At 73.6% G+C, this 57,671-nt stretch carries 40 protein-coding genes and 9 pseudogenes (2 of these 49 running past the window's edge); 30 read left to right on the top strand and 19 right to left on the bottom strand.

Translation table 11 applies throughout. The features are described from left to right. A pseudogene (locus IE225_RS24080) lies at positions 1-214 on the bottom strand (TetR/AcrR family transcriptional regulator) (its annotated part extends 221 nt beyond the left edge of the window); the annotation flags it as partial. On the opposite strand from IE225_RS24080, the gene IE225_RS24075 reads away from it, so the two are divergent. From IE225_RS24075 to IE225_RS24060, 4 genes and pseudogenes are all read left to right on the top strand, one after another. Further along, positions 197-670: a hypothetical protein gene (locus IE225_RS24075; protein ID WP_229879960.1), complete on the top strand. Its 474-nt coding sequence runs from the start codon at positions 197-199 to the stop codon at positions 668-670. The pseudogene IE225_RS24080 and the gene IE225_RS24075 sit on opposite strands and share 18 nt — an antisense overlap. A gap of 238 nt (positions 671-908) precedes the next feature. After that, positions 909-1,190 (top strand): SHOCT domain-containing protein, encoded by a 282-nt coding sequence (locus IE225_RS24070; protein ID WP_190059682.1) that lies wholly within the window; start codon positions 909-911, stop codon positions 1,188-1,190. Further along, positions 1,187-1,971, top strand: a pseudogene (locus tag IE225_RS24065) (ABC transporter ATP-binding protein). The gene IE225_RS24070 and the pseudogene IE225_RS24065 overlap by 4 nt, the downstream one beginning before the upstream one ends. Next, entirely contained in the window at positions 1,968-4,529 is a 2,562-nt protein-coding gene (locus IE225_RS24060) for an ABC transporter permease (RefSeq protein WP_190059681.1), read from the top strand. The pseudogene IE225_RS24065 and the gene IE225_RS24060 overlap by 4 nt, the downstream one beginning before the upstream one ends. 316 nt (positions 4,530-4,845) lie before the next feature. Here IE225_RS24060 and IE225_RS24055 read toward each other — a convergent pair whose 3' ends face one another. Both IE225_RS24055 and IE225_RS24050 read right to left on the bottom strand, forming a co-directional pair. Continuing rightward, positions 4,846-5,433 carry an ATP-binding protein gene (locus IE225_RS24055; protein ID WP_190059680.1) on the bottom strand — a complete coding sequence of 196 codons (588 nt, stop codon included), beginning with the start codon at positions 5,431-5,433 and terminating at the stop codon, positions 4,846-4,848. 215 nt (positions 5,434-5,648) lie between these two features. After that, entirely contained in the window at positions 5,649-5,972 is a 324-nt protein-coding gene (locus IE225_RS24050; RefSeq protein WP_190059679.1) for a hypothetical protein, read from the bottom strand. 356 nt (positions 5,973-6,328) lie between these two features. Between IE225_RS24050 and cds1 the strand changes: the two genes are divergently transcribed. After that, positions 6,329-7,453: an L-cysteine desulfhydrase Cds1 gene (cds1, locus tag IE225_RS24045; protein WP_190059678.1), complete on the top strand. Its 1,125-nt coding sequence runs from the start codon at positions 6,329-6,331 to the stop codon at positions 7,451-7,453. Positions 7,454-7,798: 345 nt separating this feature from the next. Here cds1 and IE225_RS24040 read toward each other — a convergent pair whose 3' ends face one another. Continuing rightward, a complete protein-coding gene (locus IE225_RS24040) occupies positions 7,799-8,638 on the bottom strand; it encodes a DeoR/GlpR family DNA-binding transcription regulator (protein ID WP_190059677.1) in 840 nt (279 codons plus the stop codon). Positions 8,639-9,110: 472 nt separating this feature from the next. Here IE225_RS24040 and IE225_RS24035 point away from each other — a divergent pair, with 472 nt between their 5' ends. Beyond that, a complete protein-coding gene (locus IE225_RS24035; protein ID WP_373303267.1) occupies positions 9,111-11,621 on the top strand; it encodes a hypothetical protein in 2,511 nt (836 codons plus the stop codon). 21 nt (positions 11,622-11,642) lie between these two features. Here the strand turns inward: IE225_RS24035 and IE225_RS24030 are convergent, their stop codons facing one another. The 4 genes from IE225_RS24030 to IE225_RS24015 form a co-directional block, all read right to left on the bottom strand. Next, entirely contained in the window at positions 11,643-14,081 is a 2,439-nt protein-coding gene (locus tag IE225_RS24030) for a right-handed parallel beta-helix repeat-containing protein (protein ID WP_190059676.1), read from the bottom strand. A gap of 126 nt (positions 14,082-14,207) precedes the next feature. Beyond that, on the bottom strand, positions 14,208-14,813 hold the full coding sequence (locus IE225_RS24025) for an Rv1733c family protein (RefSeq protein ID WP_190059675.1): 606 nt from the start codon (positions 14,811-14,813) through the stop codon (positions 14,208-14,210). Between the two features lie 238 nt (positions 14,814-15,051). Continuing rightward, positions 15,052-15,879: an MOSC domain-containing protein gene (locus tag IE225_RS24020; protein WP_190059674.1), complete on the bottom strand. Its 828-nt coding sequence runs from the start codon at positions 15,877-15,879 to the stop codon at positions 15,052-15,054. Positions 15,880-15,924: 45 nt separating this feature from the next. After that, positions 15,925-16,356, bottom strand: a complete 432-nt coding sequence (locus tag IE225_RS24015) for a DUF6643 family protein (protein ID WP_190059673.1) — start codon at positions 16,354-16,356, stop codon at positions 15,925-15,927. A 427-nt stretch (positions 16,357-16,783) separates the two neighbouring features. Between IE225_RS24015 and IE225_RS24010 the strand changes: the two genes are divergently transcribed. Beyond that, entirely contained in the window at positions 16,784-18,064 is a 1,281-nt protein-coding gene (locus IE225_RS24010) for a TerD family protein (protein ID WP_190059701.1), read from the top strand. A 22-nt stretch (positions 18,065-18,086) separates the two neighbouring features. Here IE225_RS24010 and IE225_RS24005 read toward each other — a convergent pair whose 3' ends face one another. Next, entirely contained in the window at positions 18,087-19,271 is a 1,185-nt protein-coding gene (locus IE225_RS24005) for a glycosyltransferase (protein ID WP_190059672.1), read from the bottom strand. Between the two features lie 57 nt (positions 19,272-19,328). Between IE225_RS24005 and IE225_RS24000 the strand changes: the two genes are divergently transcribed. Both IE225_RS24000 and IE225_RS23995 read left to right on the top strand, forming a co-directional pair. Further along, positions 19,329-20,114 (top strand): glutamate racemase, encoded by a 786-nt coding sequence (locus IE225_RS24000; protein WP_190059671.1) that lies wholly within the window; start codon positions 19,329-19,331, stop codon positions 20,112-20,114. Between the two features lie 81 nt (positions 20,115-20,195). Further along, on the top strand, positions 20,196-20,741 hold the full coding sequence (locus IE225_RS23995) for a hypothetical protein (RefSeq protein ID WP_190059670.1): 546 nt from the start codon (positions 20,196-20,198) through the stop codon (positions 20,739-20,741). Between the two features lie 38 nt (positions 20,742-20,779). Here IE225_RS23995 and IE225_RS34135 read toward each other — a convergent pair whose 3' ends face one another. Further along, a complete protein-coding gene (locus IE225_RS34135) occupies positions 20,780-21,295 on the bottom strand; it encodes an O-antigen ligase family protein (protein WP_373303266.1) in 516 nt (171 codons plus the stop codon). A gap of 844 nt (positions 21,296-22,139) precedes the next feature. On the opposite strand from IE225_RS34135, the gene lnt reads away from it, so the two are divergent. From lnt to IE225_RS23970, 4 genes are all read left to right on the top strand, one after another. Beyond that, the gene (gene lnt / locus IE225_RS23985; RefSeq protein WP_190059669.1) at positions 22,140-23,750 is read left to right on the top strand and encodes an apolipoprotein N-acyltransferase; all 1,611 of its coding nucleotides are present in this window, start codon (positions 22,140-22,142) and stop codon (positions 23,748-23,750) included. A gap of 105 nt (positions 23,751-23,855) precedes the next feature. Next, the gene (locus IE225_RS23980; protein ID WP_190059668.1) at positions 23,856-24,335 is read left to right on the top strand and encodes an NUDIX hydrolase; all 480 of its coding nucleotides are present in this window, start codon (positions 23,856-23,858) and stop codon (positions 24,333-24,335) included. Between the two features lie 54 nt (positions 24,336-24,389). Then, on the top strand, positions 24,390-25,205 hold the full coding sequence (locus IE225_RS23975; protein ID WP_190059667.1) for a 3-hydroxybutyrate dehydrogenase: 816 nt from the start codon (positions 24,390-24,392) through the stop codon (positions 25,203-25,205). Positions 25,206-25,442: 237 nt separating this feature from the next. Further along, positions 25,443-27,452, top strand: a complete 2,010-nt coding sequence (locus IE225_RS23970; RefSeq protein WP_190059666.1) for a helix-turn-helix domain-containing protein — start codon at positions 25,443-25,445, stop codon at positions 27,450-27,452. Between the two features lie 284 nt (positions 27,453-27,736). Here the strand turns inward: IE225_RS23970 and IE225_RS23965 are convergent, their stop codons facing one another. Next, a complete protein-coding gene (locus IE225_RS23965; protein ID WP_190059665.1) occupies positions 27,737-29,128 on the bottom strand; it encodes an MFS transporter in 1,392 nt (463 codons plus the stop codon). Positions 29,129-29,621: 493 nt separating this feature from the next. Here IE225_RS23965 and IE225_RS23960 point away from each other — a divergent pair, with 493 nt between their 5' ends. From IE225_RS23960 to IE225_RS34255, 4 genes and pseudogenes are all read left to right on the top strand, one after another. After that, positions 29,622-30,122 carry a hypothetical protein gene (locus IE225_RS23960; protein WP_190059664.1) on the top strand — a complete coding sequence of 167 codons (501 nt, stop codon included), beginning with the start codon at positions 29,622-29,624 and terminating at the stop codon, positions 30,120-30,122. Continuing rightward, a pseudogene (locus tag IE225_RS23955) lies at positions 30,065-30,454 on the top strand (Rossmann-fold NAD(P)-binding domain-containing protein); the annotation flags it as partial. The gene IE225_RS23960 and the pseudogene IE225_RS23955, both read left to right, overlap by 58 nt. A gap of 308 nt (positions 30,455-30,762) precedes the next feature. Beyond that, a complete protein-coding gene (locus IE225_RS23950; protein ID WP_190059663.1) occupies positions 30,763-31,797 on the top strand; it encodes an MBL fold metallo-hydrolase in 1,035 nt (344 codons plus the stop codon). A gap of 245 nt (positions 31,798-32,042) precedes the next feature. Further along, a pseudogene (locus IE225_RS34255) lies at positions 32,043-32,470 on the top strand (IS701 family transposase); the annotation flags it as partial. A 152-nt stretch (positions 32,471-32,622) separates the two neighbouring features. Here the strand turns inward: IE225_RS34255 and IE225_RS23945 are convergent. Together IE225_RS23945 and IE225_RS23940 are read right to left on the bottom strand one after the other, a co-directional pair. After that, a complete protein-coding gene (locus IE225_RS23945) occupies positions 32,623-35,304 on the bottom strand; it encodes an NACHT domain-containing protein (protein WP_190059662.1) in 2,682 nt (893 codons plus the stop codon). A 278-nt stretch (positions 35,305-35,582) separates the two neighbouring features. Beyond that, positions 35,583-36,077: pseudogene (locus IE225_RS23940) on the bottom strand (transposase). A gap of 448 nt (positions 36,078-36,525) precedes the next feature. Between IE225_RS23940 and IE225_RS23935 the strand changes: the two are divergent. From IE225_RS23935 to IE225_RS23925, 3 genes and pseudogenes are all read left to right on the top strand, one after another. Then, positions 36,526-37,797, top strand: a complete 1,272-nt coding sequence (locus IE225_RS23935) for an MFS transporter (RefSeq protein WP_190059661.1) — start codon at positions 36,526-36,528, stop codon at positions 37,795-37,797. Between the two features lie 338 nt (positions 37,798-38,135). Continuing rightward, the gene (locus IE225_RS23930; RefSeq protein WP_190059660.1) at positions 38,136-39,239 is read left to right on the top strand and encodes a glycosyltransferase family A protein; all 1,104 of its coding nucleotides are present in this window, start codon (positions 38,136-38,138) and stop codon (positions 39,237-39,239) included. A gap of 163 nt (positions 39,240-39,402) precedes the next feature. Continuing rightward, positions 39,403-39,759, top strand: a pseudogene (locus IE225_RS23925) (transposase); the annotation flags it as partial. On the opposite strand, the gene IE225_RS33445 reads toward IE225_RS23925, so the two are convergent. The 4 genes from IE225_RS33445 to IE225_RS23905 all read right to left on the bottom strand — a co-directional run bounded on the left by IE225_RS33445 (position 39,755) and on the right by IE225_RS23905 (position 43,423). Then, entirely contained in the window at positions 39,755-40,165 is a 411-nt protein-coding gene (locus tag IE225_RS33445) for an extracellular solute-binding protein (RefSeq protein ID WP_229879956.1), read from the bottom strand. The pseudogene IE225_RS23925 and the gene IE225_RS33445 sit on opposite strands and share 5 nt — an antisense overlap. 431 nt (positions 40,166-40,596) lie before the next feature. Further along, positions 40,597-42,210, bottom strand: coding sequence for a sodium/solute symporter (locus IE225_RS23915; protein WP_190059659.1), 1,614 nt, complete (start codon positions 42,208-42,210; stop codon positions 40,597-40,599). Then, positions 42,207-42,638 carry a DUF485 domain-containing protein gene (locus IE225_RS23910; protein ID WP_190059658.1) on the bottom strand — a complete coding sequence of 144 codons (432 nt, stop codon included), beginning with the start codon at positions 42,636-42,638 and terminating at the stop codon, positions 42,207-42,209. Before IE225_RS23910 ends, IE225_RS23915 begins: the two co-directional genes overlap by 4 nt. A gap of 347 nt (positions 42,639-42,985) precedes the next feature. After that, positions 42,986-43,423: a MarR family winged helix-turn-helix transcriptional regulator gene (locus tag IE225_RS23905; RefSeq protein ID WP_229879955.1), complete on the bottom strand. Its 438-nt coding sequence runs from the start codon at positions 43,421-43,423 to the stop codon at positions 42,986-42,988. A gap of 542 nt (positions 43,424-43,965) precedes the next feature. Here IE225_RS23905 and IE225_RS23900 point away from each other — a divergent pair. The 7 genes from IE225_RS23900 to IE225_RS23865 all read left to right on the top strand — a co-directional run bounded on the left by IE225_RS23900 (position 43,966) and on the right by IE225_RS23865 (position 53,589). Beyond that, positions 43,966-44,763 carry a maleylpyruvate isomerase family mycothiol-dependent enzyme gene (locus tag IE225_RS23900; protein ID WP_190059657.1) on the top strand — a complete coding sequence of 266 codons (798 nt, stop codon included), beginning with the start codon at positions 43,966-43,968 and terminating at the stop codon, positions 44,761-44,763. An 889-nt stretch (positions 44,764-45,652) separates the two neighbouring features. Further along, positions 45,653-46,669 (top strand): GlxA family transcriptional regulator, encoded by a 1,017-nt coding sequence (locus IE225_RS33440; protein WP_229879954.1) that lies wholly within the window; start codon positions 45,653-45,655, stop codon positions 46,667-46,669. After that, positions 46,666-48,576 carry a thiamine pyrophosphate-binding protein gene (locus IE225_RS23890; RefSeq protein ID WP_190059655.1) on the top strand — a complete coding sequence of 637 codons (1,911 nt, stop codon included), beginning with the start codon at positions 46,666-46,668 and terminating at the stop codon, positions 48,574-48,576. The genes IE225_RS33440 and IE225_RS23890 overlap by 4 nt, the downstream gene beginning before the upstream one ends. Further along, positions 48,551-49,201, top strand: a complete 651-nt coding sequence (locus tag IE225_RS23885; RefSeq protein ID WP_190059654.1) for an SRPBCC family protein — start codon at positions 48,551-48,553, stop codon at positions 49,199-49,201. The genes IE225_RS23890 and IE225_RS23885 overlap by 26 nt, the downstream gene beginning before the upstream one ends. After that, complete coding sequence (locus tag IE225_RS23880; RefSeq protein ID WP_190059653.1) at positions 49,198-50,214, top strand: 3-oxoacyl-ACP synthase III family protein; 1,017 nt, start codon at positions 49,198-49,200, stop codon at positions 50,212-50,214. The genes IE225_RS23885 and IE225_RS23880 overlap by 4 nt, the downstream gene beginning before the upstream one ends. Continuing rightward, positions 50,208-51,245, top strand: coding sequence for an aminotransferase class I/II-fold pyridoxal phosphate-dependent enzyme (locus tag IE225_RS23875; RefSeq protein WP_190059652.1), 1,038 nt, complete (start codon positions 50,208-50,210; stop codon positions 51,243-51,245). Before IE225_RS23880 ends, IE225_RS23875 begins: the two co-directional genes overlap by 7 nt. Positions 51,246-52,032: 787 nt before the next feature. After that, complete coding sequence (locus IE225_RS23865) at positions 52,033-53,589, top strand: GMC family oxidoreductase (RefSeq protein ID WP_190059651.1); 1,557 nt, start codon at positions 52,033-52,035, stop codon at positions 53,587-53,589. On the opposite strand, the pseudogene IE225_RS33435 reads toward IE225_RS23865, so the two are convergent. Beyond that, a pseudogene (locus IE225_RS33435) lies at positions 53,534-54,792 on the bottom strand (class I SAM-dependent methyltransferase). The gene IE225_RS23865 and the pseudogene IE225_RS33435 overlap by 56 nt on opposite strands. Before the next feature lie 588 nt (positions 54,793-55,380). Between IE225_RS33435 and IE225_RS23850 the strand changes: the two are divergent. From IE225_RS23850 to IE225_RS34125, 3 genes and pseudogenes are all read left to right on the top strand, one after another. Further along, on the top strand, positions 55,381-56,154 hold the full coding sequence (locus tag IE225_RS23850; protein ID WP_190059648.1) for an MIP family channel protein: 774 nt from the start codon (positions 55,381-55,383) through the stop codon (positions 56,152-56,154). A 155-nt stretch (positions 56,155-56,309) separates the two neighbouring features. Further along, positions 56,310-56,671, top strand: a pseudogene (locus IE225_RS34130) (YhjD/YihY/BrkB family envelope integrity protein); the annotation flags it as partial. Beyond that, positions 56,655-56,976 (top strand): annotated as a pseudogene (locus IE225_RS34125) (transposase family protein); the annotation flags it as partial. The pseudogenes IE225_RS34130 and IE225_RS34125, both read left to right, overlap by 17 nt. A gap of 101 nt (positions 56,977-57,077) precedes the next feature. Here the strand turns inward: IE225_RS34125 and IE225_RS23840 are convergent. Then, a protein-coding gene (locus IE225_RS23840; protein ID WP_190059647.1) for an SMI1/KNR4 family protein crosses the window boundary here: on the bottom strand, positions 57,078-57,671 show its 3' end. Its footprint extends 1,365 nt past the window's final position; only the last 594 of its 1,959 coding nucleotides appear in the window; its start codon lies beyond the right edge, outside the window — the gene reads right to left on this strand; it ends in the stop codon at positions 57,078-57,080.

Genomic DNA, 57,671 nt, shown 5'->3' with positions numbered 1-57,671 from the left:
GCTCGGCAGCCGCCCGCAATTCCTCGGCGGTGCGCCGGATCGCGGCCGGGGCCAGGTCCGGTTTGTCTTTGAGGCGGTGGTACATGCTGCCCTGCCCGGCCTCAAGGCGATCCAGGGTCGCCTTGAGGCCGGCCCCCGCGATCGACCACAACCACCGGGCGGCTCCAGGGGTCTTCCTCGGTGGAAGGAGCCCGACATGACCGACATGCAGCACCCTGCGCCCTCCCGCCGGCGTCGCCGCGGGACCGTCCTTCTCGCCGCCACGGCGCTCACCGCCGCCGCGCTGACCACCGGTGCCACCGCCGCGGCGCCCGCCGGGCACACCCAGCGGGCCCCGCAGACGAAGGGGATCGCCACCTCCGTACTCGGCACGGACTACAAGGTCACTCTCACCGCCGTGCGCTCGGCGTCCGATCCGTACGCCGCCTCGGTGCGGATGCAGGTCTACGTCCGCAAGAGCGGGGCGTGGAAGGAGTCCGACCGCATCCGGGTCGGCGGGGCCGACGGCTGGTTCTGGTACCCGCTGACCGGACGGCATGCCGTCGGCAGGTTCAGCACCGCCGGCACCGAGCCCGCACCCGTCGACGTCCGACTGCTCGTCACCCCGTCGATCGGTTACTCCACGACCTACCACTACGTCATCCGCCACGGGGACGTCTCCACCCGTTAGACACCCCGCTGGACACCCGCTGGACACCGGGGCCCGCCGGGTACGCAGGCCGCCGGCCCCGGATCCGCCGGGCACCCGTGGGAGCAGCCGCCCGCCCTCCGCCTGCTCCCACGGTGGTACGCCAACTGCCGCCGGCCGTACGACGACCAGGACCCCGGCCGGGGGCGACGCTCGGAAGCGACAACCGCACCGATCGCACCGATCACATCGATCGACGCTTCCGAGGAGATGAACCGGGATGCTGACCCTGGCACACTTCGGCGACGGCGGGCCCGGCCCGTGGATCCTGCTCTTCCCGCTCGTCTGGGCGGCCGTCGTGGCCGGCGCGGTCACCCTGCTGCGCCGCACGGCGTGGCCCGGGCGCGGCGCCCCCCGGCGTCCGGCCGCGGACGACAACTCGCCCCTCGCCGTCCTCGGCCGCCGCTTCGCCTCCGGCGAGATCGACGAGGAGGAGTACTGGCGCCGCCTGTCCGTGCTGGAGGAGCACTTCGCCCGCACCGGCAAGGGGCGTACGGCATGAGCACGGCGACCGCGACCCGTACGGCCGTCCGGGTGGTCGACGCCGTCAAGGTCTACGGCAGCGGCGACACGGCCGTACCGGCCCTGGACGGCGTGACCGTCGGCTTCCCGGCCGGACGCTTCACCGCGATCATGGGCCCGTCCGGCTCCGGCAAGTCCACCCTGATGCACTGCGCGGCCGGGCTGGACACGCTCACCTCGGGCTCGGCCCGCCTCGGCGACACGGAGCTGACCGGCCTCGACGACCGCCGCCTGACCCTGCTGCGGCGCGAGCGGATCGGCTTCGTCCTCCAGTCCTTCAACCTGGTGCCGACCCTCACCGTCGCCGAGAACATCACCCTCCCGCTCGACCTGGCCGGCCGCGCCGGAGAGCGGGAGTGGATCGACGCGCTCGTCGACGTCGTCGGCCTGCGCGACCGGCTGCACCACCGGCCCGCCGAGCTGTCCGGCGGCCAGCAGGTGGGGGTACCCCCAGGCCGTTCAGGCACTGGGGGAGTGTTGCCGTCGCGCGGGCTCCGGCCGGGCGGCCGGACGTCGTCTTCGCCGACGAGCCGACCGGCAACCTCGACTCCCGCTCCGGCGCGGAGGTCCTCGGCCTGCTGGGCCGCGCGGTGCGCGAGATGGACCGCACCGTCGTCATGGTCACCCACGACCCGGTGGCCGCCGCCCACGCCGACGAGGTGCTCTTCCTCGCCGACGGGCGCCTGGTCGACCGCATGGAGGACCCCACCGCCGAGACGGTCCTGGACCGGATGAAGGCCCTCGAGGTGAGGTTGCCGTGAACGCCTCCGTCCGCCTCGGCCTCTCCTCCCTGCGCGCCCACCGGCGCCGCTTCGCCGGCACCTTCCTCGCCGTCTTCCTCGGCGTCGCCTTCCTGGCCGGCACCATGGTCATGGGCGACACGCTGCGCGCCGGCTTCGACGCGATGTTCGGCCGGGCGACGGCCGGCACGGACGCCGTGGTGCGCGGCGCGGACGTCATCAGCGCCCCCGGCGAGGGCCAGGGCGCGCGCCGGCCCGTCGCCGCCTCCCTGGCCGAAACGCTCGGCAAGGTGCCCGGCGTCGCCGCCGCGGTCCCGCAGATCCAGGGGGCGGGACAGCTGGTCGGCCGCGACGGCGAGCCCGTCGGCGGCCAGGGCCCGCCCACCCTCGCCGGCAACTGGATCACCGACCCGGGGCTGAACCCGTACGAGATCGCCGCGGGCCGCGCCCCCGAACGGCACGGCGAGGTCGTCGTCAACCGCGGCGCCGCACGGAAGGGCCACCTGAGGATCGGCGACACCACCACGCTGCGCACCCCCGACCCCGTACGGGTGCGGATCGTGGGCCTGGCCACCTTCGGCGGCGAGGACGGCATGGCACAGGTCACCTACACCGGCATGACCCGCGCCGACGCCGAGAAGTACCTGACCGCGCGGCCCGGACAGGCGGCGGACACCCTGGTGCGCGCCGCCCCCGGCGTCGGCGAGGAGCAGCTCGTCCGGCGGCTCACGCCCGCGCTGCCCGAGGGCGTCGAGGCCATCACCGGGCAGCAGGCGGCCCAGGAGAACACCGACATGATCTCCAGCCGGTTCCTCACCCTGTTCACCACCTTCCTGCTGGTGTTCTCCGGCATCGCCCTGCTGGTCGCCACCTTCTCCCTCCACCACACCTTCGCCATCGTCGTCGCCGGCCGCGCCCGGGAGAACGCCCTGCTGCGCGCCCTGGGCGCCACCCGCCGCCAGATCACCGCGGCCACCCTGGCCGAGGCCGTCGCCGTCGCCCTGACCGCCTCGGCCGCCGGACTCGCGGGCGGCATCGGCATCGCGGCCGGGCTGCGGGCGCTGTTCCCGGCGATCGGCTTCCCCTTCCCCGACGGGGCGCTGGTGGTCAAGGCACCGTCGATGGCCCTGCCGCTCGCGGTCGGCGTCGTCGTCTGCCTCGGCTCCGCGCTGCTGCCCGCCGTGCGCGCCGGCCGCACCGCGCCGCCGGCCGCGCTGCGCGAGACGGCGGTGGACACCTCCGGCGCCTCCCGCGCCCGCGCCGTCACCGGCGCGGCCCTGGGCGCGCTCGCCGTCTGTACCACCCTCACCGGCGCGCTGGTCACCCCGTCCGTGTGGCTGGCGGGACTCGGCGCGGTGCTCGCGCCGGCCGCGTTCGTCGTCCTCGGCCCGGTGGCCTCCACCGCGGTCGTACGCCTGCTGGGCGCGCCCCTGGACCGGCTGCGCGGCGTGACCGGCACCCTCGCGCGCCGCAACGCCCTGCGCAGCCCGAGGCGGACCGCGGCCACGGCGAGCGCGTTGATGATCGGGGTGGCCGTGGTGTCGCTGTTCACCGTCTTCGCGGCCTCCCTCAAGGCCACCATGGACCAGACCGTCGACCGCTCCTTCGCGGGCGACGTCGCCGTCAGCACCCCCTCCTTCGGCGCGGGCGGCAGCGGTCTGAGCCCGAGGCTCGCCGGCGCGATCCAGCGGCTGCCCGAGGTGGACACGGCCGTCGGACTGGGCCGCGGGGTCGCCGAAGTCAACGGCAGGGGAAGGGCGTTGACCGTCACCGACCCGGCCGCGCTGCAGCGTGCCTTCGACCTCGGCACCGTGCGGGGCTCCCTGCGTGACCTCGGCGCCGACGGCATCGCCGTCACCGGGAAGGAGGCCGGCCGGCAGCACCTCGCCCTCGGCGACACCGCCCGGCTCACCTTCCCCGACGGCCGCACCGGGACCTTCACCGTCCGCGCGGTCTACGACCGGTCCGAACTGGCCGGCGACTACGTCGTCACCCGCGCCGCCTGGGCGCCGCACCGCACCCAGGACGCCGACCGGCTCGTCGCCGTCACCTTCAGGCCCGGCGTCGGCACGGACGCCGGCAGGGCCGCGGTCGAGAAGGTCGCCGCGCGCTACGGCAACCCGCAGGTGCAGACCCGCGAGGAGTACGCGCAGTCCTCGGCGGGCGGCATCGACATGATGCTCACCCTGGTCTACGCCCTGCTCGCCCTCGCGGTCCTCATCGCCCTGCTGGGCATCGCCAACACCCTCACCCTGGCGATCCACGAGCGCACCCGCGAACTGGGGCTGCTGCGGGCCGTCGGCCAGACCCGGGCCCAGCTTCGGGCCATGGTCCGCTGGGAGTCCGTCCTGGTCGCCGCCTTCGGCACCGCCGGCGGACTCGCCCTCGGCGCCTTCCTCGGCTGGGTCCTGGTCAGGGCGTCCGACGGCGCCTCCGACACGGCCTTCGCCTTCGCCCTGCCGCCCGCCCGGCTCGCCGTGGTCGCGCTGGTCGGCCTCGCGGCCGGCGCCCTCGCGGGCCTGCGCCCGGCCCGCCGCGCCGCCCGCCTGGACGTCCTGCGGGCGATCGCGACGGAGTGACGGGCCCGCCGGGCGGGACGGGGCGGCGGGCCCGCCGCCGGACGTCACGGAGCGGCGGGCGGGCCCGCCACGCGCGGCGGCCGGCGTCTCCGCCGCGCAGGGGAGGGCGGCGGGCCCGCCAGGTGCGGCGGAGCGGCGCGTCCCCCACGTCGGAGCGGCGTGTCCGCCCTCTCACGGGGAGCGGCGGGTCCGCCCCAGGCGGCAGGACGGCCGGTCCGCCCCTGCGTGGCGGACCGGCGCGCCCGCCGCGTCCGGCGCGCCCTCGGACCTGAGGCGACCGGGACCGGAGGCGCGCGCCGGGCCGTACGGCTCCTGGTCAGCCGGGGACGGCGGACGGCGCGGCCGCGTGCGCCGGGGCGGGGGCAGGCGCCGGCGCGGGGGCGGGCGCCGGCGTGCCGGCGTCGACGGTGGCCTCGACCTTCGCGAACCGCGGGGCCCGCGGCTCCTGCGGAGCACGGCGCGCCGGCCGGGCCGGCGCCGGGCGCGCGGGCACGGGCGCCGGCAGGGTGAACCAGACGACCTTGCCCTTCTCGCCGTCCGGCCGCACGCCCCAGCTGTCGCTCACGGCGGCCACCATCGCCAGCCCCCGCCCGCGCGTGGCGAGCGGGGCTATGTCGGCGGCGTCCTCGACGTCCGCCACCACCGGCACCCGCGGGTCGTGATCCCGGACCGACACCATGAGCCGGTCGAGCAGCCACTCGATCCGCACGGTGCACAGCTTGTCGGGTTCGGCGTGCCGGTGGACGTTGGTCAGCAGCTCCGTCAGGCCGAGCGCCGCCCGGTCGATCAGAGCGTCCAGATGCCAGTAGCGCAACTGCGCTGAAAGGATTCTGCGGACCTGGCCGATCCGCGACGGCAGGGCTTGGAGCTCCACCGTGCAGTGCCTGCTTGGGTGACTGATCACGGCTGCGACTCCCCGACGTTGAGGTCCGGAAGAAGACGAATACGGATCCAGCTGATGCCTTGAGCGGGCGGCAGCCCGCTGGCGCGGCCGGCGGGCTGGTTCGCAGCGTTATCGCCGGTAAACCCAGAGTGACGTGCCACAAGCGTGGACCAGGGGGTGCGGAAGCGCAACTCGCGGCCCACCGGCCACTGCCGCCCCCGCCGCCCCCGGCGTCCTCACCGGCCGCGCTCCGCCGCCCTGCGGACGGCCTCCACGAACCGGCGCGCCGCGGGCGGCCCCGGTTCGCCGGGCGCGGGGTCGCGCTCGCCCAGCGTCAGGACGTACCGGCGCCCGTCCAGCTCGGCGACGGCCCGGTCCTGCGGCACGAACCAGGGGCGGGAGGCGCGCACCGCGCGCACCGGCGCGCTGTCGATCTCACTGCCGTAGCTGGTGAGCAACTCCAGCCTGCCGCCGCGGATTCGGACCTGCCCGGCCCGGGTGAGCGAGCGCAGCCGCTGGTCGATGCGCACGCCTCTCGCCGTGAACTCCGGCTCCGCCATGCTCCCTTGCCCCCTCAGTGACGCGCGCGGGACGCCGGGTCCGACCCGGGTCCGCGTCGCCGACCGCGTGTCTCGTCTCCAGTGTGCACCCCCGTGCACGGGACCCCGGGGGGTCCCACCCGGTGCAGTCTGCACGCCAGTGGCGCCGAGCACCAGTGCGTGCGGCACCGTTGCGCGCGGCACCCGGAGCATTCGCCGGAATGCGCCCCCCTGCCCGCCGTACACCCCTGCCCCAGGGGGCCTTTGAGGCGTTCAAAAATACGTTTATGCAGGTGAGAAGCGTGCGAAAGGTGCCTATCATCGAGGTGCCGACAGCGCCGGGCGCCGTCGGCACGCAAGTGGTAAGGAGCCCCGCAGTGAGCACCGTCCAGCCCCTCGGGGCCATTCCCACCCTCGACGTCGACCGCACCGACACCGCCTACCGCGCCTGGCTGAAAGAAGCCGTCCGCAAGGTGCAGGCCGACGCCAACCGTTCGGCCGACACGCACCTGCTGCGCTTCCCGCTGCCCGAGCACTGGGGCATCGACCTCTACCTGAAGGACGAGTCGACCCATCCCACCGGAAGCCTCAAGCACCGCCTCGCCCGGTCGCTGTTCCTCTACGGCCTGTGCAATGGCTGGATCCGGCCGGACCGTCCGGTGATCGAGGCGTCCAGCGGCTCGACGGCAGTCTCCGAGGCGTACTTCGCCAAGCTGATCGGCGTGCCGTTCATCGCGGTGATGCCGCGCACGACGAGCGCGGAGAAGATCCGCCTCATCGAATTCCACGGCGGCCGCTGCCACTTCGTGGACGACCCGCGCGCGGTGTACGAGGAGTCCGCCCGGCTCGCGGCGGACACCGGCGGCCACTACATGGACCAGTTCACCTACGCCGAACGGGCGACGGACTGGCGCGGCAACAACAACATCGCCGAGTCGATCTTCCGGCAGCTGGCGCTGGAGCGCTTTCCCGAACCGGCGTGGATCGTCGCCACCGCGGGCACCGGCGGCACCTCCGCGACCATCGCCCGCTACGTCCACTACATGCAGTACGACACCCGCGTGTGCGTCGCCGACCCGGAGAACTCCTGCTTCTTCGAGGGCTGGACCACCGGGGACCCGGACGTCACCTGCGACTGCGGCTCGCGCATCGAGGGCATCGGCCGCCCGCGCATGGAACCCAGCTTCGTGCCCGGCGCGATCGACCGGATGATGAAGGTGCCGGACGCGGCGTCCGTCGCCGCCGTGCGCGCCCTGGAGCGGGCCATCGGCCGCCGGGCGGGCGGCTCCACGGGCACCGGACTGTGGAGCGCCCTGAAGATCGTCGCCGAGATGGTGGCCGAGGGACGGCAGGGCAGCGTGGTCACCCTGCTGTGCGACCCCGGCGACCGCTACCTCGACAAGTACTACTCCGACGCGTGGCTGGCCGCCCAGGGCCTGGACATCACGCCGTACAGCGCCGCGATCGACACGCTGCTGGCGACCGGGGTGTGGCCCGACTGAGACCCTACGACGCCCCGAGGCGCCGGTCCAGGACGGTCATCGCGTGGCGGAACTCCCGCTCCGGCCCCGCCCGGGCCGGCCGCGCCGACCTCACCCCCGCGAACCACCCCGGTCGGCCGGACACGTCCTCGGCGAGCGCCCGGTGCACCGCCTCCGGGCCGGCCGGGACGTTCCGCGCGAAGAAGTCGCGGAGAAGTGCCGTACCGGGGCCGACGCGAGGAAGCCGGGCCCCACCGGACGCAGGCGACGGACCAGGGGCGGCAACCCCCTGCGGGTGGCGGACCGGGACGGGTGCCCACCATGAGCCGGCGGCCCGTCAGCCGTCCGCGGCCGCGCACCGGACGGTCAGGACTCCGCGGCCGCGTCCGGCTCGCCCGGCTCGCCCGCCACCACCAGCTCCCGCAGGTGCTCCCTGATCTCCTCGCGGGCGTCCGCCGGCAGCCCCGGGTCGGTCACCAGCGTGTCCACCTGGTCCAGCGAGGCGAACGAACTGAGGCCCACCACGCCCCACTTGGTGTGGTCGGCGACCACGACGACCCGCCGCGCGGACTGCACCAGCCGCCGGTTGGTCTCGGCCTCCGCGAGGTTCGGCGTGGACAGTCCCGCCTCCACCGATATGCCGTGCACGCCCAGGAAGAGCAGGTCGAAGTGGAGGGCCCCGATCGCCCGGTCGGCCACCGGCCCCACCAGCGAGTCCGACGGCGTGCGCACCCCGCCGGTCAGCACCACCGTCGCCGCGCCCTGCCGCCGGCCCGAGGCGCGCTGCGCGGTGTGGAAGACGTCCGCCACCCGCACCGAGTTGGTCACCACGGTCAGCTCCGGCACGTCCAGCAGGCGGTGGGCCAGCGCGTACGTGGTGGTGCCGCCCGACAGCGCGATCGCCGTGCCCGGCTTGACCAGCCGCGCCGCGGCCCGGGCGATGTCCTCCTTGGCGGTCTGCTCCAGGCCCGACTTGGCCTCGAAGCCCGGCTCGTGCGTGCTCGCCTCGACCACCGGCACCGCGCCGCCGTGCACCTTCTCCAGCACCCCCTGGCGCGCCAGCGCGTCCAGGTCGCGGCGGACCGTCATGTCCGACACGCCGAGCTTGCGGGTCAGCTCGTTGACCCGGACCCCGCCCCGGCGGCGGACCTCGTCGAGGATCAGGGCGCGCCGCTGCTCCGCGAGGAGGTTCTGATTCTCGCTCACGTACGCTCCCGTCCTTTCTGCCCACACCGTCCGACACGCCCGCCGCACCGGCCGTGACAAGGCCGTTCGTGTCCCCGGTGCGCGGACGTCCCATCCTCGCACGGCCCGTCCCCCGCCGCGCCACCGCCCGTGCACCGCACATCCGCCTCCCGCCGCGCCACCGCCCTCCCGTCCGGTCCTCCCGCCGCGCCGCAGCCCTCCCGTCCGGTCCTCCCGCCGCGCCGCAGCCCTCCCGCCCGGCCGCCGGCCCTTCCCGCAGCCCGCCCGCCTCCCGCCGCCGGCCCTTCCTGCAGCCCGCCCGCCTCCCGCCGCGCGCTGTCGCACGCCGCGCACCCGCCCCTTGCGGCGCGTGCGCACGCCGCCCGTCACCCGGATCGGGGAAATTCGCGACAGGGGGTGTGCGCGGCGCCCCGGCAGGGACATCCTGGTGCCGGCACGCACATCTACGACGGCGCGTCACGGGGGCGGACAAGTGGAACGTGCGGGGGAACGAGCCACGGCGGGCGGCGAGCGGCACCCCGCCGCACCGGCACGGCGGACGGGACCGGCGCTGGAACTGCTGGTCCACGGCGTCGGCGGCACCACGCCGGAGAAGATGCTCGACGATCCGCGCACCGTGCGCGTCACCGGCGACGACACGGCCGCCGTCTTCCGGCGCGCCGAGGACGCCGACGCGGAGTCCCGGCCCGCCGCCCACCGCGGCCGCCCGGTGCCCGAGGCGTACGTGTGGTGCAACCTCACCTCCGGCAACGGCAGCCGCGCCCTGTGGCTGCTGCTCCTGCCGTTCATGGTCGTCAACCTGGCCCACTGGATGCGCCCCGCCGCCCGCGGACGCCCCCGCACGGTGCGCTGGTACGGGTTACTGGTGCGGCTCGCCGGGCTGACCCTGACGGTGCTGCTGGTCGCTGCCGCCTGCGAGGTCGCCCTGGACCTCGCGGCCTGGCAGTGCGCGGGCACGCGCGCGTGCGCCGCCCGGCACTCCTGGCTGGGCTTCCTGTCGCCCGCCGGGGGCGGCTGGTGGAGCCGGCCCGGCCGCCGCCTCGCGCTGGCCGCGCTGGTGCCGGCCGCGCTCACCGGCCTGCTGTGGTACCTCTCCCACCGCACCTGGGCCGCCTACGAGTCCCAGCAGCCCCTCTCCCGCGACCCGGAAGACCCGGACGGCGGGGACGAGACGGCCGAGACGGCCGGGGACGGCGCGCTGGGCCGGCCCGGCTTCTGGTACGGCCGCCGCCTGGTGGCCCGGCTGCGCGCCGCGCACACCGCCGCCGGCCTGCTCACGGTGGCCGCCGCCGTCACCGTACCGGCCGCGCTCTTCGACCACCGGGCGGGCGGGCCCGCACCGCTGGACGTGCTGGGCCGGGCCCTGGAGGCGGCGCTGGCCGCCGCGGCGCTGGCCGTGGTGGCGGTGGTGGGCCGGCGCGGCCGCAGCGAGGACCACCTCGACCGGCACCTCGACCGGCACCTCGTGCGCGGCCTGCCGCTGGGCGCGCTCGCCCTGCTGCTCGCCGCCGCGGTGTACGCCGGCTGGGAGCGGCCCGGGTGGCGCTCGACGGGCCGGCTGCCCGGCCAGGAGGCCTTCGCCGCCCTCGCCCTCACCCAGGGGGCGCTGGTGGTCGCCCTCGCCGTGACCGCGGGCGTCCTGCACCGCACCGGCCCGCAGCCGCGCGCCGCCCTGCGCGGCCTGGGCGGCCCCGCCGTCGCCCTGCTGGCCTGCTCCCTGGGCGGCGTCATGTCCGGCGGCCTGGCGCAGCGCGTCTCCGACTGGCTGGACGGCACCGGCACCTTCCTGCCCGGCCCCCCGGTCCTGCTGACCTGGCAGGCGTCCGTGATCCCGCCGCTGCTGCTGGTGCTGCTGGCGCACTGCGCCCTGCTGGCCCACCGCACCTGGCGGCTGGCGCGTGCCGAGCGGGCCGCGGTGGAACTCGACCACCCCGGCGAGCCGCGCGACCCGGCCCGCACCCGCGCCATCGCCCGTGCCCGCGCGATGGCCGGGCTCACCGACTCCGCGCCGCGCGTCCTGGCGGTCGCGACCGCCGCCACCTTCGCCCTGGGCGCCGTCGCCCTCGCCGGGGCCCTGGCCACCGACCGGACGCCCGAGCAGGCCGCGCGGCACACCCCCGCCTTCGTCCAGGGCGCCGCCGAGACCGTGCAGGCACTGGGCTCCTGGCTGATCGGCCTCGGCTTCCTGCTGTTCGTCACCTGGGGCCGCCGCGCCTACAAGGACGCCTCCGCGCGCCGCACCATCGGCATCCTGTGGGACGTCGGCACCTTCTGGCCGCGCGCCGCCCACCCCTTCGCCCCGCCCTGCTACGCCGAGCGCGCCGTGCCCGACCTGACGTGGCGGATGGCCACCTGGACCCGGGCCACCGGCGGCCGGCTGGTGCTGTCCGGGCACTCCCAGGGCAGCGTCCTGGCCGCCGCGGCCGCCTGGCAGCTCACCCCGCAGGTGCGCCGCCGGGTCGCCCTGCTGACGTACGGCTCACCGCTGGAGCGGCTCTACGGCCGCTGGTTCCCCGCCCACTTCGGTCCCGCCGCCCTCGCCGCACTGCACCGGGACGTCGACTGCTGGCGCAACCTGTACCGGCTCACCGACCCCATCGGCGGCCCGGTCCGCCTGCCCGACGGCTGCGGGCCCGAGGTGGACCACCCGCCCCTGAAGGACCCGCTGGCCTACGGCCGCACGCCCCTGCACCCGCTGCCCGCGCCCGTCCTCGGCCACTCCGACTACCAGGCCGACCCGGTCTTCGCCGAGGAACGCGCCCGGCTGCTGGCCCGGTTGCAGCACAGGGCGCCGCAGGAGCCGTCCCCCGGCGGCCCGCCGCAGGAGCCGGCCCTCGACGACCTGCCGGAGGGTCCGCTTCCCGGCGGCCCGCCACAGGAGCCGGCCGTCGGCCCGGCGGAAGGGGTCTTCCCGGCGCAGGCGCGGGGGCCGGGGACCCGTGAGGACGCGCCCGGCGCGGGCGCGGGGGCCGGGGCCCCGTGAGGACGTGCCCGGCGCGGGCGGTCAGGGCAGCTCGGGCAGGTCCTCCGGGTAGAGCAGGCTCAGGTCGTCCTTGGTCGGCTCCGGGAGCTGGGCGACCCGGCCCGCGTGACGCTCCACCATCGCCTCGAACGTCTGCCGCGCGGTGCGGCCGTTGCCGAAGGCCGGACCCTTGGGGATCGCCTCGAAGTACTTCAGCAACGCCTCCGCTGTGCCCGGCGCGAGCCGGTACTCGTGCTCCTCGGCCTGCTGCTCGACGATCCGCAGCAGCTCCTCGGGCCCGTAGTCGTCGAAGGTGATGGTGCGTGAGAACCGGGACGCCACACCCGGGTTGACCGACAGGAAGTGCTCCATCTCCGCCGTGTAGCCCGCGACGATCACCACCACCGCGTCCCGGTGGTCCTCCATCAGCTTCACCAGCGTGTCGATGGCCTCCTTGCCGAAGTCGCGGCCCGCGTCCTGCGGCGACAGCGCGTACGCCTCGTCGATGAACAGCACCCCGCCGCGCGCCCGTTCGAACGCCTCCTGGGTGCGGATCGCCGTGGAGCCGATGTGCTCGCCGACCAGGTCCACCCGGGACACCTCCACCAGGTGGCCCTTCTCCAGCACGCCGAGGGCGGCGAGGATCTCGCCGTAGAGGCGGGCGACCGTCGTCTTGCCGGTGCCGGGGGAGCCGGTGAAGACCAGGTGGCGCTTGACGGAGGCGGCCTTCAGGCCCGCCTGCTGCCGGCGCCGGCCGACCTCGATCATGTCGGTCAGGGCGCGCACCTCGCGCTTGACGCTCTCCAGGCCCACCAGGGCGTCGAGTTGCGCGAGCACCTCCTGGGCGCTGCGCGCCGGTCGCTCCGGTTCCGGCGCGGCCGGGGCGGGCGGCGGCGTGCTCTCCCGCGGGCCGGGGATGCCGCCCAGCAGGCCGGGGGAGGAGGGCGCCGGCTGCACGGCCGTCTCCCGCACCGCGGGCGGCCGGATCCCGGCGCTCTCGTCGCTGGTGCAGTCCTCCACGACCGGGCCCGCGCCGGAGGCCGCGTCGCCGCCCGCGTCGGCGAGCTCGTACCCGCCGCGCGCGCACCGCTCCGTACGGCACTTGCGCAGCGTCGTACGGCTGCCGTCGATCACGTGGAAGCCGTAGCCGCCGCTGCCCGTCACCCGGCAGCCGACGAATGTCCCGCGGCCGCCGGCCGACACGTACACGCCGGCCTCGGCCGGGGAGTCGACCGTGCAGCGCTCGACGGTGGGATCGGCGCCCTTGGTGACGATCACGCCGGTCTGCGTACCGTCGATCGTGCAGTTGCTGAGCGTGCCGCCGCTGCCGTGGTCGCGGAACCAGGCGCCCGTGGCCGCGTCCCGGATGCGGCAGTCGTCGAGCTGGGCGACGGCGCCGTCGCTCACCGACACGGCCGTGTTGCGCACCTGCGTCAGGTCGCTGTCGACGACGTCCGCGCGCGAACCCCGGTCCAGCACGAACAGGGCGTCCGGCACGTCGTGCACCCGGCAGGAGTCGAGGACCGCGGTGGCACCGTCGCTGACCCACACGGCCGGGTAGTCGCCGGTGCTGTCGAAGATCTCGCACTGGTTGGCGTCCACGCGGGTGCCCGGGTCCCACACCGACAGCCCATTGCGCCCGAACTGACGCACCGTCGTCCGCGTCAGCGTCAGCACCGCACGCGACCTGAGGTCGATCGCGTTCTCCGGGATGTCGTGGATGCGGCAGTCGGCGAGGGTGAGCACGGCCTCGGTGTCGAGGGTGACGCCGTCCGCGGTGGTGCGGTGCACGTCGCAGTCGGTCAGGTGGGCGGTGGCCCGCCCGGTCACCTGCAGGCCGCTGCCGCGCACCTCGTGGACCTCGCATCCCACCGCCTCCAGCGTGGAGTTGTCGCCGGTGACCGCCAGGCCCGGGCCAAAGGCGTGGTGGACGCGGCAGCGCTCCAGACGGGGGCGGGCGCCGGAGCGGACCGCGACGCCCTCCTGGCCGGCCGCCGTCACCTCGCACTCCTCGAAGACGCCGCCGGCGCCGTCGAGGACGGCGATGCCGATGCCGGCCGGATTGTCCACGGTGCAGCGCCGCACCGTCGGCCGGGCGCCGCCGCGCACCTCGATGCCGGTCGCGGAGCGGGTGACGACGCGCACGTCCCGCAGCTCCGGTGTGCCCTCCTCGACCAGCAGCGCGGGCACGGTCGCGTCCTGGCCCTCGACGTGCAGGTCCCGCACGACCGCCGAGGCCCGCACGGTCAGCGGCACGCCGTCCGCGGGGGCGATCCGCACCGAGCCGGCGGAGCCCTCGGCGCCGCGCAGGGTCACGGCCCGCTGGACCACCAGGTTCTCGCGGTAGGTGCCGGGGGCGATGGTGAGGACGTCGCCGTCGGCCGCGGCCTCCAGGGCGGCGGCGAGCGATGCGTACTCACCCGTGCGGCGCCGCCACCGCGACGTGCCGGTGTGCGTCACCTGGACCGTGCCCTGTGCCATGTGCTGCCGTGCCCCCACCTCGTCGTACGCGGGTTGATGCCGAAGGCGCCGCGTGGTGCGGCCGGTCCACCGTAGCGTGCGCGCAGGTGGCCGGTGGACCGGAGCCCGAACACCGCCCGGAGGCCGTCAGCTGCCGGTGCCCATACGGCCCCAGTCCGGGCCGGCCCGCTGCCAGGCCCGGTCCCACTGCGCGAACCGGCGCCGCATCAGACGCCACACGACCAGGCGCCTGGCGCCCTCCACGATGCCCGCGGCGGGCAGCGCCGCGCCGACTCCGGCCAGGACGGCGTGGACGGTCGCCGCGGCCGGGTCCAGCGGGCGGGGCACTATGCGGCCGTGCCGGTCGGTCCACAGCGGGAAGCGGTCGCCCGGACGCGGCGTTTGCAACGGGGCGAGGAGCGGGCCGCGGTGCCGGGTGCCGTCCGGCGCGGTCCATGCGGCCGTCACCCGGCTGCGGACCACCCGCGAGGTCTCGGGGTCCGCGTCCGATTCCGGCGCGACGGTGCCGAGCCGCCCGAGGACGGTGGCCGTCACCAGGTGCCGGGCCTGGCGCTGTTCCCGGACGGACTTCTGCAGCACGCCCTGCACGGCGGAACCGACGAGCCAGCCGGTCACGGGCGAGGCGACCACGACCAGCAGCAGGGCCACCAGCGCCGTCCACGCCTCGACCAGATCGGTCGTACGGCACAGCGGGTTGCGCCGCCAGCGCCACAGGCCGCTGAGAGCTCGCACCGTCCCGCACCCCCTTTCCCGCTCCGTCATGGCCCGGGCGGAGCCGTCCGTGCGGACGCCGGGCGGAAAGAGCGCGACGTCACCCGCGACCGGACCGCCCACGGACTGCTCGAAGTCCCGGCGACCTCCCAACGACCGGGCCCCGCACGGGGTTCCCGCGCCGCGCCGCGGGCCGCGGCGGCGACCGCCGCGCGGTCCGCGGTCTGCGCGGTCGGGCGGTCTGCGCGGCACCCCGGGTTCAGGCGAGGACCTTCACCGGGTCCCCGACGCGGATGGTGCCGGGCGAGCGGGGCACCAGGTGCTGCCCGAAGACCAGCTTGTCCCCGAAGCGGCGGTGGCGGCCCAGGGTGCGCAGCGGCTCGCGGCCACGCTCCGCGGTGCTCTGGTCGACCGTGGTGACCACGCAGCGTCCGCAGGCGTTGGCGACGCGGAAGGTCACCTCACCGATGGTGATGTGCGACCAGTCGTCCTCCGCCCAGGGCTCGGTGCCGGAGACGACCACGCTCGGCCGGAAGCGGTTCATCGGCAGCGGGCCCTCGTGCGCGTGGTCGCCTTGTGCGATCAGGGAGTTGAGGGCGTCCAGGGAGGCCGGCGAGGTCAGCAGCAGGGGGCACTCGTCGGCGAAGGAGACGGTCTCGCCGGGCAGCCCGTACGCCGGTGCGACGGGCCTGCGGCGCGCGGGATCGTCCATGTGCACCAGGCGGACCTCCTGCCCGAGGTAGTCGCTGCACCAGGCGTGCGCGGCGGCGTCGGCGGCCGGGACGGCCGCCACCTCGGTGCCGAAGATGTCCACCATGACCGTCCGCGCGGGCGGCGGAACGGGCACGCCGATCGGTTCCCGTCCGGGCGCGGACAGACGAACGCCGCCGCCGGGCAGGAGCTCGGCGGCGGCGAGCGCGAGGTGTGGCTGCTGGCGTTGCGTGACGACCTTTCCCCCGTCGTCGATCAGCACCCAGCGTCGGTCTCCGGCCAGGCCCCAGGGCTCCACGACGGCCTCCCGGAGCGCAACACCCCGGAACGCCTTGACCGGATGGACGTGTATCGAACACAGCTCCGCACTCCCCATGGGGCCATCGTGCCAGGAAACGCCGACGGCCCCGGGGAGAACGGCTCAGTAGCCGCGGTACTGCTGGTTGTTGTACGGGTCCTGGTACGGCGTCGGCGCGGGCCGGGGGGACGCCGGCCGCATCGCCTCGTAGCCCGTGCCCGGTGCGACCGGGCGGGGCGGCTGCGGCTGCGGGCCGGGGTAGCCGCGGGGCGCGGTGGCCTGCTGCGGGATGTAGGCCGCGGGCGCCTGCTGCAGCGGTGCGGGCTGCGGCGTCTGCGGGTAGCCGTAGGCGGGCTGGGACGGGGCCGACGGCAGTGCGGGCAGCGCCGAGGGCAGGGACGGCAGGTGGCTGCCTGCGTCATAGGGAGCGGGCACCCGGATGGGGGCGATCTGCGGGGTACCGCGCTCGGCGACGAGCGAGTCGTAGATCGGGGTGTCCGGGAAGGAGGCGGAGGAGTAGTAGCCGCCACCGTAAGTGGAGCGGGGGGAGGTCATGGCACATAAGTTAAGCCCACGATGTGCTGGTTGGGGAGACCGATAAGAGGCTTGTTTTCCGTGTCGGCGGTGACGCGGGATACCCAATGCGAGCGAAGTCGGCGAAAAGGGACGGCGAGAAGAGCGGCAATCTGATAAAGGCCGAGTTCCAGGCGGGTTACCGCGGGTCGCCGGGACGGACCGCCGGGGCCGCCCCGGCGCCGGATTCCTGCCGCCCGGACGTACTTCCGCCCGCGTCCTGCGAGTTCGCCGTCCTGCCCCGTAGGTTGGTTCCACGGGCAGGCGGCGGACGGGCGGACAGCGGCCGGCCCGCGGCCGGCGCGGCGGGGCGGCGACAGGGCAGTGGCGGGGCAGTGGCGGGGCAGGGACAGGGACAGGGCAAGCGGGGCAAGCAGAACAAGGCGGAGCAAGGGGGACGCGAATGTCGATGCCGAAGGGCGCCAACGTGCCGGTGCCGACCACGGTGTTGCGGGTCGAGCTGGGCCGGCGCACCGGCCCGGGCGTACCGGACGTGGACGCCTCCGCGCTGCTGCTGACCGGCGGGAAGGTCCGCTCCGACGCCGACTTCGTCTTCTACAACCAGCCGGCCCACCCCTCCGGCGCGGTGCGGCACGCGGGCCGGCGCACCGCCGGCGACCGCGTCACCGACACCCTCGACGTCGACCTCGCGCGCGTGGAGGGCGCCGTCGAGACGATCGTCCTGGCCGCCTCCGCCGACGGCGGCACCTTCGGCCGGGTCCCCGACCTGTACATCGAGGTCCGGGACGCCGCGCGGGACACCGTGGTGGCCCGTTTCGACAGCCGGGACGCGACCGTGGAGACGGCGTTCGTGCTCGGCGAGTTGTACCGCCGACAGGGCGGCTGGAAGTTCCGCGCCGTCGGACAGGGCTACGACAGCGGGCTGGAGGGCCTGGCCACGGACTACGGCATCACCGTCGACGAACCCCGGCACCCGGCCCCGCCCGCCCCCGCGCCGACACCCCCGCGTACCGCCCCCGCCCCGCCCGCCGCCTTCCCGGCCACCGTGCCGCCGCCACCGTCCGCTCCGCCGCCGCCCGCCGCGGCCCCGGTCTCCCCCGTCCGCCTGAGCAAGGTCACGCTCACCAAGGCGGCCCCCTCGGTGTCGCTCGCCAAGCAGGGCGGCACCTCCGGCTTCCTGCGCGTCAACCTCAACTGGCGGATGCGCGGGCAGCCGTCCGGCCGGGGCGGCTTCGGCCGCAGCGCGCCGGCGGACCTCGACCTCGACCTGTGCGCGCTGTGGGAGCTGGCGGACGGCCGCAAGGGCGTCGTGCAGGCCCTCGGCAACGCCTTCGGCGCACTGCACCAGCCGCCGTACATCCACCTGGACGGCGACGACCGCACCGGCGCCGTGGCCACCGGCGAGAACCTCACCGTCAACCTCGACCACAGGCAGGACTTCCGGCGCATCCTCGTCTTCGTCACCATCTACGAGGGCGCCCGCTCCTTCGCCGGGCTGCACGCCACCGTCACGCTGCAGCCGCAGCACGGCGCCCCCGTCGACTTCTCCCTCGACGAGTGCACGGTCCCCTCCCCGGTGTGCGCGCTCGCCCTGCTCACCCGCGTCGGCGGCGACCTGGTGGTCCAGCGCGAGGCCCGCTACCTGGTGCCCGAGCCCGGGGTCAGCCCGCAGCGCACCGTCGACCGCGCCTACGGCTGGGGCATGCACTGGACCCCGGGACGCAAGTGAGTCCGGCGCGGCCCCGCCCGCCTCACCCCTCGTCGGGCACCGTGTCCGGGCGGGCGTAGGTGCGGCCCTTCCACGCGGCGCCGCGGCCCCGGTGGTGCCGCACCGCCGAGTCCACCGTCATCAGCAGGTACAGCAGCGCGGTGCACGGCAGCAGGGGAGCGAGCCACAGCGGCTGGCGGTAGTAACGCAGCATCGGGACGTACGTCGCCGTCATCACCAGCCAGGCGAGCGCGCCGAGCGCCGCGGCGGTCGTACGCCCTGCGGCCAGGCCCGCGATCAGGGCGGCCGGCGGCACCAGGTAGACCAGGGCGAGCCCGGCGACCGTGCCGAGCAGCAGCAGCGGGTTGTGGCGCAGCTGGGCGTAGGCGCTGCGCGAGACCATGCGCCACAGGTCGGACAGCCGCGGGTAGGGCCGCACGCTGTCCACCCGGTCCGCCAGGCCCAGCCAGACGCGGCCCCCGGCGCACTTGACGGCGCGGGCGAGCGCCACGTCGTCGATGACGGCGTGCCGGATGGCGTCCGGGACGCGTGCCCGCTCGGCGGCGTCGGCGCGCAGCAGCACGCAGCCGCCCGCCGCGGCCGCCGTACGCGTCCCGGGCCGGCCGACCCACCGGAAGGGGTACAGCTGCGCGAAGAAGTACACGAAGGCCGGCACGACCAGCCGCTCCCACAGGCTCGCCACCCGCAGCCGCGCCATCTGCGACACCGCGTCCCAGCCCCCGCCGCGGGCCGCCGCCACCAGCGTGCGCAGGCTGTCCGGCGCGTGCGCGATGTCGGCGTCCGTCAGCAGCAGGTACTCGGGGGCACGCGCGCGGGCCAGGGCGATGCCGTGCCGCACGGCCCACAGCTTCCCCGTCCAGCCCGCGGGCGGCTCACCGGGCGGCGTCGTCACCGTCAGCGGCAGCCCGCCGTGCCGCCGCGCCAGCGCGCGGGCCAGCTCACCGGTGCCGTCACCGCTGTGGTCGTCGACGAGGAACACCTCCGCCCGCCCCGGGTAGTCCTGCGCCAGCAGCGACGGCAGGCTCGACGGCAGCACGGCGGCCTCGTCCCGCGCGGGCACCACGACGCACACCGGCGGCCACTCGTCCGGATCCCGGCGCGGCGGCAGCCTGACGTCGGTGCGCCAGAAGAAACCCTGACCGAGCAGCAGCCACAGCCAGGCGGCGAGTGACACGGCGGGTATCACGGTCCACACGATCGCGCTCACGCGCGCAGTCTGCCCCACCGGGCCGGTCCGACACGGCCCATCGTCTATCGTGGCCGGGTGAAGATCGCGCTCATGGACTCCGGAATCGGGCTGCTGGCGGCCACCGCCGCGGTGCGGCGCCTGCGCCCCGACGCAGATCTGGTGCTCTCCCTGGACCCCGACGGCATGCCCTGGGGGCCGCGCACACCCGAGGACGTCACCCAGCGCGCCCTGGCCGTCGCCGAGGCCGCCGCGGCCCACCGGCCCGACGCCCTGATCGTGGGCTGCAACACCGCCAGCGTGCACGCCCTGACCGCGCTGCGCGCCCGCCTGGAGCCGGACCTGCCGGTCATCGGCACGGTGCCCGCGATCAAACCGGCCGCGGCCGGCGGCGGACCGCTGGCGATCTGGGCCACCCCCGCCACCACCGGCAGCCCCTACCAGCGGGGCCTGATCCGCGACTTCGCCGCCGGCGTGCGGGTCACCGAGGTGCCCTGCCCGGGCCTGGCCGAGGCGGTGGAGCGCGCCGACCAGGCGGCGATCGACGCCGCCGTCGCCGCGGCCGCCGCCCTCACCCCCGAGGACGTCACCACCGTCGTCCTCGGCTGCACCCACTACGAACTGGTCGCCGAGCGCATCCGCGCCGCCCTGCACCGGCCCGGCCGGGGACCGCTCGTGCTGCACGGCTCCGCCGGCGCGGTGGCCGCCCAGGCGCTGCGCCGCATCGGTGCCCGGCCCGCCCCCGACGCCTCGGCCGAGGGCCGCCTGACCGTGCTGCTCAGCGGGCGCGAGGGCCCGCTGCCGCAGGCCGCCCTGGCCTACCCGGAGGGCCGGCACCTGCCGCTGACCAGCCCCGCCCACTGACCGCCCACCCCCGCCGCGCTCCGCCGGCCGGTCACCCCGCGCGCCCGCTTCGCGCGGCGGAACCTGAGTAACCTCGTAGCCATGAGGGATCCCGCGCACGGACGGCACGGCCCGCACCCCGACGTCTGGACCGGACACGCCACCAACCGGCTCCAGTGGCTGCTGGCGCTCATCGGCGCCGCCTGCATGGCGCTCGGCATCCAGCTCGCCGTCGAAGCGCCGTGGACGTCCGGCCTGGTCCCGCTGGTCATGTCCGTCGTCGGCTGCATCGCCGCCGGGCTGCTGGTCCTCTTCGGCACCCTCGCCTTCGTGCGCGTCGCCCTGCGGGTCGACCGGGATCACCTGGAGGTGCGCTGCGGCCACATCGGCGTGCCGCGCCGCCGCATCCCCCTCTCCCAGGTGGCGGGCGCCGAGTTCGCCCCCCACGTCACCCCCTGCCACTGGGGCGGCTGGGGCTACCGCTGGCGGCCCGAGAAGGGCACCGCCGTCGTCGTGCGCCGCGGCGAGGGCGTGGTGCTGCGCCTGTGGGACGGCCACGTCTTCACCGTGACCGTCGACGACGCCGAGGCCGCCGTGCGCGTCATCCGCGACCGGCTGCGCTCCCGCACCTCCGGCACCGCACGCTGAGCGCACCGCGCGCCGCACGGCTCCGCCCGCGTGTGGGCTCACGGCGTGAGACTGCCGCGCCGCCGCCGCGATTGCGCCGCGGCCCCCGTGCCGCCCTCGCCGAGCGGGCGGGCGGTGGCGACACCGGCGAGCAGTCCCGCGCCCACCGACACCGCGGTGAAGCTCAGCGCGTTGCCGACGGCGGCGCACGCCGCCAGGACCGTCAGGGCCGCGCCCGCGGTGAGCACCACCGGGGTCGGCCGCGGCGAGCGCCACAGGGCGTACAGCACCCAGCAGAACACCGCGGCCGGCAGCGCCAGGCCCGGCAGCCCCTGCTCGGCCGCCTGCTGCAGCGGCGCCGAGTGCGGCCTGCCGTCCGGAACGAGGGACTGCGCGGCGGTCGTACCGAGGTCGCCGAAGCGGCCCGGGCCGACGCCCAGCGCCGCGTTGTCCCGGGCCAGAGCCAGCGCCTCGCGCCACAGCCGCACCCGGTGCCGCGTGAGCCGCCCCTCCAGGGCCACGGCCGGACCGGCGGGCAGCACCTGCGTGGCCAGCGCCCAGACCGTCCCGGCCACCAGCGCCGCGGCCGCGGCCGGCGGCCAGGGAACACAGCAGCACGGCGGCACAGGCGAGACATCCGGCGACCGAGCCGAGGGCGGCCGCGGTCACCGCGACGGCGGCGGCCAGCGCGCGCAGGGCGAACCGCGCGGCCGGCGCGGCGGCCGCCCACGCGGCGCAGCAGGCGGCACCCGAGGCGAGGGCCAGCAGGGCGGCCGTGGCGCCGGCGTGCCCGGCGGGGGTCACCAGGTCCGAGTCCGGTGCCAGCCGCGGCACGGTCACGGCCAGCCCGGTACCGGCCAGTGCCCCGGCGCCCGGGACGGCGACCGGGAGCAGCGCCCCGCCGATGCGGCCCGCGGCGTACCCCGCGGCCACGGCCGGCACCGCCAGCAGCACTCCCTCCGGGCGGCCGTCCCGCATCGAGCCGGTGATCACCGACCAGGCGGCGCAGGCCCCCAGCAGGCCCACCCCCACCACGTCGGAAACGGTTCGTCTGCCGTCGTCCGTCTCGGCCGTCCCGGCAGCCCTGTCAGTCTCGGCCGTCCTGTCCGTCTCCGCGTCCGCCATGGACGCCCCCCCCGTGGACCGCATGCCTCGCCCCCACACAACCGGTCACCCGCGACCCCGCCCCGCCCGCCGGCGCGGGGCCCCGGCCCACCGTAGCGGTCGGCGACCGCTTTGGGCACGGGACGGGCGGCGACTGCGGGCGCTCGGGTACTCGGGTGCTCGGGAGCCTGGGCGCGTGGGCCGCGGGATCGATGTCGCCGGAGCCGCCGACGCCGCCGAAGTTGCCCGAGCCGCCGGGGTTGCCGGAGCTGCCGAGGTTGTCGGCCACGACATCACCCGCCGTACACTCCCCGGGTGACCGTCACCGCACCAACCGTCGGCGAGCAGGACCGACTCCGGCCGCAGCCGGCGCCCACGTCCTGGGCTGCCAGGCTCCGCCGCCTCGTTCCGGCCGCCGCCGCGGCGCTCTGCGGAGTGCTGCTCTACGTCAGCTTCCCGCCGCGCACCCTGTGGTGGCTGGCCCTGCCCGCCTTCGCCGGCCTCGGCCGGGTGCTGTACGGCCGGAGCTGGAAGGCGGGCCTCGGCCTCGGCTACCTCTTCGGACTGGGCTTCCTGCTGCCGCTGCTGGTGTGGACCGGCGTCGAGGTCGGCGCCGGGCCGTGGCTGGCCCTGGTCGCCGTCGAGGCGGTCTTCGTCGCCCTCGTCGGCGCCGGCGTCGCCGCCGTGTCCCGGCTGCCGGGATGGCCGGTGTGGGCGGCGGCGGTGTGGACCGCCGGCGAGGCCGCACGCGCGCGCGTGCCCTTCGGCGGCTTCCCCTGGGGCAAGATCGCCTTCGGGCAGGCGGACGGCGTCTTCCTGCCGCTCGCCGCGGTGGGCGGCACCCCGGTGCTCGGCTTCGCCGTCGTCCTGTGCGGCTTCGGCCTCTGCGACGTCCTGCGGCTCGTGGCCCGGCGGCCGGGCGTGCGCGCCCTGCGCCGCCCGGCCGCCGTCACCGCGCTGCTGAGCGTCGCCGTCCCCCTCGCCGGGGCGTCGGCCGCCCGCACCCTGATCAGTGACCGGGCCGAGGACGGCACCGCGACGGTCGCCGTCATCCAGGGCAACGTGCCGCGCGCGGGCCTGGACTTCAACGCCCAGCGGCGCGCCGTCCTCGATTACCACGCGCGCGAGACCGAGCGGCTGGCCGCCGAGGTGAAGGCCGGCAAGACGCCCCGGCCCGACTTCGTACTGTGGCCCGAGAACTCCTCCGACATCGACCCCTTCGCCAACTCGGACGCGCGCGTCGTCGTCGACAACGCCGCCAAGGCGATCGGCGTGCCGGTCTCGGTGGGCGCCGTCGTCGAACGCGACGGACGGCTGTACAACGAGCAGATCCTGTGGGACCCGGTGAAGGGCCCCGAGCAGACCTACGACAAGCGGCAGATCCAGCCCTTCGGCGAGTACCTGCCGCTGCGCTCGCTGCTCGGCGCGATCAACCCGGACTGGACCGCCATGGTCCGCCAGGACTTCAGCCGCGGCGGCACGCCCGGCGTGTTCACCGTGAGCGGCACCGAGGTGGGCCTGGCCACCTGCTACGAGGCCGCGTTCGACTGGGCCGTGCGGGACACCGTCACCCACGGCGCGCGGCTGATCTCCGTGCCGAGCAACAACGCGACCTTCGACCGCAGCGAGATGACCTACCAGCAGCTCGCCATGTCCCGCATCCGTGCGGTCGAGCACAGCCGGACCGTCACGGTGCCGGTGACCAGCGGCGTCAGCGCGATCATCATGCCGGACGGGCGGGTCGCCCGGAGGACCGGCATGTTCGTCGCCGGCCATCTGGTCCAGAAGGTGCCGCTGCGCTCCTCGACGACGCCCGCCACCGAGCTCGGCGTCCTGCCCGAGACGCTCCTGGTGCTGCTCGCCGCGGGCGGTCTGGGCCTGGCCGTGCTCGGCGGAGTGCGGCGGCGCCGCGCCGGCGACGCGTAGCCGCACGTGCGCGCCGGTGGCATGAGCCGCGCGCCCGGCGCCCACCCGGCGCCCACGCGGTGCTGTCCGCCGGGCCCGCGCCGACCGCCCGCTAGGGTCGTCGGCATGGCGACTCCCGACTTCATCCGCGCGCTCCGCGCCTCTGCCGGCCACCAGTTGCTGTGGCTGCCCGGTGTCACCGCCGTCGTCTTCGACGACGAGGACCGGGTGCTGCTGGCCCGCCGCGCCGACACCCTCAGGTGGTCGTTGATCGGCGGCATCCCGGAACCCGGTGAGCAGCCCGCCGCGTGCGCCGTACGGGAGGTGCAGGAGGAGACGGCGGTGCGCTGCGCCGCCGAGCGGGTGGTCCTCGTCCAGGCGCTGGCCCCGGTCACCTACGCCAACGGCGACGTCTGCCAGTACATGGACATCACCTTCCGCTGCCGGGCGGTGGGCGGCGAGGCGCGGGTGAACGACGACGAGTCGGTCGAGGTGGGCTGGTTCGCGGTGGACGCGCTGCCGGAACTGGACGAGGGCTGCCTCATGCGGATCAAGCGGGCCCAGTCCGACGACCCCACATGGTTCGACGCCACAAGCCCTCTCTGAAGTATGTGGGCAGACCCCATGGGGTGTGGCCCCGGTGATCCCTAGGGTCGTCGTATGACCTCGTCCACTCCCCACTCCGCATCCTTGGACTCCTTGGACTCCTTGGACTCCTTGGACCTGACCGGCCGCACCGCCCTCGTCACCGGCGCGGCCGGCGGCATCGGCCGCGCCTGCGCGCTGCGGCTGGCCGCCGCCGGGGCCAAGGTCAGAGCCGTCGACCGGGACGCGGCCGGCCTCGAGGAGCTCGCCGACGCTGCCCGCGGGGCCGCGGGCGGCGTCGAACCGCAGGTCCTCGACCTCACCGACCTGGACGCGGCGGAGCAGGCCGCGGCCGGCACCGACGTCCTCGTCAACAACGCCGGACTGCAGCTCGTGCGGCCGCTCCAGGAGTTCCCGCCCGACGTCTTCCACACGGTGCTCACCGTGATGCTGGAGGCGCCGTTCCGGCTGATCCGCGGCGCCCTGCCCCACATGTACGGGCAGGGCTGGGGCCGCATCGTCAACATCTCCTCCGTGCACGGCCTGCGCGCCTCGCCCTACAAGTCCGCGTACGTGGCCGCCAAGCACGGCCTGGAGGGGCTGTCGAAGACCGCCGCGCTCGAGGGCGCGGCCCACGGCGTCACCTCGAACTGCGTGAACCCCGGTTACGTGCGCACCCCCCTGGTCGAACGGCAGATCGCCGACCAGGCGCGGGCGCACGGCATCCCGGAGGAACGCGTGCTGTCGGAGGTGCTGCTGCAGGACAGCGCCATGAAGCGGCTCCTGGAACCGGAGGAGGTCGCCGAGGCCGTCGCCTACCTGTGCACCCCCCAGGCGTCCTTCGTCACCGGCACCTCGCTCGTGCTGGACGGCGGCTGGACCGCGCACTGAGCGCGGCCGCGGCGAACGGCGGCCCGCAGGCCGCCCGGGGCGGCGGGGGCCGTCGCCGTGGACGGGGCTGTCGTCGTGGACGGGGCTGTCGTCGTGGACGGGGCTGTCGTCGTGGGCGGGGCCGTGGCGAGAGGCGGGGCCGTAGCGGGGGCCCCGTCGCGGTGACGGTCTTGTCCCCAGCGGCGGCTTTGTCCACAGGGCGCAGCGGGCGGAGTGACGATGGGGAATCCTGTGAGCATGTCCCGCGATCACGTACAGGCCGCCGAGCGCTCCGCCACCGGAGCCGGAGCGCCGGCCGAACACACCGCCGCGACCGGCCCGGTGCCGGGCGGCGGCGCGCCGTTTGCCGACGGCACCGAAGCGGCGGCGGAGGCGCCGTTCCTGGAACTGCTGGCCCGCGGCGCCTCGGTGGAGGCGTACGAGCAGCCGGTGCTGCGCGCCCGCGCCGAGGGCCGGCCCGCCGAGCGGATCGCCGCCCTGGAGCACGCCCGGCGCCTCGCCCTGCGGGTGCGGGCGGAGCTGGAGGGCCGCCGCCGGCGCGAGGCGGAGCTGTCCGCCCTGTTCGAGACCGCCCACGACCTGGCGGGCCTGCGCGACCTGGACGCGGTGCTGCGGGCGATCGTGCAGCGCGCCCGCTCCCTGCTCGGCACCGATGTCGCCTACCTCAGCCTCAACGACCCGGTGCGCGGCGACACCTACATGCGCGTGACCGAGGGTTCCGTCGCGGCCCGCTTCCAGCAGCTGCGCCTCGGCATGGGGGAGGGGCTCGGCGGACTGGTCGCGCAGACGGCCCGGCCGTACGTCACCGACGACTACTTCAGGGACACCCGCTTCCGGCACACCGAGACCATCGACGCGGGCGTGCGCGACGAGGGTCTGGTCGCCATCCTCGGCGTCCCCCTGATGCTCGGCGACCACGTCATCGGCGTGCTGTTCGCCGCCGACCGGCGCGCCCGCGTCTTCGAACGGGAGCAGATCGCCCTGCTCGGCTCCTTCGCCGCGCTCGCCGCGGCCGCCATCGACGCCGCCAACCTGCTCACCGAGACCCGCTCGGCCCTCGCCGACCTGGAGCGGGCCAACGAGATCATCCGGGACCGCAGCGCCGCCATCGAACGCGCCTCCGACGTCCACGACCGGCTCACCCGGCTCGTCCTGCGCGGCGGCGGCGTGCACGACGTGGCCGAAGCCGTCTCCGAAGTCCTCGACGGCACGGTCGAGTTCACCGACACCGGCGCCGCACCCGGCGACGCCCTGGAGGCCTCCCGCGCGCAGGGCCACGTGGTGCGCCACCGCGACGACTGGATCGCCGCCGTCTCCGCGGGCGGCGAGCTGCTCGGCGCGCTGGTGCTGCGCGGCCACCCGGACCTCGACCCCGTGGACCAGCGCACGCTGGAGCGCGCCGCGATGGTCACCTCGCTGCTGCTGCTCGCCCGCCGCTCCGCCGCCGAAGCGGAACAGCGCGTCCGCGGCGAGCTGCTCGACGACCTCCTCGACGCCCGGGACCGCGACCCGCGGCTGCTGCGCGACCGCGCGGTGCGGCTGCAGGCCGACCTCGACGCCACCCACGTCGTGCTCGCCGCCCGCCTGGAGGCCGCCGGAGCCGACGCCGACCAGGAGGCCGCCGCCCGCCGCCGCCTGTGGTCCGCCGCCTCCCACCTCGCCGCCACCCGGCACGGCCTGGCCGCGGCCCGGGACGGCGGCACCGTCCTGCTGCTGCCCCTGGAACCCGGACGCAGCGCCTCCGACCTGGCGCGGCGCACCGCCCGCGACCTCGGCACCGCCGTGCACGAGCCGGTCACCGTCGGCGCGTCCGCCCCCGTCGCCGATCTGGCCGCCCGTCCCGACCGGGTCGCCACCGCGTACGCCGAGGCCCGCCGCTGCCTCGACGCCGTGCGCCTGCTCGGCCGCGGCGGGGACGGCGCCGCCGCCGAGGACTTCGGCTTCCTCGGCCTGCTGCTGGCCGCCGACCGCGACGTGGCCGGCTTCGTCGACCGCACCATCGGAGAGGTCGTCGCCTACGACCGGCGGCGCGGCACCGACCTCATACGCACCCTCGAGGCGTACTTCGCCTGCGGCATGAGCCCCGCCCGCACCAAGGACGCCCTGCACGTCCACGTCAACACCGTCGCCCAGAGGCTGGAACGCGTGGGCCGGCTGCTGGGCGAGGACTGGCAGAGCCCGTCCCGGGCCCTGGAGGTCCAACTGGCCCTGCGGCTGCACCGGTTGGCGACGGCGACGCGGCACTGAGCCCGGCGCGGGAAGACGGCTGCCCGGCCCCGCGGGGCGAACACCCCGGGGCCGGGTCACCACCCGCCTCCCACCGCGACCGGACGAACGGGCTCGCGATCCGGGCGTCCGGGCCGAGCAGCCCGAGCAACCGGGCCGAGCGGCCCGGGCGATCGGAACGAACGGCCCGCGCACGACGGGACCACGCGGCTCGCGCGCGACGGAAGGATCACGCGGCTCGCGCGCGACGGAACCAAGCGGCCCGGGCGGCCACCGGGCTCACCCGGCCCCGCCCGGCGGTGGGCTCACGCGGTCCGGGCGTCGGCCGCCTGGCTCGCCTCCGCGCGCGCCGCGCCGGTAGACGGCGCGACATCGGCCAGATCCCGCTCCCGGGTCTCCTTGGCCACACCCACGGCGATCACCGTCAGGAGGGCCGCGGCGATCACGTACAGGGCGATGGGCGTGGCGCTGCCGTAGTCGGACAGCAGGGCGGTGGCGATCAGCGGCGCGGGCGCACCGGCCGCGACGGAGGCGAACTGGGCGCCGATGGAGGCGCCGGAGTAGCGCATCCGGGTCGCGAACATCTCGGCGAAGAAGGCGGCCTGGGGCGCGTACATGGCGCCGTGCAGGACGAGGCCGACGGTCACCGCCAGCAGGAGCGGGCCGAACTCCCCGGTGTCGGCCAGCGCGAAGAACGGGAAGATCCAGGCGCCCACCCCGACGGCGCCGAGCAGGTACACCGGCCGCCGCCCGATCCGGTCCGACAGCGCGCCCCAGACCGGGATCACGGCGAAGTGCACGGCGGAGCCGACGAGTACGGCGTCCAGCGCGGTCTGCTTCGAGACGCCGGCCGAGGTGGTGGCGTAGACGAGGACGAAGGCGGTGATGACGTAGTAGCTGATGTTCTCGGCCATCCGGGCGCCCATCGCCACCAGCACGTCCCGCCAGTGGTGCCGCAGCACCGAGACCAGCGGCAGCTTCTCGGCCCCGTCCGCGAGCGCCGCCCGCCGGGCCTCGGCCTGCGCCAGCGCCTGCCGGAAGACGGGCGACTCGTCGACCGAGAGACGGATCCACAGACCGACGGCCACGAGCACCCCGGACAGCAGGAACGGCACCCGCCAGCCCCAGCTCCCGAACGCGTCGTCCGACAGCACGGCCGTGAGCAGGGACAGCACCCCGGTGGCCAGCAACTGGCCCGCCGGAGCGCCGGTCTGCGGCCACGACGCCCAGAACCCGCGCCGCCGCGCGTCCCCGTGCTCCGACACCAGCAGCACCGCGCCGCCCCACTCGCCGCCCAGGGCGAAGCCCTGGACCAGCCGCAGTACGGTCAGCAGCACCGGAGCCGCGGTCCCGACGGTCGCGTGCGTGGGCAGCAGCCCGATGCCGAACGTCGCCCCGCCCATCAGCAGCAGGCTCAGCACCAGCAGCTTCTTGCGCCCGAGCCGGTCACCGTAGTGGCCGAACACCAGCGCCCCCAGCGGCCGGGCCGCGAACCCGACCGCGTACGTCAGGAACGACAGCAGCGTGCCGACCAGCGGATCGGAGTCCGGGAAGAACAGCTTGTTGAACACCAGCGCCGCGGCCGAGCCGTAGAGAAAGAAGTCATACCACTCGATGGTGGTCCCGACGAGGCTGGCGGCGACGATGCGGGGGAGGTTGGCGGGGGTCGGGGGAGCGGATGCTGCTGCGGATGCCATGTGCGCCACTTCCTCGTGTGCGGTGGGGACGGGTACGTGTTGGCACACGGTAGAAACACGCAGGTCAAGCGCACATGTGGCGGACCAACATAGTTCGAGGGTTCGCTATGAATGCGGCCACCATGCCGGCTCGCGGAAAGGCCGTTCAGGGACTCGAGGGTCGAGGCTGGTCGAAACGAGCGCCGTCCGGGACACGTAGTTCAGGGTGTTCCGACGGTGCGGTGCTGACTCCCGTGCTGGTTCGGTGCTGACTAAAAGCCCACGTCATCACCCGTCTTCACCTCACCCGTGCTGACTTGGTGCTGACCACGCTCCGTTGAACTCGGACATCTCGGGGGCGGCAGCTCGTACAGATCACACCCGCTCGCGCGGGAAAGATCCGCGCACACGCAGACCACCTCTCCAGCCGGCTCGGGAGCACCCCGGCTCGCGTGCGGAAGACGCGTCCTGGTGCAGCCGCCCGGCGCCGGAAGGCGCTCGGCTGGCCGCCCTCGTGCTGGATGCCTGCCCGCTCGGGCGGGCAAGCGCGGCACTCGGCCCGGCCCCTGCCGCCGAGGAGATAGATCAGGTTCTGTCCGCCGCGCCCGACACGGACGAGGACGACGGCCGGGCCGAGCCGCTCGCCTCCTGGTGGCGGGTGTGGCACTGGTCGCCGGTCCTGCCCGCACCGCTGCTCACCGGCTTCGCCCCGCTGCCGGCCGCGCTGCGCCGGCTCAAGCCGTCCGGCTCGCCCGACCCGCGAACCGCCGCCCGCCCGGCGCCGTGCCATCACATCATCGTCGCTTTGGAGGACCTGCTGGAGCTGGCCGCCGCGGCCGGCCCGCTCGCGGCCGTCGCCCTCGCCGACGCTCCGGACGCGGGCGCCGCCGACTACGCTCTCGTGCTGCAGCGCCTCATGGGGCCGACCCCGCCGCCTGGACCGTCGACGTCCCCCAGGTTCTCGCCGTCCTGGCCCGGCCGGGGCACGGCGCGTTCTCCCTCGCCGCCGCCGTGACCGCCGCACGTCACCGCGGCGCCTTCCCCGCCGGCCCGGTCGAGGCCGTCCTCGCCGAAACCCTGCGCCTGGAGATCGTCGGCCGGCCGGTCCGCGTCATCGAGATCGCCCCCGGCATGGTCAAGACCGAGGAGTTCGCCCTCACCCGCTTCGGCGGCGACGCCGAGCGCGCCGCCCAGGTCTACGAGGGCGTCCCCGATCCCCTGACCGCCGACGACGTCATCGACGCCGTCACCTGGGCCGTCACCCGCCCCAGCCACGTCAACGTCGACCTTCTCGTCGTCCGCCCCCGCGCCCAGGCCTCCCACACCAAGGTCCACCGGGAGAGCTGACGGCCGACGACGGCTCCGAACGCCGGCGTCTGTCCCCGGAGAAGAAACGCGAACGCCACGTCGACACCCCCAGGCCGACGATCAGATGATCCGAAGGAAACGGCCCGCGTGATCGTCCTCTTTGCCCGCACCCACGACCCGACCGCCTCCCGTCCCGCGGCGGACGCCGCGACGGGCAGGGCCGCCGGAGTCGCGGCCGGCTTCCTCCACGGCGGCGGCCGGTGACCGCATCGCGCATGCGTTCCCGCAGCGCCGAAATGTAATTCCCTTACTGGACAAGGCAGTTCACTTTCTGATCTTCTGGCGCCATGACCCAGGAGACACATGCTGCGCACGGGGCAGACGAGCCCTCCGACCGCAGCCCCGCCCGTCGTACGGTCGACCGCCGTACGGTCCTGCGCGGTGCCGCCCTCGGCGCGGCCGCCCCGCTGATCCCAGGCACGGCCGCCACCGCCTCGGCCGGCGACCGCGGCCGAGGCGGTGGCCAAACCGCGGGTTCCGCATCGTTCCGCTGGCTCGGCACCGCCGGCTGGCGCATCGACGTCGGTGACCGGACCGTGCTCTTCGATCCGTACCTCACCCGCTTCACCACGGGCCTGTACGACGGCGCCTTCGACCCGCGCACCCCTTTGCAGACCCGGCCGGAGGTCGTGGACGCGCACATCGGCCGCCCCGAGCTCGTCCTGGTCAGCCACTCCCACTGGGACCACCTCGCCGACGTGCCCCACATCGCCAAGACCACCGGCGCCCGCGTCGTCGGCACCGAGACCACGTACCACCTGCTGGTCGCCCTGGGGGTCGACGCGGGACAGATCTCCGTGGTGAAGGGCGGCGAGGTGCTGGACTTCGACGGGATCACCGTCGAGGTTGTGCCGAGCCTGCACAGCCGCAACAAGAAGTGCACCTATTTCGCCCCGGGCACGCTGAACGCCCCGCCCGCGACGGTCCCGAGCACCATCTCGGACCTGCCGGAGGGCGACACCCTCGCCTTCCAGGTCACGGTCGGGGACAGCGGCCCGTCGGCGTTCCTCATGGGGGCCAGCGACTTCTCCGAGCGGGCGGTGCGAGGTCTGCGCCCCGACCTCGCGATGATCGCCGTGCCCTCCAGCACCGTCACCCACCGATACGTGCCCCGGCTGCTGCGCGCGCTGGACACCCCTGGCGTCGTCGTGCCCGTCCACTGGGACAACTTCGAAGTGCCACTGAGCGGTTCCCCCGTACGGGACCCGGCGATGGACCTGGAAGCGTTCATCGCCCAGGTCGGGGAAGCGTCGCCGGCCACGCGGGTCGTCGTCCCTGACTACCGCACCGTGTACGACGGTGACATGCGCCCCCGTGAGTGACTGGTAGTGCTTCGTTACGTCGGGTGATCTCACCTGGTGGCGGGCATCATCTCCGGTATGAGGCTGGGGGAGGTGGAACGGCTCCGGGGTGAGTTGGCGGAGTTCGTTGCCGATGCGTTCGCCTCGCTGCCGCGGCGGGATCAGCGGCGGTGGGGCACGCGTTATCTGCGGGGCCTGACGCCGGACGGCCGTCGCAAGTCGATCGAGCAATCGCTGTCCATGCGTCCGAGGTGGGTGCGGACCGGTGCACCGAGGTGACCTGGCGGCAGGGCGGCAAGGGGGCGATGACCTCACGGTTCGCGGTGCTGCCGGTGAGGCCGGCGGGCAAGCAGGCCCTGGCCGCCGCCCAGGCGGCAGGCGGCGGCCGCAACCAGTGGGACGGGGTCCTGCCCACCCGCACCGTGCTGGTGGAGTGGCCCGCCGGCCAGGACGCCCCGACGGGCTACTGGATATCGAACCTGCCCGCCGCCACCCCGATCACCGACCTGGTGCGGTGGGCGAAGAAGCGCCGACGGATCGAGCACGACCACCGCGAAGTCAAACACGGACTCGGACTCGACCACTTCGAGGGCTGCACCTGGCGCGCCGGCATCGCCACGTCACCCTCGCCACCGCCGCCCAGGCCTTCCTCACCCTGCGGCGACTCGATCCAAAAGTCCACACGCCGGCCTGACCCTCTACCAGGTCCTCGACGCCCTTCGGGCCTGCTGAGGTGCCGGTCCGATACCTGCACCACCTGCGGCCGCCCCCTGCCGGCGAGAAGAACCAGAACCCAACGAAGCCCTACTGAAGGGTTTTCAGGTTCGTGAAGGAGAGGGCGCTGGATCAGGTGGTGGGTGGCCAGGGCTGCTGGGCGAGGTGGCGTTGCAGGTCAAGGTGGCGAAAATGGTAAACGGCCCCCACCTGCCGCAGCACACCACGGTATTCGTGTGCATCCTGAAGGAACGTCATCAAATTCCACGGAACTCGGCGTCGCAATGCCAGACAGGCCTTGGTTATTACCCAGCCGCCCCATGCTGTCTGCTCAAGCCCGACGACCAGCCCAGCCAGGAGCCCGAATCCGCCGCCCACCCAACCCAAGACAAGCCCGACCACGAGCCCGCCCGGGAGTCCGGCCGCGAGCCCGAATCCGCCGCCCACCACCCCACCCAGGAGCCCGATCGCGAAAAAGGTACGGCGATCCTGGGCGAGCAACGTCGCGGGTCCAGTCACGGTGGTCAGGTCGGGTTTCTCACCTCTGAGACCGGCCACGAGCCCGACTATGAGCCCGAACACGAGCCCGACGGTGAGCCCGATCAGGAGTCCGTCCGCAAGCCCGAGGTCGGCCAGGAACCCGACCGCGAGCCCGAACGCGAGCCCGGCTACGAGCCCGGCGACGAGCTGTCCCCCAAGCTTGCGGGGTGACCAGCGTAGCCGTGCATTCGCAGCTCCCGAGGAAGTGGACCTCAGTCCGACGACGAGCCCGACCGCGAGCCCGACCATGAGCCAGAACGCGAGCCCGGCCACTCGCCCCGCCTCGCCGGCCACGAACAACCCGAAAATGACCGCGGTCATGAGCCCGACCACAAGCTGTCCCCCAAGCTTGCGGGGTGACCAGCGTAGCCGTGCATTCACAGCTCCCGAGGAAGTGGACCTCAGTCCGACGACGAGCCCGACCATGAGCCCGAACCCGAGCCCGAACACCAGCGCGAACGCGAGCCCCATCGCGAGTCCGAACCCGAGCCCGGCCGCAAGCCCGGCCACGAGTCCGAACCCGAGCCCGGCCGCGAGCCCACCTGCGAGTGCGAACCTGAGCCCGGCGACGAGCTGCCCCCCGAGGTTGCGGGGTGACCGGCGTAGCCGTGTACTCGGGCCTCCCGAGGAAGTGGGCTTGAGTCCGAATGTAAGCCCGAACGCGAGCCCAGTCGTGATTCCGGGCCCCAGTCCGAACACGAGCCCGAACATGAGCCCCATCACGAGTCCGAACCCGAACCCGGCCACGAGCTGCCGCCCGAGGTGGCGGAGTGAGCGGAGTGACCAGCGTAGCCGTGTACTTGGAGTGCCCGAGGGCGTAGATCTGAGCGCGACCATGAGCCCGAACACGAGCCCGGCCGCGAGTCCGTGTACGAGCCCACCGACGAGCACTACCGCAAGCCCGAGTATCAGGCGGCGGACGTGCGCGGGAAGGGCGTAAGAAAGCTCCCACCAGGCCAGGTTGGGGCTGCCGTCGCGGCGGGTCTCCAAGTGCCGGGCGAGGAAAACCAGTGAGCGGTGAGCTTGGGCGATGGTCCAGCGGGGCGGGCGCGAGTGGTGAAGGGCGTAGGCGGCAGGTATGTAGGCGTTGAATAGGTGGGCATTGAGGGCGGTCCGGGTGGGGAAAGCCGTTGTGTCGCAGAGCTCGTTTGGGTGGGGGATCACACCGGGCGTGGCCGGGGTGTGAGGACGGGGATTGTAGATGGTACGGGCGAGGAACAGGCCCAGGGGAGTGCTCAGAGCATCTCCGACGGGTGTGTCGGTGCCCAAGTGGGTGGCCACGGTATTCCAGCGATCGGCAGCGGAAGTGCACTCGCCGCCGGCATCGTGGCGCAGGTAGGCGGCTGCTTGGTCGGCAGTGAGCGGCAGGAGATGAATGCCGGCAGCCCCGTTGAGCCGCACCATGGCATCCGGTTGGGTGAGGACATCCCGATAAGCGGCAACACGACTGGCCACCACCAGGGGCTGCTTGGCGGGCAGGGCCCGGTTGAGGGCATCGAGGGCTATGGCGTGCAGGGCGGGAGGGATCTCATCGAAGCCGTCAAGGAGCGGCAGGATCAGCCAGGAATCCAGCAAGGCCTGGGCCAAGTCGACCTGTGCGCCCCCGGGAGCGGCTGGCGGGGTCAGGGCGCGCAGTCCGGCATGGTCGCGTCGCAACTGCTCGGCCAGCCAGTCCTTCAAGGACTGGTGGGCGGGGTCCCAGGAAGCGAGGGAGAACAGCACCGGCACCGGGCCGCCTCCCTTCCGCTGTGCGATCAGGTCGTGAAGCAGGCGGACGAGCAGCATGGTCTTGCCGGAGCCGGGCAGCCCGAGGATCACCAGGCGGCGGGTGGGCACCCGCTGGGCAAACACCTCGCCGATCTGCCCATCAGCGCCTGCGAGTCCCGTAGCGTCCGTAGGCCACTGGGCGGGATCCCCCGGCGGCCCCCCGGGCCACGCCCGGGCAACCTCGGTCAGCAACGCCCAGGGCTCGACCAGGTCCGCATCGGCGGCACGCCAAGCGATCGGTAGCGGGTAGGGATCGTTTAGACGACGGATGGCAGCTTCGTCGTCCCACTGATTTTTGATCACTTGCGCGAGCTCGTCGGCGACCGTGTTCAGGTCCACCGGAGGAAGGGCTTCGAGCCGATCGTGCTGGAAGGCTTTCCACGCCAGGTAGGCGGGCGCCAACGTGGGGAGCAACGTGGCCGCTGTCGTGGCCCTGCCCAGTTTAAAGTACCAAGCCAGCGCCAATGCCCCGCCCATCCCCAGCACCAGCGCCAGTAAGAAGAGCACACCCACACGCTTCGGCCCTCGGCCGTATCCCCCAGCTCTCACATTCGGTCATCATGCCGTCACCTAGTCGGCCTGTGGTCTATTCGTGGATAAATAAAGAAAAATGGTGGGTTTGCAGCATCCTGAGTACAGGCGATGCGCGAGAAGCAAGGGTCCTCCGGGGCCGTGTACACGTGGCGCGCCCCACGCCAGCAGTGTGCGTCCACCGCCACGACCAGGTCGGCAACCAGTCCTTCTTGGGGGATGACAGTTTTATTTTCTTGATCCCTGCACGCTCTTCAGCTCAGTACCGCACAGACGAACAGGACCGGGTACACGCGGTCGAGGGGGCGGCTCCGCCGTTCCGCCATGCCCTCCGTCACCTTGTCGGTGATCGTGGAGATCGTCTGCTCGGACACCTCCGCCCCGTACACCTCGGCAAGGTGAGCGGAAACCTCCCCGCGGGTCAGGCCCTTCCGACAGCGGCAGCACCATTTCGTCCACGCCGGTCAGACGGCGCCGCCGCTTGCGGACGGTCTGCGGCTCGAACGTGCCGGCCACGTTCCTGGGCACTCGACCTCGACCGGGCCCACGTCGATCAGCACGGTCTTGGACCGGCTGCCGTTGCGCCTGTTGCCGCTGTTCCGGCCCTCCGGATCGTGCTTGTCGTAGCCGAGGTGATCGGTGATCTCGCCCTTCAGGGCGGACTCGAGCACCCGCTTGGTCAGCTGCTGCAGCAGCCCGCCCTCACCGGTCGCCCGCAGACCCTCGGACCGGGCCCGGTCCGAGGGCATCGCGACCGACTGCTCGTCCGACACCGGCCGTTGGCCGAATCCTCCACCGTCTCGGTCCCGACAGCAGTTTCGCTCATCCGGCGTCTCTCCTTGATCAGCAGATCCGCCGTTGATGGGACACTCCCTGGCTGGATGACTGCGGGCGGATCTCTCCCGGTTTCGTACGGCCGTCGCCGTACGAAGGCCGGCTGAGCCCGGGCGGGCGGGTGTGCTGCCGGCTGCGGGAGGTTCTGGCGCCTTGTCGGCGATGCCCAGGAGCCATTTCTCGAGCTTGATGGCAGGCTGAATGGCGAGAATGGGTCTCTGACGCCCACCACTGCCCTCGGTAGCCTCCCGTCGCGTCGCCCAGTGAACGGTGGACGATCGATGTTCGGGCGGAGGGGGTGTGTTCGTGGCGTTACGTCGGCTGGGAGCCGCTCTCGCCGGTCGGACGCGAGAGGCTCCCAGCGTGTCGCCGTACAGCGCGAGCGTCGCACGCCGAGGGGTCGCCCCCCGGGACGGCCCTTATTCCTGGCTTTCGCCGGTGCGCGCCTCCGGGATGGTCCACGTGTTGCCGTGGGCGGCTGTGGGACGACTTCCGATCGGCATGGTCGGGCTCGCGTTGCTGCTGTTTATTCAGCAGCGCACCGGTGATTACGCGGACGCCGGTCTGGCGGTCGGTGTGTTCGGCGCCGCCAACAGCGTCGGGGCGGTGGTGCAGGGGCGGCTGATGGACCGGCACGGTGTGGTGGGGGTGACGTGGTGCTGCGGCACGGTGCACGGTCTGGCCGTGTTCGGCGTCGTGGCGGCCGGCGCGGCCGATGGCGGGCTGGCCGTCGTCCTGGTGCCCGCAGCACTCGCCGGGCTGACCTTCCCGCAAATCAGCACCGCGATGCGCACCCTGTGGGGAACGCTGCTGCCCGATGAGCATGCGCGTCGTCGTGCCTACGCGTTCGAGTCCGTGGTGGTCGAAGGACTCGTCCTGGTAGGTCCGACGCTCGTCAGCCTGGTTGCCGGGCTGGAAAGCGTGGGCTGGGCGCTGGTTGTGACCGCCCTGCTGTGCCTCGCCGGTACGCAGGGCTTCGCGCTGTCCGCGCGCACCCTGCTGTCCGTCCAGGCGGACCAGGCCTCGACGGCCGGGCTGCTGGGCGCCTTTGGTGCGTTCGGTGTGCACGTGCTGGCGATGGCTTCCTTTTTCTCCACCGGGATGTGCCTGGGCGTGCTGCAGATTGCCGTCCCGGGAGCGGTCGGCGGGCGGGACGCAGCAGCGTCAGCGGGCTACCTCCTCACAGCCTTCGGCGTCGGCAGTGTCATCGGAGGGGCGGTGTACGGGGTCGGCCGATGGCGTTCCTCACCGCCGTCCCGGTTGATGCGATTGCAGGTGCTGCTGGCAGTCCTGGTTCTGCCCATGGCCGCGGTACGGGGACCAGCGCTCCTGACAGGGGCACTGCTCGTGGCAGGCTGCCTGTTCGCCCCCGTTCTCGTCACCGTGGCCGTGTTGCTCGACGACGTTGCTCCCGCCGGCACCGCGAACGAGGCGTACACCGTGGCGATCACAGCCAATGTCCTGGGCGCCGCCACCGGCAACGCGCTCGGCGGGCTCCTGCTCGGCTCCGTGCACAGCACCGCCCCTCTGTTCCTGTGCGCCGCCGGAGCTCCCGTGCTGGGGGCGGTCGTTACAGCGGCCGGTGCGCGCGCTCTGAACCGTCCTCCCACCCTTGAGTGCCCCTCCCGCCCTTGACTGTCCTCCCTCCCTTGATGACTGCGAAGTCGGCCAGTGTCCTCCTTCGCCCCCTCGGCTGCCGTCGACAGCCGGGGAGAGCGCCACTGGCAGGTGGAGTGCGCGGGGCCGTGCCGAGCGAGCAGACGCGCCTCGGCGCCCTGGGCGCTGGGCTTGGCCACCCCGGTCGGCTCGGCCCGTCCGGGCCTGGTCGGTTGTCGACCGGCCTCTCGGATGTGGCGTCCGGCCGTAGGCGGCGTCTCGGAGATGGGCAGGCTCCGCGAGCAGTTCTGTTCCCACCCCCGGCATCGGGTGGGGCGATGCCGGCGTCCCTCTCACCCCGAAAGGAGTCGTCCTGCATGCGTGACCAGCCCATGGCAGCTCAGTGCCGTGCCGCGGTCGTCGTCCCGGCGCGTAACGAGGAGCGCCGTCTGCCAGAGATGCTCACCCACCTCCGGGAGGCCGTCACAGCACTGCCGGACGGCACGATCGAGGTGGTCGTCGTCGACAACGGCAGCAGCGACGGCACAGGAGCGGTGGCACGCGCCTTCGCGGCGAAGTTCCCGCCCGCCCGCGTCGTGACCGAGCCGCTGCCGGGCGTCGGCAATGCCCGCGCCGCCGGTGCCCGACTCGCGCTCGCGCGGGCCGCTCGCCGCCCGCGTCAGGAGCACGAGGAATTCTGGATCATCGGGACCGACGCCGATGTGCTGGTGCCACCGTCCTGGTTGGGCAACTGGCTTGACTACTTCGACTGCCGAGCCTGCCTGGTGGCGACCGGCGGGAGTGTGTTTCAGGACTTGCCCAAGACCTCTCCTGTAGCGGCCGAGGTATTGGGCCGGGTCGGCACCTTCATCGCCCACCTCGAGCAGTACTTCGGTGTGGTCAACGTTGAGGGTTTCAACCATGCCATCGAGCGCCGCGTCTACGGGCTTATCGGCCCGTACCAGCAGCCCGTCGCCACGGACGACACCGGCCGCATCGTCAATCTCGCCGGTGAGGACTGGGACCTGGGCACTCGGGCCAGGGCACTGCACTTCCCCGTCGGGCGCAACACCACGAACGAGGTCCGGGCCTCCGCTCGTCGGCTGAGTGCCGACCCGTACCGGTTCATCACCGGGGAGGCGTACGAGGGCGAGTTCGTACCCGTAACCGGCGGCAACGCACCGCAGGACATCGACCCGGCGCGGGCCGACGACATGCTCAGGCTGGGCCTGCGCCGAGCACTGCTCCACTTCGCCTTCAAACCCATTTTGCTGCAACCCCAGTTGCTGCGGGACGCCGATGTGCAGGCCCTACTCGGACCACAGCTGCACGCGGAGCTGTACGGCTGGCTCGGCCGGCACCCGGCTCCCGATGTGTTCACGGCCCGAGCGCGCTTCATCACCGACCACCTCAACGCCATCCACGCCGCCTTCGCCGACCAGCTGCTGCAACGCTGCCTCACCGTGATCGACGCACCCTGAGACGAGCGACCCGGCAGCCGCCCTGGCGGTTGATCAAGCGCACTACCGACATGCCGATACGAGCACCGCCTCGTCCGCATGCCGCGAGGGGCTTGTCGAGGTTGCGGTCGCGTTCCGGAACTGGGCGGCGAGCGCGTTGGGATGGTCATGACCCTCGTCGAAGGTGGCCACGCCGTGGATCGTGCCGGATGGGCTTCGGGACCGCCTGGAGCCCCTGCTGCCGTAGCGCGAGAGACGCTTCCGGCATCCGGGCCGCAAGCCCTTGCCGGACCGGGAGGTGTGGTGCGGGATGCTGTACGTGCTGCACACCGGCATCCAGTGGGAGTACCTGCCCAAGGAGCTGGGCTTCGGCTCGGGCATGACGTGCTGGCGTCGGCTGCGCAACTGGAACGAGACCGACGTCTGGCAGCGGCTGCACGAGGTCCTGCTCGCCGATCCGAACGCGGCGGCGAAGCTCGACTGGTCGCGCTGCGTGGTCGACTCCTCCTACGTCAGGGCGTTAACACGTCAGGGCGTTAAAAGGTGCCGCCCGCCGAGTTCACGGCTTCGGAGGAGTTCACCGTCAGGCCCTCGTACTTCTGGAACTGCCCGGCGTAGCAGGACATGCCCTCGGCCTCGGGCGGCTTCCTCACCTTGGCGCAGGCTGCCTTCGGCTCCGCCCACGTCACCGGCGGCTCACCGACGCCAGCCTTCTTCAGCAGGTCGGTGCGGTGGTACAACATTCCGCCGTCCGAACTGGCCGGGACCGCGTACAGGCCGCCGCGGTACTTCGCCGTCTCCACCACCGGCTTCAGCATCTTCCCCAGCGGGAACTGCCTCTCGGGCAGCTTGCCGATCCACCGATGGGTGGCGAACTCCGACGTCCACACGACGTCGAGGGACAACACCGTGTGGGCGTCGGACTTCGTCTCCGCGTTCTGGATCATCTGCTGCCGCTGCGCGTCCGCATCCGACGGCAGCTGGATGAAGGGACCTTCTCCTTCGGTGCGGCCTGTTCCAGCGGTCGAGCACCGGCTGGAGGGTTCCGGTGGTGTCCTTGGCCGCCACGTACGTGATGGGACCGCGGCCCTCGAACGACGCCGGACCGGCCTGCCCCGAGCCGCTGCCGCCGGACGAGCCGCAGGCGGTGGGAAGGAGCCGCCGGCGGCGAGTACGGCCGAGCACAGCAACGCTCTGATGGCCCTGATCTTCACGGTGCCTTCTGGACGTACGTGGTCGTGCGGAACCGAAGCCAGGGCCGTGTTCCCCGCCCAGGGATCACCGCCGAGGCGACTCCGGGGACCGGGAAGCCGCCGGGCAACGGGGACTGCGCCGCCCGGCGGTGAGCGGTGCCCGTCCGGCGGTCACGGATCCCGTGTCAGTTCTGCCTCCTCACCGCGCCGGCGAGGATCCAGCCCTCGACCGCCTCGTACTGCCTGCGCTGTTCGTCGGCCTTCTCCCGGCCGGAGAGCAGCGTGCCGAGCCAGCCGAAGAGGTAGCCGAGGGGGATGGTGACCAGACCCGTCGTCGTGAAGGGGAAGAAATTGAAGTCGGCGCCGGGGAAGAGGGCGGACGGGGAACCGGAGACCAGGTTGGTGCCCGGCATCAGGAGCAGGACCGCGAGCGTGCCGCCGATCAGAGTGCACATCAGGCCCGTTCGGGTGTAGCGGCGCCAGAAGAGGCTGTAGGTCAGGGCGGGGGCGATGGCGGAGGCGCCCAGGCAGAAGCTGACGGTCACCAACGGCTGCAGGTTGCGGTGCTGGACCAGCGTCGCCAGCAGGATCGTCGGGACGCCCACCGCCAGCGCCGAGACCCGTGCGAGCGTCATCTCCCGGCGCGCCGGCATCTCCTGCGCACGCGCCGCGAAGAGGTCGTGGGCGAGGGAGTTGGCGCAGGCGAGGATCATCCCGGCGACCGAGGCGAGCAGCGTCAGGAAGAGAGCCGTCGTGACCGCCGTGAAGAGGAAGGTCTCCGCCGCCGACACGTCGGTGCCGAAGACCGCCCGCGAACCGAGCAGATACGCCGTGTTGCCCTGCGGGTCGGCCTGGGCGATCGCCGTCCGCCCGATCAGCGCCGTGGCGCCGAATCCGACGACCGTCATCACCAGCACGAACAGCGTCACGCTCGACACCGCCCACGTCATCGACCGCCGCACCTGGCGGGCGCTGGAGGCGGTGTAGGTCCGCATCGTGATGTGCGGCAGGACGGCACCGCCCATGACGATCGTCAGCTCCGCCGTGATCATGTCCAGGCGCGGGTTCGCGGCACCCGCGAACTCCAGCCCCGAGTGCAGGAAGGCCGGTCCGACCCCGCTCTGCCGCGCCGCGGCGTCGAACAGCGCACTCGGATCCCAGTCGAAGCGCCGCAGGACCAGCACGGCGATCACCGCGCCCGATCCGAGGAGCATCACGATCTTCAGTATCTGGATGAGGGCCGTGCCCTTCATCCCGCCGATGGCCGCGTAGCTGATCATCAGTACGCCCAGGCCGATCAGGCAGCCCGTCTTCAGCGAGTCGCCCGAGAAGCCGAGGATGAAGGCCATCAACTGTCCCGTGCCGGCCAGCTGCACCAGCATCAGCGGCACCAGCGCCGCGATGGTCACCGCGCACGCCGTGATGCGCACGCTCCGCCCCGGCATCCGGCGTGCCAGCACGTCGCCCATGGTGAACCGGCCCGCGTTCCGCAGCGGTTCGGCCAGCAGGAACATCAGGAGCATCAGCGACAGTGCCGTACTCATGGCCAGCACGACCCCGTCGTAGCCGCACAGCGCGATCACACCGCCCGTGCCCAGCACGGTTGCCGCCGAGATGTAGTCGCCCGCGATCGCCAGTCCGTTGCGCAGGGACGACAGGGAGCTGTAGCCCGTGTAGAACTCGTCGAGGTCGTCGCGGTCCGGGCCCGTCATCACGCACAGCAGCAGCGTGACCGTGGCGACGGCGGTGAACGCCATCAGCGACATGGTCTGCGCCGACCCGCTCAGCTGCAGTGTCATCGCGCCTCCTCCCGCTCCGCGCCCAGCTCGGCCTGCGCGCGGAGGCGGTCGGCGAGCGGGTCGACGTTCCGGCGCGCGGTGTGCTCGTACAGCGCGATCGCCAGCAAGGTGACCGGCAGTTGGACGAGGAGCAGCAGCAGCCCGGTGGGCAGGCCGTCGGTGACGGTGCTCGTCATGAAGGACGGGGCGAACGCCGACAGCAGGAGGAACAGGGTGAAGTAGCCCAGCGCGGTGAGCGTGGCCACGCGCCGCTGCCGGCGGTAGGCGCCGCGCAGGATCCGCAGGTCGCCGTGGTGCCCCGGCCCGGGCCGGGGCGGCACCTGCGACGGGTGGGGCTCAGGGGAGGCCGGCTGCCAGGGGTGGGTCGCGTAGGACGGTGACGTGTCGCGCGGTGGGTACCGGTACGACGGGGACGGATCGTAGGACATCCCGGTGCTCCTCGAAAGGCGGCTCTGGTCCGGTGCGGACCGCAAGGGGAGAGGGCGAGCCCCGCACGTTACTCGGAGGAACCGGGCTGCGCTGCAATGTGGCCAAACTGAGCGGTCGGTATGTCCGTACCGTTATCAGATCGGTATTGCCCGCGCCCACTCTTTTCCAGCCGGATCACGAGAGGCGCGAGGCAGCCGCCGCCGCAGCCCTGGCAATCCTCCGCGACCGGCCGGCCGGCGCCGGGGACGTGCCGCCGGCGGCACGTCCCCGGCAGCACGCGTCCGCCGGTGCCGGTGACCACCGCGCCGACGGCCGGGCCGCCCCGGCCCCGCGGTCGGCCTCGGGGTCAGGCGGCAGCGAGCTGCGAGGTGAAGACGCGCTCCAGCAGCGCGTACAGGGTGGCTCGCTCCTGCGGGCTGAGTCTGTCCAGGCCGGCGAGCGTGTGGTGCATCTTCCCGCGGATCACGTCGACGACCCGCTCGCCCTCGGCGGTGAGGACGACGTTCTTGACGCGCCGATCGGAGGGACTGGGCTCGCGGCGCACCAGGCCGCGCTTCTCCAGCCGGCCGACGATCCCGGTCATGTTGGAGGCGTCGCAGGTCAGCGTGGTGGCCAGGGCGCTCATGGAGGCGGGTCCCCGGCGCAGCACGTTGAGTGTCCTGCCCTGGCTGGCCGTGAGGTCCTCGCTCGCGGCGGCGACCGTGAAGTCGCCGTAGTAGGCGGCCAGCGACACCGAGAGCAGCTCCATGAGCTGGGCCGTGTCGACATGGCGGGTTGCTGTCATGTACGTCACCTTACGCCGGAAAACTTGACCATCTCAAATATCGACGGCTACCGTCCCCTCGTTGCTTGAAGTTCTCAAGCTTCCGGGTTCTCGAGTGGTTCGTCGGGTTCTCGGCGGTTCTCAGCGGTTATCGGCGCTTTTCGGCCGTTCTCAGCGGTCTTCGGCGGCCTTCGGTGATTCTCGATGGTCTTCGGTGGTTCGCCGAAGGTCCGGAGGTCTCGAGCAGGGAAGAGGTTCCGTGTCTCACGCACAGCACGCGGCGGCCCGCTCGTGTGACCGGTTGCGCGCCCCGCTGCCGGCCGGGAGCGGCGGCTTGCGTCCGCCGGTGCCGAGGAAGCCGCGCGGACGGCTCCGGGCCTGTCGACGAACCGTCCTCACCGCTCCTTCCCGTGCGACGTCCGGGAGTTGCCGTCCGGCGCTGCCGGCCAGACGCACGGGCCGGTGGCGCGGCGCAGATTTCCGCCGACGTTTCCAGCCACTCCGGAACCGTCCTCAACCAGCCGACCGGCTGACCCCGCACCTTCGGTGAAAGGCGTGTCACGATGAAGACCTCCGGCCACAGCACCCAGGCGTCCGTTGCCACCCCGGTCGACCACCGCGCGGGGGTCGCGGTGGAGACCGCCCGGTTCGTCGCGGCGGTCAAGGACGCCGACCTGGCCACAGCGGTGCCCAGCTGCCCCGGCTGGACGCTGGCCGACTTGATCAAGCACACGGGCAGTGTCCAGCGCTGGTTCTCGGTCCTGTTGCGGGCACGCGTCCAGGAACCCCCGCGCACGCGTGACGTGGACCTGCGGCTCCCGGACCAGGAGGACGGATACGTCGACTGGCTGGCCGAGAGTGCGACCGTGGCCGCGGACGCCTTCGCGGCCACCGACCCGGACCTGCCGATGTGGGCGTGGGGCGCCGATCAGCACGCCCGCTTCTGGGCGCGTCGGATGCTGTTCGAGACCCTGGTGCACCGGGCGGACGCCGAGCTGGCGCTCGGCCTGAGGCCCACGATCGACCGCCCGGCTGCGGTCGACGGGATCGACGAGTTCCTCGTCAACCTGCCCTTCGCCGCCTTCTTCGCTCCCAAGGTGGCCGGCCTCCGCGGTCCCGGCAGGACCATCCGCTTCCGTGCCACCGACGGGGACGGCGACTGGCTCGTCCGCCTGCGGCCCGACGGCTTCGGGCTCGACACGGCCCACCCCGCCGCGGACACCGCTGACGCGACCGTCCGGGGAACCGCGGCCGACCTGCTCCTGCTCGTCTACGGCCGCCTGCCCTACGACGCAGAGGTCCTCGCTCACGAAGGGGACGAGGACCTGCTCGCCCACTGGTTCGCCAACTCCGCCTTCTGAGGCGGTGCTCGGGGTCTTCGCCGGGTTTCGCTCCCGAGCGGAGCCCACGGGTCCGCCCCGCCTGCCGGCAGCGGGTCGGGACGCCAGGGCAGGTTCCGGGTCAGGCTCCGGGGAGCGCGGCCGGAGAGGGAGAGGCGATGCCCGCTGCTCGCGCGAACGCCGGTCGGGACGGGGGTTGGTGCGTCCTGGCCGCGCCCGTCCACCGCAGGTCCGGCTCCCGGGCCGGGCCGGCGGGCGCCGCTTTCCCGCGTGCGGCCCCGGACCGGTCCCGGGCGACCGCACGGCGCCCTGAGGACGGCGCCGGCCACCGGCGTGGACGTACCCGTCGGCCCGCATGCGCCGCCGCTGCGAACGCGTCGCCGGGGCAACGGTCCTGACCCGCGTCGGGGCGCACCCCCACGAGACGGGCGCAGCGGTCCACGCCTGGCCCCGGCCACGCCCTCCACCGCCCACCCGGTCCCGGCGGCCAGGAGGGACACGCGGCCGTCGGCCGAGCTCCCGCCCCGGCCCTTCCCGCCCTGAGCCCGGCCGGGACGGGCGCCGAACACGTCGGCAAAGAGGCCGGCAGACCGGATCCGGCGGCTCCACGACGGCGCGGCCGGACACCCGGCGCCGGCCGTATGCGCCGTGCCGACGCCGGCCGTATGCGCCGTGCCGACGCCGGCCGTATGCGCCGTGCCGACGCCGGCCGTATGCGCCGTGCCGGCGCCGGCCGCCCCCGGCCCACCGTCGGCCGACCGGGTTCACACGTGTCACCTCGTCTGTGACCCGTTTCACCCGGCGTCCCCCCGTGGTCTTTGGCCCGGTCAGCAGGGTGGGCCGGGGCGTGGCAGGAATCGTCAACAGACTGTCGTTGTGGACGGCTCACCGCCGGGAACAGGCTGTGATCGTGAAACAACGACGCGTTGTGGTCGTGGTCTACCCCGGCGCCCAGACCCTGGACGTCAGTGGGCCACTCGAAGTCTTCGACACCGTGAACCGACTGTTGTCCGACCCGCAAGACACCTATCGCCTGCAGTGTGTCTCTCCCGAGGCCCCGCTGGTCGCCACCTCCGCGGGCCTGGTCGTGCAGGCCGAGCCCCTGGAGGCGGGAGAAGGGGCGATCGACACCCTCCTCGTGCCCGGTGGGCCGGGCCTGAAAGAGGCCTTGGCGAATCCCTCCCTCGTCGCCTGGATCAGACGCGCCGCGGCGCGCTCCCGGCGCGTGGCCTCCGTGTGCGGAGGGGCCTTCCTGCTGGCCGAGGCCGGTCTCCTGGACGGACGGCGGGCCACCACGCACTGGGCGGTCTGGGAGCAGATGGCCCGCCGCTACCCCGAAGTGACGGTGGATCCCGAGCCGATCTTCGTCTGGGACGGCCCGTACGTCACCTCGGCGGGCGTGTCGACCGGCATCGACATGGCCTTGGCGCTGGTGGAGAGCGACCACGGGGCGGCGTACGCCACAGAGGTGGCCAAGTTCCTGGTGCTGTACCTCAAACGACCCGGCGGGCAGACGCAGTTCAGCATGGTCCTCGACGCACAGCTCACCGATCAGGAGCCGATCCGGGCCGTGCAGGACTGGGTGCAGGAAAACCTCCACCGCGCGCTGCCGGTGCCCGAACTCGCCTGCCGCGCGCGCATGAGCCCCCGTCACTTCGCCCGGGTCTTCCGGCGCGCGGTGGGGATGACGCCCGGCCAGTACGTCCGCCGTATGCGCATCGCCCGGGCTCGTCAGCTCCTGGAGGCCACCGACCTGTCGGTGGGCCAGATCGCGAGCCGGTGCGGATTCACGGCCACCGAAACGTTCCTGCGTGCGTTCGGCGCCCTCGTCGGCCTCACCCCCGCCCAGTACCGGCAGCACTTCCAGCTCCACGCACCCTCCGGCCTGCTCGTCGAACCGGCCTGGGCGGAAAGGAGGTCCGCATGACGGACCGGATACGTCTCGTGGACCACCTGGCCGCCGAACTCGACCGGATCGGCGTCCGGTACGTGTTCGGGGTCGGCGGGGCCAACATCGAGGACCTGTACGACGCGGTGCACCGTCTCCCCGGCCGGATCCGCGGCGTGGTGGCCAAACACGAGTTCTCCGCGGTCACCATGGCGGACGGGTACGCCCGGGCCACCGCGCGCCTCGGCGTCGTCGCGGCCACGTCGGGCGGCGGTGCGATGAACCTGGTTCCGGGCCTGGCCGAGGCCCATGCCTCACGCATCCCGCTGCTGGCCCTCGTGGGACAGCCGCCCACCCACCAGGAGGGCCGGGGCGCCTTCCAGGACTCCAGCGGCAAGGCGGGCTCCTTCGACGCCCGGGACGTCTTCGCACCCGTCTCACGGTTCTGCGCCCGGGTGACCGAACCCGACGCGATCGCCGGCCTGCTGGCCCGGGCGATCACCGCGGCGCAGACCGAGCCGCGGGGCCCCGCCGTGCTCATCCTGCCCAAGGACGTCCAGCAGGCCCGCATCGACGTGCCGGCGGTGGCGGGAGCCGCGGTGCCCGCAGCCACCGATGGAACCGCGGTGCCCGCAGCCACCGAAGGGGCCACGGTGCCCGCGGATACCGAAGGGGCCACGGTGCCCGCGCGGGCCGCGGGAGCGCCCGGGGGAACGGGAGCCGCCACGGCGGCGGGCGCACGGGGGAAGCCGGCACAGGCGGCCGGGGCGGCACACCCGCCCGCGGCCCCGCGGCCGGATCCCGCTTCCCTGGCCGCGGCGCTCGGCGTGCTGGAGGGCGCCTCCCGCGTCATGGTGATCGCCGGGGAAGGCGTGGCCGGGACGAGGGCGCGCGAGGAACTGGCCGGCCTGGTGCGGCGCCTGGGCGCCTGCGTGGCCGTGACCCCGGACGCCAAGGACGTCTACGACAACCGCAGCCCCCGGTTCGTGGGCGTGGCGGGGGTGATGGGCCACCGCGAGGTCGAGGACTGCCTGCGCCGGGCCGACGCCTGCCTGCTGGTGGGCACGCGCCTGCCCGTCCTGGCGCGGGGAGGGCTGGAGCCGCTGCTCACCGGGATGCCCGTGGTCTGCGTCGACCCCGAGCCGCCGTTCGTTCCGGGCATCGCCCTGCGCGGGGGAGTGGCCGTAACGCTGCGGACGCTGGAAAGCCGCGTGCGCCCGCGCCCACCGGCCTGCCCGGCCCATCGCCCGCCCTCCCTTCTGCGCGTACCTCCGCACCCGGGTGCGGCCACCGGCTACACCTCGGCGATCGCGGCGATCGCCGCGGCGCTGCCGCAGGACGCCCATGTCTTCGTGGACGCCGGCAACGTGGGGGCCGCCGCCATCCACGCCCTGCCGGCCCCCCGGGACGGGCGTTTCGTCGTGGCGGTGGGCATGGGCGGCATGGGCTACACCTTCGGCGCCGGGATCGGCGCCGCGCTGGCCACCGGCCGGCGTTCGTACGTGGTGGCCGGTGACGGGGCGTTCTTCATGCACGGCATGGAGATGCACACCGCCGTCGAATACGACGCGCCGGTCACCTTCGTCGTCCTGAACAACAACGCGCACGCCATGTGCGTCACCCGCGAGGAGATCTTCCAGGGCGGTGCCCGCCCCGAGAACGTCTTCCACCCGTCCGGCATCGCCGCCGGGGCGGCGGCGATGTTCCCCCGGCTGCGCGTCACCTCGGCCGGCGACCCGGCACAGCTGCACACCGCGTTGCTGCGCAGCAACGACGGCGGTGGCCCGGCCCTGGTCGCCATGGACCTCGACCACCGCGAGACACCGCCGTTCCAGCCCTTCCTGACCGCCGCGACGTCCTCCCCGGCCGGCCCCGGCGCCCCGCACGGCCACCACCCGCTCCACGACAAGGAGAATCTCGATGACCGACCGATCCACGTTGGCTGACGTCCCGGGCCTGGTGACGGTGGAGAACACCGGCCCCGACGAACTGGTCGCCCGCTGCCAGGAGCTGACCTCGCAGACCTACCCGCACCAGCAGGTCTACGGCGAGTACTGCACCATCCACGAGTACGTCGACTGCCCGCCAAAGGCGGCGTACGACTATCTCAGCCGCGGCCACCACCTGGAGGAGTGGACGTGCAGCCTGCGGGACTTCGAGCCCACCGGCACACCGGGGCTGTGGGTGGGCCGGGACCGGCTGGAGGAAGGCACCCGGATCTACTGCCGCGTCGAGGCCCATCCCGGCGCCATGACGGTCGACTACCACTGCGCCTGGGACCAGGGCGACGAGCTGTGGATGATCTATCTGATGAGGGTGGTCCCGGCCGCGCTCGTCCTCGGCCGCCCCGGTTCGGTGATCACCTGGACCAACTGCCGGCACCCCTACTACCGGAACAACCCGCGCCCGGACCTGGCACCGCACCCCGCCCGGCGCTGGGTGGGGGAGTACTGGGACCTGTTCTACGCCGGCCACACCCTGGAGATGAACAACCTCAAGGCGATTCTCGAGCACCGGCACCGCAACGGTCTGCCCGTCAGCACCTCCCCGGCGAAGCGGGCGGCCCGATGACGACAGTGAGCCTGACCGACGTCGCCTCGTACCTGCCCGGCGAGCCGGTCCCCGCCGCCTTCTACACCGAGCACCCGGCGGCGGAGGACAAGCTGCGCGACAGCCCGATGTTCAAAGTCCCCCCGTACCGGCACCACGTCGCCCCCGACGAGACCAACGCGGACCTGATCGAGCGGGCCGTTCAGCCGCTGATCGAACGGCACGGCCGCGCGGAGATCCGCCGCGTGGACGTCCTGCTCGTGCACAGCCAGCTGCCGGACCAGCCCTTCGTGGGCGCCGGCACCGAAGTGGCGCGCCGGCTGGGCCTGGCACCGCGGTGGCTGATCGACGTGGCCAACGCCGGCTGCGCCTCCTTCGTGCACATGCTGGAACTGGCCCGGCAGATCCTCCTCGGCGGAGACGGACGTACGGCCCTGATCTGCAACGCCCAGAGCGCCGCGGGCCAGCTGTTCACCCAGTCGCAGGTCCGGGGACTGTCCCAGGCGGCCATCCCCGGCGACGGCTGCGGAGTCGGCTACGTGACGACCTCCGCGCACGCCCCCGTCCTCGGGATCGAGGGCCGGCACATCGCCGCCCACGCCGGTGACATGACCATGGTGCGCGACGACGGGCGCAAGTACTGGGAGGCCGGTGACGCCCAGGTACGCATCGGGTTCACCGAGACCGGCGTCGCCCATGTGCTGGAGCGGGGCAACCGCCTGGTGCCGCAGGTCGTGCGGGAGCTGTGCCGGCGCCTGGACACGGACCCCACCGACATCGACTGCCTGATCACCAACCAGCCCAACCGCACCTTCCTGCAGAACTGGCGTCAGGCGCTGGGCCTGCCCGCCGAACGGCACCCCGACACCTTCGACCGGTGCGGCAACCTCTTCGGCGCCGCGATGCCCGTCACGCTCGACGACGCGGTCCGCTCCCGGCAGATCCGGGACGGCGACCTCGTGGTGCTGGCCGGATTCGCCCACGCCGGGGACTACGCCGGCGCCGCCGCCGTCCGCTGGGGGCAGGGATGGTGACGGCACTGTCCCCGTCCCCGCGTCCGCTGGGACTCAACGAGAGCCCGTACCCGCCGCTGCCGTCCGTGCGGAAGGCGATCCGGGACGCCGCCGGCCAGGCCCACCGGTACCCGCCGTTCCATCCCCACCGGCTGGCGCGGCGGATCGCCGCCTGGTGCGGCGTGGACCCCGGCGCGGTCGCGGTCGGCAACGGCTCGGTGGGCGTCGCACTCCAGCTGCTGCAGGCCGTGATCAGGCCGGGCGACCGCATGGTGTACGCCTGGCCCGGGTTCGACGCCTACCCGCTGCTGGCCCGGATGGCGGGGGCCGAGCCGGTTCCCGTGCCGCTGCTGCCCGACGGACGGCAGAACCTGACCGCCCTGGCCGAGGCGGTCGACGCGGCCACCCGCGTGGTGGTGATCTGCAATCCGCACAACCCGACGGGCAGCCTCGTCACCGCCCCCGAGCTCGCGGCGTTCCTCGCCCGCGTACCGGAGCACGTCACCGTGCTGCTGGACGAGGCATACATCGAGTTCGTACGCCACCCCGCCGTCCCCGACGGCCTCCGCCTGCCAAACGAGCGGCCGAACCTCCTGGTGCTGCGGACCTTCTCCAAGGCCTACGGACTGGCCGCGCTGCGGGTGGGCTACGGCCTGGGCGATCCCGCCCTGGTGGCGCGGGTGCGGGACCGGCAGCTGCCCTACGGCATCAACGCGGTGGCCACCGCCGCGGTCGAGGCCACTCTGGAGGCCGGCGACGAACTCGTCACGCGCGTGGACGCCGTCGTCGCCGAACGAGAACGCCTGTACCACCGGCTCACCGGGCTCGGCCTGCCCGTCCTGCCCAGCCAGGCCAACTTCCTCTGGCTCGCCGCGGGGCCCGCCCCCGGCACCGACCACGCCGCGGCGGACGCGCTCGGCACCGCCGGGATACACGCCCGTCACTGGCCCGGGGAGGGTGTTCGGCTGACAGTCGGCCATCCCGCGGACGGCGACGCGGTGCTGTCCGCCCTGTCGCCGGTGGGGAGAGGACGGGCGGAGACGGAGACCTGATCCGACGCCCGCGCGTCACCGTGCCCGAACGCAGCCGGGTGCGTCGCGGATGACGGATGACGGCGGAGCCCGGCCGGCCGGAACCGGTTCGGCCGGGCTCGTCGCGCCGCCCGTTCGCCGGTGCCCGGGTCCTGAAAGCCGGGGCCGCCGTCGCCCCGGAGGGTCCGCGCTCCGCGCCGGCACGGCGGCGGGTGATGCAGCGAGCACGGCGACGCCTGCGCGCAGGGCCCCGCGAGCCCGACATCGAATCACCGCCCTCCCCTGGGCAGGGCGCGGGAAAGCGCAGCGCTCACGTGAACCGCCAAGGAACGCGAGGAGCGCAAGGGGCGCAAGGAGCACGAGGAGTACACCGACGACTTGGTGTCCCGCGCCCCCTCATCGCCGTCCGGCCGTCCTCGGGGAGTCCGTGCGGCCGCACCCGGCCGCCCCTGTCGCCGCCCGCCCCGACGGCTCCGGCCGCCGCGGCCTCGCGCCGCTCCCGCCACCAGGCCGCGACCGGCGCGGCCACGGTACCGCCCACCGTGTAGACGCCGAGCCACGCCCGGCGCCTGGCCGCGGGGATACCGGGCGCACGGCTGGTCACCGTGCCGGACGCCGGACACATGCTCAACTGGGAGAAACCGCACGCCCTGGTGGAGGCCGTCGTCTCTCTGCACGAGGCCGGGCGCGCCGGCTGACGCGCCCGTCGACTATGGCCGAGAGCACGGTGTGATTTCCCCGCCGATGCGGCTTGGGTGGAAGGGGCCGAGCAACCGGGCCGGGCGAGGGGGAAAGGCGAGGGGGAAAAATGTACGACTACATCATCGTGGGCGCCGGATCGGCGGGGTGCGTGCTGGCGAGCCGGCTCACCGAGGACGAGAGCACGCGCGTTCTGCTCATCGAGGCAGGCCCGGTGGACGATGCCGCGGAAATCCACGTTCCGGCGGCGTTCAGCAAGCTCTTCCAGACGAAGTACGACTGGAGTTACCTCACCGAGTGCGAACCGGGGCTGGACGGCCGCCGCCGCTACCTGCCCCGGGGCCGGATGCTCGGCGGCTGCTCCTCCATGAACGCGATGATCTACATACGCGGCAATCGCCGCGACTACGACGCCTGGGCGGCCGGCGGCGCCGACGGATGGAGCTGGCAGGACGTCCTGCCGTATTTCCTGCGCGCCGAGGACTTCACGGGCGCCACGTCACCGTGGCACGCCACCGGCGGGCCTGTCACGGTCAGCGAAGGCCGTTCCCGGCATCCGTTGATGGACGCCTACGTGACAGCGGCACAGGAGGCCGGCCACCCCCGCACCGATGACTTCAACGGCCCCGAACAGGACGGCGTCGGCTACTATCACCTCACTCAGCGCGACGGTCTGCGCTGCAGCACGGCCGACGCGTATCTGCGGCCGGCCTTGCCCCGGCCGAACCTCGAGGTGCTGACCGGCGCCCAGTGCACCCGCGTGCTGCTCGACGGCGGCCGTGCCACCGGCGTCGAGGTGGACCGGGACGGCGAACTGCTGAGCCTGCGCGCCGAACGGGAGGTCGTGCTGTCGGCCGGTGCCTACAACTCGCCGCAGCTGCTCATGCTCTCCGGTATCGGCCCGGGCGGTGAACTGGCGGCCCACGGCATCACGCCCCGCGTCGACCTCCCCGTGGGGGAGAACCTGCAGGACCATCCGCACGTCGGTCTGAGCTGGCTCACCGACACCGAGTCGCTGTTCACCGCAGGAACGCCGGACAACCTCCGCCTGCTGGAGACCGAGGGCCGCGGCCCGCTCACCTCGAACGTCGGCGAGGCCGGCGGGTTCCACCGCACCCGCGAGGGACTGGATGCCCCGGACATCCAGGTGCACGCCGCGCCGGTGATGTTCCACGAGGAGGGCATCAGCCCCGTGACCGACCACGCCTTCATGATCGGCGCGGCTCTGCTCACCCCCACGAGCCGGGGTAGGGTCTCCCTGCGCTCGGCGCTCCCCAGCGCCAAGCCGCACATCCTGCACAACTACCTGACCACCGAAGAGGACCGCGCCACGATGGTCCGGGCGCTGCGGATGCTGCTCGACATCGCCGACCGGCCCAGCCTGGCCAAGCACCGCCGGGCCGACTTCCGCGTACCGCGCTCCACCGACGACGCCGGCCTGCTCGACTTCGCCCGGCGTGAGGTGCAGACCCTGTACCACCCGGCGGGCAGCTGCTCCATCGGGCCCGTGGTGGACTCCCGGCTCGGTGTGCACGGCGTGAGCGGGCTGCGGGTGGTGGACGCCTCGGTGATGCCCACCGTGGTGCGGGGCAACACCAACGCCCCCACGATCATGATCGCGGAAAAGGCCGCCGACATGATCCGCGGTCTTCCTGCACCGGCGTGACGGCGCCGTCAGACACGGACCTGTCCGGGCCCGTCCTCTCCCCTCGGCTCCCGACGGGCCCCTGACCGGCCCGTCGGAGAACCGGGTGGGCCGCTGCTCCCCGCCGCCGGCCGTGGAAAGGGAGCCGTCGCAGGTGCCCTGCCGAAGAGCGCGCCGGTACGACGGCCCATGCCGTCGCACCAGGCGGGGGAGGGGGAGGGCCGGCGAGGTGCGTGTGCTGTGCCTCGGCCGCGGCCTGCCCTCCCGCGGGCGCGCGCCGGGAGGACGCCCCGCACGCCACCCGAACCGAGCCGGTCCACCAGGACGCAGCGGCCCGTGGACGGGGGAGGCGTGTCGCGACGATCCGGGCCGCTCCCGTCCAGTGGCGTTCACAGGCGAGGGCCCCGTCGGCGAGGAAGAACTGCCAGGCACGGGCGCCTTCCGCGGCGACCGCGCGGTCCCGGTGCGCCTCCGGATTGGCCGGCCAGGCCCGGAAGGTGGGGCCGAAAGGCCCGATCAGGTTCTCGGCGGCGAGAACTTTCAGCCCGGCGTCGTTCAGACACCGGAGACCTCCGGCCAGGGTCCGCACGCGCAGCCGCGGTGTGACGTAGCGGTGGACGAACGCCTCGTCCTGACGTGCCCGGTGGGCCTTGGCGGCGTAGACGTCGTGGGCCGGGAGGAGGCCACCGGAACGCAGCAGGGCGTGCAGCCGGCGCCCGTACGATGCCGGTTCGCCCCGGCCGAGACGCCGGGTGACCTCCATGCCCGCAAGGGCGTCGTACGGGCCGTCGTCCACCTCTCGGTAACCGCACAGCAGCACTTCCACCAGGCCGGTGAGACCCGCGCGTGCGATGCGGTGACGGGCGCGGCGGCCTGCTTGCGGGCGAGGATCACACCGACCGCCCGGACGCCGTAGTGCTCGGCGGCGTGCGTGAGGAGGGAGCCCCAGCCGCAGCCGACATCGAGCAGTCGCGCCCCCGGCCGCAGCCGGAGTTTGCGGCAGATCACGTCCAGCTTCGCGCGCTGCGCGCCGTCGAGGTCCTACAGGTGAGCGGGGCTGGGCCAGTAGGCGCAGGAATACGCTATGGAAGGACCCAGAATCGCTTCGTCCAGGCTGTTGCCCGCGTCGTAGTGATGGCGTACGGCGGCGACCCGGCGCGTGTGCCGGCCGCTCTCCGCCCGTGGCCGGGAGGGAGGCAGCGGCCAGGTTCCCGTCTGCCGCACGCAGCCCAGCACCTCCAGGGCGCCGAGCAGCGTCTGCCGCGGCCGACGCGCTGCCGTCCGCGGACTCACGACGAGCACCAGGGGCAACGCGAGGTGCAGGAAGCCGGTCAGGTCCCGCCGGTGACGCGCAAATCGAGCAGCGCCGGCGGCGGAACGCCCCTGCGATTCGTCGGCCCGACGTGCAGGGCGCCCCTGCCCGGCTGGGACTTGAAGACCACAACATGGTCCAGTTCTCACGTTTTGACCGATATCTCATGGTTAGACGATGAGGGAGGCATCCTCATCGGCCCTCGATAACGCCAGATGGTCCGGCGGTGAGCGAGGGTCGGGTCATGCAGACACCGCAACACAGGCCGCGCGTACCACCGCCGATCAGGCCAGGACAGGCCGGACAGATCACCGAATAGGCCCGTCAGCCCGGACAGACCGCCATCGACGGAGCCCGCAACCCCACCAGCGGCCCTTGAGTCAGGTCGTCCGCCTGCCTGTGCGAACGACCAGACATCGCGGGATGACTCCCAAGGCATCAGCCGGTTCCGGGGCGCGCTTCGTCGTGCGCATGAATGGCACGAGCAAAAAGGAGGCGTCATGGACGCCAAGGCAGTCGAAACCCCTGCAGCCCGGACCACCAAGGCCGAGCCCAATCCGATAGCAGCCGAGTTCTTCGGGACGCTCATACTCGTACTGTTCGGAGTCGGCTCCGTCGTCCTCGCCGGGAAGTACATCGGCGCCTTGGGCGTCGCGCTCGCTTTCGGCCTCACCCTGCTGGTCCTGGCCTACGGTCTCGGGCCGATCTCCGGTTCCCACGTCAATCCGGCAGTCACCCTCGGCATGCTGCTCTCGCGCCGCATCCCGGCCCACACGGCCATCCAATACTGGGTTGCACAACTGCTCGGAAGCATCGCCGGCGCCGCACTCCTCCTCCTCGTCGCCTCGCAGGTGCCCGGCGTGAGGATCCAGGGAGACTTCGGCAGCAACGGCTACGGGACCCGCTCAAGTGTCGGCATCAACATCTTCGGCGCATTCGTCATCGAGATACTGCTGACCTTCCTGCTGGTCTTCGTCTGCCTGACCGTGACCGACAAGCTCGCACTGGACGGTTTCGACGGCCTCTCGATCGGTCTGGCGCTCGCGGTGGCCAACCTTGTCGGCATTCCCCTCACGGGCGCCTCGGTGAACCCGGCGCGCAGCCTGGGACCGGCTGTCTTCGCCGGCTCGGCCGCTCTGTCCCAACTCTGGCTGTTCCTGGTCGCGCCCCTGGTCGGGGGCGCACTCGCCGCAGCAGTGCACCGCATCACCCACCCTGCCGCCCACCGCGCGGAGGAGATCCGGGAGACCGACCAGGACCGGACAGCCGCCTGACGGATCCGGGGCGCTCATCAGGGCACGCACAGAAGTGGATCAAGCACCAGCCGTGCCCGCCGGTTGGAGATGGCATGGACGACATGGCATGTACACAGTGGCGCCGGCGGGCGTGAGGGGCATGAGCAAGGGTTACTCGGCTCTCGTAGACGAAGCTGCACCTTCCAGGGCGGAAACATCACAACGGCAGCGATCAGGCGCCGACGCCGGAAGAAGCCGGGCCAAAGCCCGAGGTGGAACGCGCAGCGCCGGATATACCGACGAAGCTCCCGAAGGGGGCGTGGGCCAAGGCGCTCAGGGGCAGCCTGCGCGAGTTCAAGGACGACGAGCTGACCGACCGGGCCGCGGCACTGACGTATGACGGGGTGCTGTCGCTGTTCCCGGCGCTGCTGGTGCTGGTGTCGCTGCTGGGTATCTCCGGCAAGTCGGCGACCGACTCGATGCCGGCCAACATCGGGAAGTTCGCCCCCGGCTCGGCAGGGACATCATCATCCGGGCCGTGGAGCCGGGATCGGGTCTGGGCGAGGCTGCACCGCGTCCTCCTCGACGAGCCCGGTGCCCGCGGGGAGCCGACCGGTCGCGGTGCGCGATCGACTCCGTCAGCCCGAGGGCGGCACAAGGGGGCCGCTGACCGGACCGAATCCGACCGACCGCGGCAAGAGTGGATCGAAGATCCGCCTGATCACCGACCGCAACGGCCTGCCCCTGCCCCTGCCCCTGTCCCTGTCCCTGTCCCTGGGCATCTCCGCCGCCGGCATCCACGACGGTCTCGGCCCGCAGCCCCTCGTCCGGGGCATCCCGCCCATCCGCTCCCGCCACGGGCTCAGCCCGGTGAACGGGACCGTCCAGGACGGCCCCGATGCCGTGACCACACCGGCCACCACAAGATCACCTCGCTCGTGGCCGGCGGTTGCGGACAGCCCTCAGCCGTTTCCCGGCCCGTCGTCTCCTGCCTGCTCGTTGTCGGTGAGGTTTCCGGCTACCCGGCGCAGACGGATCACCGCGTACGTCTCTCCGTTCCTCGGCGGTCGCGTCCAGGAGCGGGTGGTGAACGTGTGGAGCCGTCCTCGCACGATCGCGTGACGCGGCAGATGGACACCGAACTCCCCGGCCACCGCTTCCAGCAGCGACCGCTCCGCCTCGGCGCCGTCCGCCAGGTGGCCGAAGAACCGGCTCGGGTCCAGCGCCCGCGGTATCTCCCCGCTCCGCCGGACCTCTCCGTCCGCGTACGTGAACGCGTACTGCTCGTCGCCGTCCTGCGCCACCGAAAGGTGGAAGAACTGCTCTTCGTGCCGTGCCCGCAGGCCGCTCCACACCACCACCGCGCGGGTGCCCGCGCCGGCGGCCGCGGCCGGGGAGACGAACCGCTGCCGGTTGAACGGGGCGGGGTTTCCGTCGAAGGCGAAGCTCCAGCGGGTGCCGGCCCGGCCGACCGCCATGAGGGCTTTGTCGTCGTAGGACGAGAACTCCCTCCGGTTGCGCAGCGACCTGTGGCGCGCCTCCCAGAAGGTCATGGG

Origin of the sequence: Streptomyces echinoruber (assembly GCF_014651135.1) — a bacterium.
In the GTDB taxonomy this organism is placed as follows: Bacteria; Actinomycetota; Actinomycetes; order Streptomycetales; family Streptomycetaceae; genus Streptomyces; species Streptomyces echinoruber.
Note: the sequence above shows the minus strand (reverse complement) of the source record. Positions and strands in the feature narration are given on the sequence as shown.

What these genes read in the sequence shown, in the direction of transcription:
- IE225_RS24075 (WP_229879960.1), top strand. Translation starts at nt 197, where the DNA reads ATGACCGACATGCAGCACCCTGCGCCCTCCCGCCGGCGTCGCCGCGGG.
- IE225_RS24070 (WP_190059682.1), top strand. Translation starts at nt 909, where the DNA reads ATGCTGACCCTGGCACACTTCGGCGACGGCGGGCCCGGCCCGTGGATC.
- IE225_RS24050 (WP_190059679.1), bottom strand. Translation starts at nt 5,972, where the DNA reads ATGGCGGAGCCGGAGTTCACGGCGAGAGGCGTGCGCATCGACCAGCGG.
- IE225_RS24030 (WP_190059676.1), bottom strand. Translation starts at nt 14,081, where the DNA reads ATGGCACAGGGCACGGTCCAGGTGACGCACACCGGCACGTCGCGGTGG.
- IE225_RS24020 (WP_190059674.1), bottom strand. Translation starts at nt 15,879, where the DNA reads ATGGGGAGTGCGGAGCTGTGTTCGATACACGTCCATCCGGTCAAGGCG.
- IE225_RS24015 (WP_190059673.1), bottom strand. Translation starts at nt 16,356, where the DNA reads ATGACCTCCCCCCGCTCCACTTACGGTGGCGGCTACTACTCCTCCGCC.
- IE225_RS24010 (WP_190059701.1), top strand. Translation starts at nt 16,784, where the DNA reads ATGCCGAAGGGCGCCAACGTGCCGGTGCCGACCACGGTGTTGCGGGTC.
- IE225_RS23995 (WP_190059670.1), top strand. Translation starts at nt 20,196, where the DNA reads ATGAGGGATCCCGCGCACGGACGGCACGGCCCGCACCCCGACGTCTGG.
- IE225_RS23980 (WP_190059668.1), top strand. Translation starts at nt 23,856, where the DNA reads ATGGCGACTCCCGACTTCATCCGCGCGCTCCGCGCCTCTGCCGGCCAC.
- IE225_RS23975 (WP_190059667.1), top strand. Translation starts at nt 24,390, where the DNA reads ATGACCTCGTCCACTCCCCACTCCGCATCCTTGGACTCCTTGGACTCC.
- IE225_RS23970 (WP_190059666.1), top strand. Translation starts at nt 25,443, where the DNA reads ATGTCCCGCGATCACGTACAGGCCGCCGAGCGCTCCGCCACCGGAGCC.
- IE225_RS23965 (WP_190059665.1), bottom strand. Translation starts at nt 29,128, where the DNA reads ATGGCATCCGCAGCAGCATCCGCTCCCCCGACCCCCGCCAACCTCCCC.
- IE225_RS23950 (WP_190059663.1), top strand. Translation starts at nt 30,763, where the DNA reads ATGACCCAGGAGACACATGCTGCGCACGGGGCAGACGAGCCCTCCGAC.
- IE225_RS23930 (WP_190059660.1), top strand. Translation starts at nt 38,136, where the DNA reads ATGCGTGACCAGCCCATGGCAGCTCAGTGCCGTGCCGCGGTCGTCGTC.
- IE225_RS33445 (WP_229879956.1), bottom strand. Translation starts at nt 40,165, where the DNA reads ATGATCCAGAACGCGGAGACGAAGTCCGACGCCCACACGGTGTTGTCC.
- IE225_RS23915 (WP_190059659.1), bottom strand. Translation starts at nt 42,210, where the DNA reads ATGACACTGCAGCTGAGCGGGTCGGCGCAGACCATGTCGCTGATGGCG.
- IE225_RS23910 (WP_190059658.1), bottom strand. Translation starts at nt 42,638, where the DNA reads ATGTCCTACGATCCGTCCCCGTCGTACCGGTACCCACCGCGCGACACG.
- IE225_RS23905 (WP_229879955.1), bottom strand. Translation starts at nt 43,423, where the DNA reads ATGACAGCAACCCGCCATGTCGACACGGCCCAGCTCATGGAGCTGCTC.
- IE225_RS23900 (WP_190059657.1), top strand. Translation starts at nt 43,966, where the DNA reads ATGAAGACCTCCGGCCACAGCACCCAGGCGTCCGTTGCCACCCCGGTC.
- IE225_RS23890 (WP_190059655.1), top strand. Translation starts at nt 46,666, where the DNA reads ATGACGGACCGGATACGTCTCGTGGACCACCTGGCCGCCGAACTCGAC.
- IE225_RS23885 (WP_190059654.1), top strand. Translation starts at nt 48,551, where the DNA reads ATGACCGACCGATCCACGTTGGCTGACGTCCCGGGCCTGGTGACGGTG.
- IE225_RS23880 (WP_190059653.1), top strand. Translation starts at nt 49,198, where the DNA reads ATGACGACAGTGAGCCTGACCGACGTCGCCTCGTACCTGCCCGGCGAG.
- IE225_RS23875 (WP_190059652.1), top strand. Translation starts at nt 50,208, where the DNA reads ATGGTGACGGCACTGTCCCCGTCCCCGCGTCCGCTGGGACTCAACGAG.
- IE225_RS23865 (WP_190059651.1), top strand. Translation starts at nt 52,033, where the DNA reads ATGTACGACTACATCATCGTGGGCGCCGGATCGGCGGGGTGCGTGCTG.
- IE225_RS23850 (WP_190059648.1), top strand. Translation starts at nt 55,381, where the DNA reads ATGGACGCCAAGGCAGTCGAAACCCCTGCAGCCCGGACCACCAAGGCC.